Source organism: uncultured Dietzia sp., from assembly GCF_937873725.1.
Taxonomy (GTDB): Bacteria; Actinomycetota; Actinomycetes; order Mycobacteriales; family Mycobacteriaceae; genus Dietzia.
In genome coordinates this window covers 1-56,178 of record NZ_CALMYY010000123.1, presented here as the reverse complement: position 1 = coordinate 56,178, position 56,178 = coordinate 1, and the positions used below count along the sequence as shown (strand labels likewise).

The window sequence follows — 56,178 nt, the reverse complement described above, 5'->3', positions numbered from 1 at the left end:
GACGACGGACTGATGTTGCCCCAGGCCACCGGGTCGGGCGATGTCCCCCACGACGGGCGGATGTCGGCCGCCCCCCAGGCCGACCGTCCGTCCGAACGACGGCCGGTGCTCAACGGCCCCCGTTCCCAGGGCACCCTGAGGTCACGCGGCCTGGCCGGCGGCCTGCGGCTGTTCGTCCGCCCGGCACTGGACAAGATGCCGCCGACGCACGCGTCGCTCGGTCGCCTGCGCGCGTTGACGTCGGGCGCCGGGCGCGCGGCCGCCCTCGAGACCACCAACGACTGGTCCTCCGACGGGCCCGTCCCGGGCCTGTGGGTGGGCCGCAAGCGGTTCTTCGACTCCGACAGGGTGATCTACCACATCCACGGCGGTGGATTCACCTTCGGCTCGCCCTGGTCGCACAAGGCCCTCGCCTCCCGGATGGCCAGCGAGACCGGAGTCCCGGTGTTCCTCCCCGACTACCGGCTGGCGCCCGAGCACCCGCACCCCGCCGCCACCGAGGACGCCCTCGCCGGCTGGAACTGGCTGATCAGCATGGGCTTCGCCCCGGAGAACATCGTCGTGTCCGGAGACTCCGCCGGCGGCAACCTCGCCCTCCAGCTGGTGGCGGCCCTCGAGGCGCAGGGCGCCGCGATGCCGGCGGGCGTCGTGCTGCTCTCCCCCTGGGTCGACCTGGACTTCACCGACATGACCGAGCGCGACAAGGCCAAGAAGGACCCGTTCCTGGCGGTCGGCCTGGCCGAGCTGTGCCGCGCCCAGTACGCGCCGGGGGTCGACCCCAGCGACCCCGCGATCTCGCCGATCCACTACGTCCCGTCGCCCGACTGGCCGCCGTTCCTCATCCAGTGCGGCGGCGGGGAGATCTTCTGCGGCGGGATCGAGCAGCTCGCCGAGCGCTTCGCCGAGCACGGCGTCCGCCACGAGTTCCAGCTCTGGCCGCACCAGTTCCACGTCTTCCAGGTGTTCCACCCCGTGGTCCCCGAGGCCAAGATCGCCATGCGCGACATCGGGTCGTTCGTCCGCGGGTGCCTGCGGGGGAACTAGCCGCGGGGCGCCACGCTCCTGCGCGAGGCCCGCAGCACCAGCGCCGTGGGCAGCTCCCGGGCGGCGCGGGGCAGGCGGCGATACGCGGCCGCGGAGACCCGCATGAGCGCGTCGAAGCGCCGCCGGTCGACGGGGCTCCACGGGAACCCGTAGGCGTCGCGGAGCCGGTCCGGCAGCAGGCCCACGGTGACGAACCGCACGAGGCGCAGCACCGGGCGGACGGGCAGCGGGTGCGACGCCGGGTCGAGCAGCCGGTGACCGTACTCGCGCACCCGCGGGTCGAGGTCGATCCCGTCGAGCGTGCGCGCGAGGTAGGCGTCGTAGGCCGCGCGGTCGGCCGGCCACAGCTCCGCGGGCACCTGTAGCGACGTGCCGTAGGTCTGGAACTGCTCGTACAGGCGCTCGGCCGCGTCGGGGCCCATCGGCCCGAACACGCGTTGCCACAGGTCGCGCCCGCCGTAGTACATGCAGCCGGCCACCCACAGCTGGAGCGCCGGGTCGAAGGCGCTGTAGGCCACCGGCGCGTCGGGGCCCGAGCGGACCGGTCCGTGGGCGCGGTTGACCCTCCGGATCACCGCCTCGCGCTCGGTCGGGGTGCCGAACGCCACCAGGTAGATGTACGCGGTGGTGTTGCGGAACCGCCCGACCGGGTCGCGCAGGGCGCGGCTGTGCTCGGCCACGCCCAGGCCCACCGGGGTGAGCGCGATCTCCATGAGGAAACGCCGCGGCGCGCCGGCGAGGAACGAGGCGTCGCGAACGACGTCGCGCAGGGTCGGCCCGTCCGCGGTGCGGGTGACGGAGGTCATCCCGCCACGGTGAGGACCAGGCCCGAGGTCGGCACACCGGTGCCGGCGGTCACGACCAGCTTCTCGGCTCCGGGCACCTGGTTGACCGAGTCCCCCCGCAGCTGGCGCACGCCCTCGGCGATGCCGTTCATGCCGTGGATGTACGCCTCGCCCAGCTGGCCCCCGTGCGTGTTGAGTGGCAGGCGGCCGCCCACCTCGAGCGCGCCCGGCTCGCGGACGAAGTCCTTGGCCTCGCCGCGGCCGCAGAACCCCAGCTCCTCGAGCTGCATGAGGACGTACGGCGTGAAGTGGTCGTACAGCACCGCCATGTCCATGTCCTCCGGGCGCAGCCCGGACTGGTTCCACAGCTGGTCGCCGACAATCCCCATCTCGGGCAGCCCGGCGAGCTCCGGGCGGTAGTACGAGGTCATGATGTACTGGTCCGGGCCCGAGCCCGAGGCCGCGGCGGCGATCGACACCGGCCGGTGCGGCAGGTCCTTGGCCCGCTCGGGCGTGGTCACGACGATCGCCTGGCCCCCGTCGGACTCCTGGCAGCAGTCCAGCAGGTGCAGCGGCTCCGCGATGAAGCGGGAGGCCTGGTGCTCGGCGAGCGTGATCGGCTTGCCGTGGAAGAACGCGGCCGGGTTGACGGCGGCGTGCTTGCGGTCCACCACCGCGACCCGACCGAGGTCCTCGCTCGTGGCGCCGTACTCGTGCATGTAGCGCCGCGCGACCATCGCCACGAACCCGGCCGGGGTGGACAGCCCGTGCGGGTAGGAGAACGCGTTATCCGTGCCGGAGGAGTTGACCTGCTGCACGAGCGCGCTGTTGACCTGCCCGAAGCGCATGCCCGAGCGCTCGTTGAACGCGCGGTAACAGACCACCACCTCGGCCACGCCGGTCGCCACGGCCATCGCGGCCTGCTGGACCGTGGCGCACGCGGCGCCGCCGCCGTAGTGGATGCGGGAGAAGAAGTTCAGGTGGCCGATGCCCGCGGCGCGGGCCACGGCGATCTCGGTGTTGGTGTCCATGGTGAACGACACGAGGCCGTCCACGTCCGACGGCTGCAGGCCCGCGTCGGCCACCGCGGCACGCACGGCCTCGGCGGCCAGGCGCAGCTCGGACCGGCCGGAGTCCTTGGAGAAGTCGGTGGCGCCGATCCCGACGATCGCCGCCTTGTCTGCGAGGGTGCTCACCGCGGGTCTCCGTTCATGTAGAGGGTGGCCGTGGAGGTGACGTGCGCGCCCAGCGAATCGGTGCCGACGATCGTCACCGTGACCAGCCCGTCGTCGTCGACGCCCGTGACCTCTCCCCTCAGGGTGAGGGTGTCGTACGCGTACCAGGGCACGCCCAGTCGCAGCTTGATGGAGGTGATCCGCGCCTTCTGGCCGGCCCAGTCGGTGACGTACCGCTGCACCAGGCCGGTGTCGGTGAGGATGTTGACGAAGATGTCCTTCGAGCCCTTGGCGTGCGCCAGGTCGCGGTCGTGGTGGACGTCCTGGAAGTCGCGAGTCGCCAGCGCCGAGGCGACGATGAACGTCGGGGTGCCCTCGATCGCCAGCTCGGGCAGGGTGTCCCCCACCGCGACGGCGGGCGGTTCGGCCGGGCAGATCACTCGGTCGCTCACTGGGATTCCCCCTGATCGGTGGTGGCGGGTCGCCAGGCGTAGAGCGTCCACGGGTCGGTGCCGAAGGCCGCGTCCTCGGAGGTGTCCCCCGGCATGTCGAGGAACTCCACCTCCACGTCCATGCCGATCGTCACCTCGGCCGGGTCCACGCCGCGCAGCTCGCCGAGCATGCGCACGCCCTCCTCTAGCTCCACCAGGGCGATCACGAACGGGAACCTGGTGCGGCCCGGCACGCGCGGGGCGTGGTGGGTGACGAAGCTGAACACCGTGCCGCGCCCCGAGGAGACCACGAAGTCGGTCTGCTCGGACTTGTCCTTCCACAGCGCCGGGACCGGCGGGTGCTGGAGCGAGCCGTCCTCGCGCGTCTGGATGCGCAGCTCGTGGGCGCGCACGCCCTCCCAGAAGAACGCGGTGTCCTGGGAGACCGACGGGCGCAGGACCTTGCCGGGGACCAGGTCGTCGGTGGGCGAGCCGGAGCTCGAGACGATGGCGGCGGTGGCCTCGGCCTTCGTGGCGGCGGGGCGGAACTTGAGGATCCGGAAGTCCATCTCGGCCACCACCTCGTCGCCGACCCGCCAGTAGTTGCGGGTGGTGAAGAACCAGCCCTCGCCCAGGCCGGTGGTCTTGGGGCCCACCACGTCGGTGAGCACCGACTGGATGGTGACCTCCTCGCCCGGCCGCGTGTACCGGTGGTAGGTCGAGTCGCAGTTCGTGGCCACGACGGAGGTGAAGCCCTCGGCGTCGAGGAGATCGGTCATGTTGCCGAGCGGGTCGTCCGCCTCGCGGGTCCTGCCGAGCCCGCGCATGGTCCACACCTGCGCCATCGCGGGCGGCGCGACCAGCCCGCCGTGCCCGGCCTCCACGGCCGCCTCCTCGGACTCGTAGATCGGGTTCCGGTCCCCGATCGCCTCGGTCCAGTTGCGGATCATGGGCGTGTTGACGGGATCGCGGCCCGCGCGGCGGGCGCTGCCGCCGGCGGCCCGGATCTCCTCGGCCGCGGCGAGGATGCGGCCGGCCTGCTCGTCACTCATGGGTGCCTTCTCGTGGGTTCGTGGGCGTGGGCGGGGGCGGTCTAGCGGGCGGTGCGGGGCATGCCGAGGCCGCCCATGCAGACCAGCTCGCGCATGACCTCGTTGACGCCGCCGCCGAAGGTGATCACGACGTTGCGCTTGTTCATCATGTCGAACCAGCGCTGCAGCGCGGCCGTGTCGGGATCGGTGGGGTCGCCGAAGCGCCCGAGGAGCTCCTCGACGATCCGGCCCACGTGCTGGATCTTCTCGGTGGAGAACACCTTGGACGCCGCCGAGTCGCCCATCGACGGGTTCTCCCCCGCCGAGGAGACCTGCCAGTTGAGCAGCTCGTTGAGGCGGACCACGGCGGAGATCTCGGCCAGCCCGCGCCGCACCTCGGGGCGGTCCAGGTGCCGGACCCCGTCGGCGCCGGTGCCGCGGGCCCAGTCGGCCAGCTGGTCGTAGTACCCGCCCGGCCGCCCGGCCGGGGCCAGCATGACCCGCTCGTGGTTGAGCTGGGTGGTGAGCATCTTCCAGCCGCCGTCGACCTCGCCCACCACCATGTCCGCGGGCACGCGCACATCCTGGTAGTAGGTGGCGTTGACGTGGTGCGCGCCGTCGCACGTGATGATCGGGGTGAAGGAGAACCCGGGGTCGGTGGTGTCCACGATGAAGATCGTCAGCCCGCGGTGCCGCGAATCCGGCGTGCCCGTGCGCGCGGCCAGCCAGATGTAGTCGGCGTGGTGACCGCCGGTGGTCCACATCTTCTGGCCGTTGATGATCCAGTCGCCGGTCGCCTCGTCCCGCCGGGCGGTGGTGCGCAGCGCGGCGAGGTCGGTGCCCGCGTCCGGCTCGGAGTAGCCGATCGCGAAGTGCAGGGAGCCCTCGAGGATGCCGGGGAGGAACCTCTCCTTCTGCACCTCGGAGCCGTACTTCTGCAGGGTCGGCCCCACGGTCTGCAGCGTCACCGAGGGCAGCGGCACGTCGGCTCGGGTGGCCTCGTTGGTGAAGAGCAGCTGCTCGATGTGGCCGAAGCCCTTGCCGCCGAACTCGGTGGGCCAGCCCACGCCCAGCCAGCCGTCGCGGCCCATCCGCCTGATGATCTCCGCGTAGGTGTCGCCGTGGCGGGTGGTGGCGATGTCCGCCGCCTCCTCGGGCGAGATGAGTGTGGAGAAGTACTCGCGCAGCTCGGCCTGCAGCGCCCGCTGGTCGGGGGTGAGGTCGATGAACGTGCCGTCCCCCTGCGCGCCGGCGTCCCCGGCGGGGCTCCCCACGTGGTCGACCGGATCGGCCGCGACCGCGGCGGCCAGCTCCTCCAGGTGGAGCTGGGGGCCTCCCACGAAGCGGGCGAGGTCCTTGACCGCCGAGGAGTACCGGAACATGGGGTACGTGATGTCCACGCCGACGCCGCCGTGGAGGTGGTGCAGGATCTGCACCGCGCGCGGACCCTCGGCGGCCAGCCAGTAGGCCCCGATCGTGGGGTCGGTGGCGTAGCGGTCGGACGGGCCGGTCAGCCCCTCCGCCACGCGCCAGGACACCGACTGCGCGATCCCGTGCAGCGTGCGCGAGACGATGTAGACGTCGGCCAGCTCCTGCTGGACCGCCTGGAACGCCCCGAGCGGCCTGCCGAACTGGACCCGCCCCCTGAGGTACTCGGCCGTCATGTCCAGCGCGCCGGAGACCAGGCCGTCGCCGTGGGCGATGCAGGCGGACAGGACGAGGCGTCGGAAGACCTCGAGGACGGACTCGTCCCCCGTGCCGCGGAGGACCTCGTCGTCGTCGACCGGCGTGGCCTCGAACCGCATCGCGTACTCGGGCACGCCGAGGGACCCGAGGGTCGGCGTCAGGGTGACGCCCGGGGCATCGGGGGCCACGACGACGAGGACGGCACCCTCGGGCGTGGACGCCGGCACGAGGACCGACCGTGCCTGGGCCGCGTAGCGGACCGCGGTGACGGTCCCGGTGATGGTCCCGCCGTCCAGCCGCACGGAGGGCGCGAGCGGCAGCGGGTTGCCCGGCTCGGCCACGGCGGCGGTGAGGATGCGGCCGTCCTCGATGCCCTCGAGCAGCGCCCGCTGCTGGTCGGCGGTGCCGAGGGCCACGATCGGCAGGACGCCCAGGCCCAGGGTCTCCAGCGCCGGGATCACCACCCCGGCCCGGCCGACCTCCTCCAGGACCACGGCGATGTCGGCCGCGGTGAGGCCGTCCCCGCCGAGCGCCTCGGGCAGGCCCAGGGAGAGCAGGCCCGACCCGGCGAACGCCGACCACAGGCGCTCGTCGTAGCCGGCGTCGTCGACGCTGCGGCTGGGCAGCGCGGTGAGCAGCTCCTCCGCCGGGGCGGCGGTGGAGAGTGCGCCGGCGACCGCCTCGGCGACGGCGGCCTGGGTCTCGGTACGGGTGAAGTCCACGGGGGATCAGTCCTGTTCGGGTCGGTGGGGGCGGGCCGGGTCGGGTCGGGGCGGCTCAGTCGCGGGGCAGGCCGAGGATGCGCTCGCCCACCACGTTGAGCAGCACCTGCTCGGTGCCGCCGGCGATCGACAGGCAGCGGACCATGAGGAACTTGCGGCCCTGCTCGGTGAACTCGACCCCGGCCGTGCCGGTGAGCTCGAGGCCGAACTCGGCGATGTCCTGGCGGTGGCGCACGCCCACGATCTTGCGGACGGACGACTCGGCGCCCGGGCCGGCGCCGGCGAGGGTGCGCAGGGCGGTCCGCAGGTCGAGGAGGCTGCCCACCACGCCGTCGGCGATGTGCTTGCCCAGCTCGTCCAGGACCACGGCGTCGCCCGAGACCCCGGCCGCCTCGATGAGCCCGATGATCTCCTCGGCGGCGTCGCCGAGCGAGGAGCCGCCGCCCATGGCCACGCGCTCGTTGGCCAGCGTGGTGCGGGCGATCTTCCAGCCGTCGTTGACGGTGCCCACCTGGAACTCGTCGGGGACGAACAGGTCCTCGAGGAAGACCTCGTTGAACAGGGCCTCGCCCGTGATCTCGCGCAGCGGCGAGGTGCGGATCCCCTCGGAGCGCATGTCCACCAGGAAGTAGGTGATGCCCTTGTGCTTGGGGGCGCCGGGGTCGGTCCGGGCCAGGCACATGGCCCAGTCGGCCTCGCGGGCCAGCGAGGTCCACACCTTCTGGCCGTTGAGCTTCCAGCCGCCCTCGACCTTCTCCGCCGTGGTGCGCAGCGCCGCGAGGTCGGAGCCCGCGCCGGGCTCGGAGAATAGCTGGCACCATTTGACCGTCCCGGCCATGGTGTCGCGGACGAGCCTGTCCGCGTGCTCGGGTGCGGCCTGGAGGATGGTCGGGACGGCCCAGCCGCCGATGGTGATGTCGTGGCGCGCGACGCCCGCCGCCTCGAGCTCCTCGTCGATCATCAGCTGCTCGGCCGGCGAGGCGCCCAGGCCCCACGGCTCGGGCAGGTGCGGCATGAACAGGCCGGTGTCGGCCAGGGCACGCTTGCGCTCGTCGCCGTCGACGGCCGCGACACGGGCCACCAGCGCGCGGATCTCCTCGCGCCTGGCGTCGATCCCGTCGATCACCGACAGGTCGATGTCCAGGTGGCGGCGCCTGCCGGCCAGCGTGAGCTCGGCCAGGGAGCGGCGCCAGCGGGCGGCACCGCCGATCGCCTGCCTCAGCGCGCCCGCCCGGCGCAGGTAGAAGTGGGCGTCGTGCTCGAAGGTGAAGCCGATGCCGCCGAGGATCTGGATGCAGTCCTGGGAGTTGCGCACGGCGTTGTCGAAGGCCAGCGCCCCGGCGACCGCCGCCGCGACGGGTAGCTCGGAGTCGGCGGCGCCGAGGTCCTCGGCGGCGACGGCGGCGTCCCAGGCCAGGGCCCGGACCTGCTCGGTGCGGCAGAGCATGTCGGCCGCAAGGTGCTTGATGGACTGGAACGAGCCGATGGTGCGGCCGAACTGCTCGCGGATCTTGGCGTACTCGACCGCCGTGGTGAGGGTGTACTCGGCGACGCCGGCGGCCTCGGCGGCCGCGAGGGTCGCGAACAGCTGGTGGACGTGGTCGGTGGTGATCCCCTCGAGGACGCGGCTCTCCGGGATGGCCACGTTCGCCAGGCTCACGCGGGCGACCGAGGCCGAGATGTCGTACGGCGTGGACGGCGTCAGGGTGACCCCCTCCGTGCCGGCCTCGAGCAGGGCCCAGCGGGTGTCGCCGCCGACCTCGACCGGAAGCAGGAGGCCGCCGCCGACCGTTCCGCCGTAGGCGAGGCCCGGGTCGCCGGTCACCGCGCCCGAGCCGTCGAGCGTGGTGGAGCCGAAGCCCAGGCACACGCCCACCGGCAGGCCGCCCTCGGCGAGGGTCTCGCCCAGCGCCGCGGCGACCGCGCCGCCCGCGCGGGAGACCAGGACGCCGGCGAGCGCGGTGGACATGATCGGGCCCGGGGCCATCCGGGCGGCGGCCGCCTCGAGCATGCAGGCCAGGTCGACGACCTCCGCGCCCGCGCCGCCGTGCTCCTCGGCCACGGCGACGCCGAAGAGCCCGAGCTCGGCAAGCTGCGGCCAGAGCGCCTTCCACGCGTCCGGGTCGGATTCCTGGGCGCGTACTGTCGACACCGGATCTGCGGCTTTCGCCCATGCCTTGATCGAGCTCTGGATCTCGGCCTGATCCGGGGTGGTGGCGATGCTCACGGTGACTCCTCGGCGGGACGTGGGGTGTGCCGGCGGGGCCATCGGGCCCGCACTCGCCCCCATAATAGAACGTGTTCTAGGAAACGTGTTCTAGAATGCATGAGTGGGGCACGAACGAACGAATCCGGGCCCCCGACCCGGACTCCCCACCGCCGGCCCAGCCCGAGTCACCAGCCCAGAAGGTTCGCCTCATGACCAACAGCCCGGACGAGACCGGTCGCGACGCCCCGGCGTCGGCCTCCGCGTCCCGCAGCGACGAGCCCACCACGACGTCGCAACGGGAGCGGCGTCGGCGGATCCTCGACGCCACGCTGGCCCTGGCCGCCAAGGGCGGGTACGAGGCCGTGCAGATGCGTGCGGTGGCAGAGAAGGCCGAGGTCGCGGTGGGCACGCTCTACCGCTACTTCCCCTCCAAGGTCCACCTCCTGGTCTCGGCCCTGGCCCGCGAGTTCCGTCGACTGGACCAGCGCACCGAACGCTCGGCCCCGCCCGGCGACACCGCCCAGGAGCGGATGAAGATCGTGGTGGAGATGATCACCAAGGCCATGCAGCGCGATCCCAACCTCACCGAGGCCATGACCCGGGCGTTCATGTTCGCCGACGCCTCCGTGGCCAACGAGGTCGAGGAGGTGGGCTACTACATGGACCGGATCATCGCCCGCGCCATGGCCCAGGGCGAGCCGGACGAGATCCAGCTCTCGATAGCCCGCGTGGTCTCCGACGTGTGGATGTCCAACCTCGTCTCCTGGCTCACCCGGCGCTCGACGGCCGCCGACGTCAGCAACCGCCTCGGCCTGACCATCGACCTGCTGCTCGGCACGGACGACTCGCCCCGGCGGGCCCGCCTGCACACCGCCATCGCGGAGGGCAACGGCGAGACCCCGGGAGACACCGCCGACGCGACGGCCTGACCGGAGCCCCGCGGCTGCGGGACGGGCCGGGGGCGGGTGCCGGGCGAAGATCGTCCGATCGGTGAAATTCTCCCCGCGCGCGTCACACACTGGCGTCATGGCAGCGCACCTGTCCCCCGTCCTCACCCAGGCCACGCCCGTCGTGGTGGACCACGCCCACGGCTCGTGGATCCACGGCACCGACGGCCGCGACTACCTCGACTTCACCACCGGCATCGGCGTGACCAGCACCGGGCACTGCCACCCGGACGTGGTGGCCGCCGCGCGGGAGCAGTGCGGGAGGATCATCCACGCGCAGTACACGACCGTCATGCACCAGCCGCTGCTCGAGCTCACCGCGAAGCTGGGCGAGCACCTGCCCGAGGGGCTGGACTCGGTGTTCTACGCCAACTCCGGCTCGGAGGCGGTCGAGGCCGCGGTGCGCCTGGCGCGCATGGCCACCGGCCGGCAGTACGTCGTCACCCTCCAGCGCGGGTTCCACGGCCGGACCGTCGCCGCGGCGAGCCTGACGACCGCCGGGACCCGGTTCTCCGCCGGGTTCGGCCCCCTCATGTCGGGGGTCGCGCAGACCCCGTACCCCGACGCGCTGCGCCTGGGCATGACCGAGGACGAGGCCGTCGACTTCGCGCTGGCCGAGTTCGATTTCCTCCTGGCCACGCGCATCAACCCGCGCGAGCTGGCGGCGATCCTGGTCGAGCCGGTGCTGGGCGACGGCGGCTACCAGGCCGTCCCGCAGCGCTACCTGCAGGGGCTGCGCGAGCGCGCCACCACCCACGGCGCGCTCCTCGTGCTGGACGAGGTCCAGGCCGGAATCGGCCGGACGGGCCGCTTCTGGGGGCACCAGCACACCGAGGGCCTGGTGCCGGACGTCATCATCACCGCGAAGGGCATCGCCTCCGGCTTCCCGATCTCCGCGATCGCCGCCCCCGAGGCGATCATGGCCAGGGCCTGGCCGGGCTCGCAGGGCGGCACCTACGGCGGCAACGCCGTCGCCGCGGCGGCAGGAGTGGCCACCCTCGGCGTGATCGAGCGCGAGTCTCTGGTGGCCAACGCGGCCGAGCGCGGGACGCAGCTCCTCGACGGGCTGCGGCGCAGCCTCGGCGGCGTGGCCGAGATCTGCGACATCCGCGGCACCGGGCTCATGCTGGGCGTCGAGTTCGGCGACCCCACCGCGCCCGCCGGCGGCCCCGGCGCGCTGGAGGCCGCGCGCCTGGCCGCGGGGGTTCAGCGGGCGTGCGTCGACGAGGACCTGCTCACCCTGACCTGTGGCCCCACCGGCTCGGTCGTGCGCATCATCCCCGCACTGGTGGTGACCGCCGACGAGGTGGACACCGGCGTCGAGCGCTTCGCCCGCGCCGTGCACCGGGTGTGCGACGGGGCGGCGTGACCCCGGCGGAGTCGCTGGTCCGCGCCCTCACCGCCGCGGGCCTGGACCCGGAGGCCGATCCCCGCCGGATAGCCGAGTACTCCTACGACGCCTCCAACTACCGGGTCGTCCCCGCCGCCGTCCTCTTCCCCCGGTCCGAGTCCGAGATCGCCGCCGCGCTCGCCGTGTGTCACCGCCTGGGCGTGCCCGCCACCGCGCGCGGCGGCGGTACGTCCATGGCCGGAAACGCGATCGGCACCGGCCTGGTGCTGGACCTGTCCCGGCACCTGGACCGGGTCCTGGCGGTGGACGAGGCCGCCGGGACCGTCACCGCCGAGGCCGGCACCGTGCTCACCTCGCTGCGTGCGGCGGTGCACGAGTCCACCGACTCGCGACTGACCTTCGCCCCCGACCCCTCCAGCCAGTCCCGGGCCTGCCTGGGCGGGGCGATCGGCAACGACGCCTGCGGAAACCACTCGGTGCGCCACGGGCGGACGGCCGACCACGTCGAGGCCCTCCGCCTGGTCACCGCCGACGGCCTGCGCCTCACCGCCACCCGGACCGGGATCGAGGCCACCGATCCGGCCGACGCCGCCGCCGCCGCGCGCGCCGGGCACCTCACCGCGCAGCTGCGCGACCTCGCCTCCGACCACCTGGCCGCGATCCGGACCGAGCTCGGGCGCCTTCCCCGCCAGGTCACCGGCTACCACCTCCGGCACCTGCTGCCCGAGGAGGGCTTCGACGTCGCCCGCTCGCTCGTCGGCTCGGAGGGCACCTGCGCGATCGTCGCCGCCGCGACCATGCGGATCGTCCCCCGCGCCGAGCGGACCGGGCTCCTGGTGGTGGGGTACGCCGACGTCGTGGACGCCGCCCGGGACGTCCCCGCGATCCTGCGGTACGGCCCCACGGCGGTCGAGGGGATCGACGAGGTGATCGTGGCGACCATGCGGGAGCGCCGCGGCGCGGACGCGGTCGCCGACCTGCCCGCCGGGCGGGCGTGGCTCTTCGTGGAGCTCGACGGCCCCGACGACCGGGTGGCCGAGCTGGGGGACGGGCTGGTCCGCGGCGGCCACGCGCTCGAGGCGCTCGTCGTGGCCGACCCCGCCGCCCGCGCCGACCTGTGGCGGGTGCGCGAGGACGGAGCCGGGCTCAGCTCGCGGCTCACCGACCCCGCCACCGGCGCGACCATCGAGTCATGGCCGGGCTGGGAGGACTCGGCGGTGCCGCCCGGGCGCCTGGCGGACTACCTCGCGGAGTTCCGGGACCTGCTCGGCCTGCACGGACTCACCGGCGTGATGTACGGGCACTTCGGCGCCGGCTGCATGCACATCCGCATCTCGTTCGACCTGCGCAGCGAGGACGGCCGGGCCGTGTTCCGCGCCTTCTGCACCGACGCCGCCCACCTCGCGGTGCGCCACGGGGGCTCGCTGTCCGGCGAGCACGGGGACGGCCGCGCCCGCTCCGAGCTCCTGCCGATCATGTACACGCCGGAGATGCTCGGCGCGTTCGAGCGCTTCGCCAGGGCCTGGGACCCGGCCGGGATCCTCGCTCCCGGCGGGATGACGGCCACCCGGCCCTTGGACGCCGACCTCGCGCTGGCCGGGGTCCCCGACCGCCGCGCCCCGCGCGACCTCGGCCTGCTCACGTCCCCGGACGGCGCCCACCCGGTCCAGGCCTGCATCGGGGTGGGCCGCTGCCGCACCTCCACCGGCGGCGTGATGTGCCCGTCCTTCCGCGCCACCGGCGACGAGAAGGACTCCACCCGCGGCCGCGCCCGCGTCCTCCAGGAGGTGGTCCGCGGCACGCTGCCGATCGACGACCCCGCGGTCGAGGACTCGCTCGCGCTGTGCCTGGCGTGCAGGGCGTGCTCCTCGGACTGCCCGACCGGCGTCGACATGGCCGCCTTCAAGTCCGAGGCCCTGCACCTCCGCTACAGGCGTCGAGTCCGCCCCCGGGCCCACTACTCCCTCGGCCTGCTCCCGCTGTGGCTGCGCGGGACCGCGCGGGCCGCCGGGCCCCTCAACGCCGCGCTCGGCACCCGGGCGGGCCGCGCCGCCGCGCGACTGGGCGGCATCACCGCGGAGCGCGCCCTGCCCCGCTTCACCTCCGCCCGCGCGCTGCGCGACGAGCTGGCCCGCGTGCCCGCCGGCGTGTGGACCGTCCGCGAACCGCCGCCGGGGCGGACCTCCGCCGAGGTCGTGCTGTTCCTCGACTCGTTCACCCGCGGGCTGCGGCCCGCCGTCGCCGGCGCCGCCGCCCGCGTCCTCGGCGGCGCGCACGCCTCGGTGGCCTGCAGCGCCGGCCACTGCTGCGGCCTGACCCACGTCACCACCGGCCGGCTGGACGCGGCCCGCCGCACCATGGGCCGGACCGCCCGGCACCTCGACGCCATCCGCGGGCCGGGCGGGCAGGAGGTCCCCGTCGTCGTCGTCGAACCCTCCTGCGCCGCCACCCTCCGCGAGGACCTCCCCCGGCTCCTGCGCGACAGTCCGGACGCGGCGGCCGCGCGCCGCGTGGCCGCCCGCGTCCGCTCCGCCGCCGACCACGTGGGCCGACTCGCCGCCGAGGGCCGCGCCCCCGCGTGGCCCGGCGGGCACGCCCCGGACCGGGTGACCGTCCAGACCCACTGCCACGAGTACGCGACCTTCGGCAACCGCGTCCAGCGCGCGACCCTCACCGCGCTGGGCGTGGGCTCGGTCCGCGAGGCCACCGGCTGCTGCGGCGTCGCCGGCGACTTCGGGTTCACCGCCGGCCACGAGGCCGTCACCGCCGCGATCGCCGAGCAGTCCCTGGCCCCCGCCCTGCGCGCCGACCCCGACGCGCCCGTCCTCACCGACGGGGTCTCGTGCGCCACCCAGGTCGAGCACCTGGGCCGCACCGGCCACCACCTGTTCGAGCTCCTCGACCCGGACCCCGCCCCGTCACCCGCCAGGAGGCACACATGACCCGAACCGCAGCCGACATCATCGCCGACCTCGGCACCGGCGTGCACATCGACGGCCGGTGGCGCGACGCCGCCTCGGGCGCCACGTTCGAGGTGCACAACCCGGCCACCGGGGAGGTCGTGGCGACCGTTGCCGACGGCGGACCCGACGACGCGGCCGCCGCGATCGAGGCCGCCGGGCGGACCCAGGCCTCGTGGGGAGCCGTCCCCGCGCGCGAGCGGGCCGAGATCCTGCGGCGAGCGTACGAGCTGCTCATCGAGCGCGCCGACGAGCTCGCGCTGATCATGACCACCGAGATGGGCAAGCCGCTGGCCGAGGCGCGCGGCGAGGTGGCCTACGGCGCCGAGTTCCTCCGCTGGTTCTCCGAGGAGGCCTGCCGCATCCGCGGCGACGCCCGCCGCTCCCCCGACGGCAACACCCGGCTGCTGGTGACCTCCGAGCCGGTGGGGCCGTGCATCCTCGTCACCCCGTGGAACTTCCCGCTGGCCATGGCCACCCGCAAGATCGGCCCCGCGGTCGCCGCCGGCTGCACGATGGTGTTCAAGCCCGCCGAGCTCACCCCGCTGACCTCGCTGTACCTGGTGGACCTGCTGCGCGAGGCCGGGCTTCCCGCCGGCGTCCTCAACGTGGTGTGCACGACCTCCCCCGGTGGCGTGGTGGAGCCGTGGATCGACTCGGGGATCGCCCGCAAGCTGTCCTTCACCGGGTCCACGCCGGTCGGCAGGATGCTGCTCGAGCAGTGCGCGCGCGGCGTCCTGCGGACCTCCATGGAGCTGGGCGGCAACGCCCCGTTCGTCGTGTGCTCGGACGCGGACCTCGACACCGCCGTCGGCGCCGCGATGGCCGCCAAGATGCGGAACATGGGCGAGGCCTGCACGTCGGCCAACCGGATCCTGGTCCACCGCTCCGTGATCGGCGAGTTCGGCCGGCGCCTGTCGGAGCGGATGGCCGCGCTCACCGTCGGCGACGGCGCCGTCGACGGGACCGACGTGGGACCGCTGGTCGAGGAGAAGGCCGTGGACAAGGTCGCGGACCTGGTCGACGACGCGGTGGCGCGCGGCGCCGAGGTGCTGTGCGGCGGCTCGCGCGGCGAGGGGCCCGGGTTCTTCTACCCGCCCACCGTGCTGACCGGGGTGTCCGCGGACGCCGAGCTGATGTCCACCGAGATCTTCGGGCCCGTCGCGGCGCTGGTCCCCTTCGACTCGGACGACGAGGCGGTGGCCCTGGCCAACGCCACCGAGTTCGGGCTGGTCTCCTACGTGATGACGGAGAACCTCGACCGCGCGCTGACGATGTCCGAGCGGCTGCAGGCCGGGATGGTCGGGATCAACGTCGGAGTGGTCTCCAACCCGGCGGCGCCGTTCGGCGGGATCAAGCAGTCGGGGCTGGGCCGCGAGGGCGGGCTGACGGGGATCGAGGAGTTCCTGGAGACCAAGCTCGTGGCGATCCCCGTCCGCTGACCGGCCCGCCGCCGGTTCACCCGGTGCGCAACCGGCCCGCCAGCCGGTGCCGTTCGCCCTCCGTGAGCCCGCCCCACACGCCGTACAGCTCGCGGTTGACCATCGCGTGGGTGCGGCACTCCGCGAGCACCGGGCACCGCTCGCACAGCTCCTTGGCGGCCGACTCCTTGCGCCGGCGCAGCCCCTTGGGCTCGTCCTCGGCGTTGTAGAACAGGTCCGGGACGTCCTGACACTCGCCCCGGTCGGCCCACGCCCACTGCTCGTCGATCCTGGTCGGTTCACTCCACTGCATGGTCCTCCCACCGTCCCCTCCAGCCTCGATCACCGGGCGGGCGCGCGGCACACCCCCAGGGGTGGGAGGGCCCGGGGATCGGGGTGACCTGGCACACGTCGCGGGCCACCTCACCCCACCGGGGCGGGCCGCCGCCTTCTACGCTTAGCGACATGACCACCGACCCCGGCCTCGCCCCGGCCCTGCGCCGCGCGGCGCAGGCCCCCATCCTCGTGATCGCGTGCGACTACGACGGCACCCTCGCGCCGTTCGTCGACGACCCCACCCGCGCCATCCCGGCCCCCGGCGCCATCGAGGCGCTGGTGCGCCTCGCCGGGCTGCCCCGCACCACGGTCGCCCTGCTGTCCGGCCGCAACCGCGCCGCGCTGGCCCGGGTGAGCGGCGCCGGGGCGCCGGTGGTCCTGGTGGGGAGCCACGGGTCGGAGTGGGAGGGCGGGTTCGCCACCCCCCTCGACGACGACGAGGTGGCGCTGCTCGCCCGGGTGGGTTCCCGACTCGGGGAGATCGCCTCGCGCACCCCCGGGGCGCACGTCGAATCCAAGCCCACGGCCGCCGTGCTGCACGTCCGCCCGGTCGAGGACCCCGCCCTGCGCGAGCGGGCGATGGCCGAGGCCATGGCCGGGCCCGCCGCGCTCGACGGCGTGTTTGTGACCGAGGGCAAGAACGTCGTGGAGATCGCGGTCCGCGAGGCGAGCAAGGGCGCGGCCATCGAGACGCTGGTCGAGCGGGCCGGGGCGGACCTCGCCGTGTTCATCGGCGACGACGTGACCGACGAGCGCGGCTTCGCCCGCCTGCGGGACGGGGACATCGGCATCAAGGTCGGCGACGGCCCGACCCTCGCGCGGCATCGCGTGGCCGACATCGACGCGGTGGTCGGCCTGCTCGGGGAGCTCGCCGAGCTGCGTTCCTGACACGCGGGGTTCCTGACACGCGGGCCACCCGGATTCGCCCCCGGGGGAGGCCGCCGCTCTACACTTAACGACAACGGTTCCCATTACTACGAGAGCGGTGCCCGATGTCGTCGTCCCCCCTCCCCCGCCCCCCTCGCCTGGCCAGGGTTGGCGCCCTCGCCGTGGCCGGCTTCGTCGGCGCGGCAGTCCTCACCGCCTGCGGGTCCACCGGCGGCGGCGGCTCCGCCTCGGACGGGCCGACCGTCGTGGCCTCCACCACCGTCTACGCCGACATCGCCCGGCGGGTGGCCGGCGGCAACGCGACCGTGGAGGCCGTGATCTCCGACCCGACCGCCGACCCCCACTCGTACGAGGCGAGCCCCGCCGACGCCGCCGCCGTCACCACCGCCGACCTGGTGGTCTACAACGGGGCGGGCTACGACGCCTTTGTCGACCGCGCGCTCGACACCGCCGGTGACGTCCCCGTGGTCCGCGCTGTGGACGAGTTCGCGGCCGCCACCGGCGCCACCGTGGCCGACCACGCCGGCGGGCACGCCGACGCCGACGGCGGGCACGCGGACGAGGCGGGGACCAACGAGCACGTGTGGTTCAGCCTGCCCACCGCCGCCGCGGTGGCCGAGCGGATCGCCGGGGAACTGGCGGGGATCGACCCCGGGCACGCCCAGGAGTACCGGGACAACGCCCGCGACTTCACCGACGCCCTGACCCCGCTCGAGGACCGCCTCGACCAGATCCACGACCGCGGGCGCTTCCGGTACGCCCAGACCGAGCGGGTCGCCGCCCACCTCTTCGACGCCGCCCACCTGGAGGACCTGACGCCCCGCGGGTTCCTGTCCTCGGTCGAGGACGACACGGACCCGTCCGCGGCCGACCTCGCCGCCATGCTCGACCTGGTGTCCGAGGGACGGGTCGCCTTCCTGGCGTTCAACACCCAGACCGTGACGCCCGTCACCTCCCGCGTCCGCGACGCGGCCGAGGAGGCCGACCTCGTCGTCGTCGATCTCACCGAGACCCTCCCCGAGGGCTCCGACTACGTCACCTGGATGACCGGCATCGTCGACTCCCTGTCCTCCGCCCTCGCCGGCGCGACCCCGGCGGCCGACGGTGGGCACTGATCCGGCGGGCACCGACCCGGTGGGCTCCCACGTCCGGGGCACGCCAGGGCCGGGGCCCGTCGTCTCGCTGGAGTCGGTGACGGTCTCGCGCGGGGGCCGCACCCTCGTCCGCGACCTCGACCTCGAGGTGGCGCCCGGCGAGTTCATCGCGATCCTCGGGCCCAACGGCGCGGGCAAGACCACCCTGCTCAAGGTGCTGCTCGGGGAGCTGGAACCCGACTCCGGCACCGTGCTCGTCGACGGCCGCGCCCCCGGGCACCGCGGCACCCACCTGGGGTACGTGCCCCAGCAGAAATCGTTCGACCCGGGCATCACCCTGCGCGGGCGGGACCTGGTGGGGCTCGGGATCGACGGCACGCGCGGGGGCCCGGGGTGGCCTTCCCGGCGCGGGGAGAAGCGGCGGGTCGCCCACGACGCGCTCGCCCGCCTCGGGGCCGGACCGCTGGCGGACAAGCCGCTCGGCCGCATGTCCGGCGGGGAGCAACAGCGCGTCCGGGTGGCCCAGGCCATCGCCTGCGACCCCTGCGTCATGCTCTGCGACGAACCCCTGCTCAGCCTGGACCTGACCGGCCAGCGGACCGTCGCCTCCGTGCTCGACCACCGGCGGCGGGATCACGGCACCGCCGTCCTGTTCGTCACCCACGAGATCAACCCGGTCCTGCCGATGGTCGACCGGATCGTCTATCTGGTCGACGGTCGCCACCGCATCGGCACCCCCGACGAGGTGTTCACCACCGAGGTCATGTCCGACCTCTACTCCTCCCCCGTCGAGGTGCTGCGGGTGCGCGGCCAGATCGTCGTGGTGGGCGACACCCAGCACCTCAGCGCCGAGCCCTGGACCACCGGCCACCACCACGACCACGGAGCGCACTGATGAACCGCCTTCTGGAGATCGTCGGATCGATCGCCGACACCGAGGTGACGGCGACCCTCCTGCGACAGGACTTCGTGCTGTACGGGCTGGCGGCGATCGCCCTGCTCGGGCTAATCGCGGGCGCGATCGGCCCGTTCATCGTGATGCGGCAGATGTCGTTCTCCGTGCACGGGGCCAGCGAGCTCGCCCTCACCGGCGCCGCCGCCGCGCTGCTCTTCGGGATGAACCTGGGCCTGGGCGCGATCCTCGGCTCAGTGGTGGCCGCCCTGATGTTCGGGCTGATGGGCTCCCGCGCCTCCCAACGCGACAGCTCGATCGGCGTGGTGCTGGCGTTCGGGCTCGGCCTGGCCGTGCTGTTCATCCACCTCTACCCCGGCCGGTCCGGCACCAGCTTCTCCCTGCTCACCGGGCAGATCGTGGGGGTGTCCGAACACGGCCTGGTGCAGATGGCGGTGGTCGCGGCGATCATCTGCGTCTCGCTGATCGCGCTCTACCGGCCGCTCGTGTTCTCCTCCGCGGACCCCGAGGTGGCCGAGGCCCGGGGGGTTCCGGTGCGGGCGATCAACATGGTCTTCGCGGTCCTGGTCGGACTGGCGGCCGCGCAGGCCGTGCAGGTGGTGGGCGCGCTGCTCGTGCTCTCGCTGCTCATCACCCCCGCCGCCGCGGCCGCCGCGGTGACCTCCAGCCCCGGCCGGGCGATCGCGCTGACCATCCTCTTCGCCGAGGTCGCGGCGGTCGGCGGGATGCTGCTCTCGCTCGCGCCCGGGGTGCCGGTCTCGGTGTTCGTCACCACCATCTCGTTCGTCATCTACCTGGCGTGCCGGGCGGTCGCGGCGGCGCGGCGCTGACCCGCCACGCCGCGGCCGGATACCCGTGGGCGGACGCGCATGACTACCGTCTGAGGCGTGCCCACCGACCGCGATGACCCCGCCGGACCCGAAGCCGGGGCGATCCGCGCCGCGTTCCCGACACTGACCTGGGAGTCGGCGCATCGCATCGACGAGGGCTGGGACCACGTGGTGCTGATGTGCCACGGGTGCGGCGGCGCCGACGCGCTCGGCCACCCCGACCTGGTGTTCCGCTTCCCCACCGACGAGCAGGCGCTGGCGCAGCTCCCCGCGGAGATCGCGGTCCTGGACCACGTGGCCGACCGGGTGGCGGCGTCGGTCCCGCGGTACACCCACGTGCCCGACGGCGCGGGGTTCGCCGGTTACCCCCTGGTCCGCGGGGACCGACTCACCCCCGAGTTGCTCCGCGGCCTGTCACCGACGGAGACGACGACCGTGGCCGCGCAACTCGGCGCGCTGCTGGCGGCGCTGCACGTCATGGACACCTCCTCGCCGCCACTGGATCGGGTTCCGCACTCCTATCAACCCGAGAACCTGGACTTCGTGCGCGGGATCGTCGAGAACGACCTCCCGGCGCGGTTCTCCGACGACGAGATGCGCGCGGCGCGCGGGATCTGCGACGAGGTCGCGGCGCTCCAGTCCACCCTGCTCCCGCGGGTGTTCCTGCACAACGACGTCCACACCCGCCACCTGCACTGGGACCACTCGCCGGGCGCGGGCCCGGGGAGGTTGGGGCTCATCGACTTCACCGACATGTGCCTCGGCGACCCGGCCGTCGACTTCGCCGAACTGTACGAGTACGGGCCCCGGTTCGTCGACCGGGTCCTCGCGCACTACGTCGGCAGGATCGACCCGACCTTCCTCGACCGGGCGTGGACCTACCAGCGGTTCGCCGGCCTCTACGCGATCACCGGGCACCTGTACTACGGCGAGGAGACGTGGGACCACGCGCGGGCGACGTTCGACCGCTGCCGGTCGGCCCGCCGCCCGCGGGCCTGAGCCCGGGCCTCCCCCGGCCCGCCGGCGTGCGCTGGCCCTTCGGGGCTTGCGCTGGCTCTTCGGCTTGCGCTGGCTCTTCGGCTTGCGCTGGCTCTTGGGACCAGCCCGCCAGCGCCACCCCACGGAATCCGTGCACACCCGCAGCGCGGGTCAAAGGGGCAGCGCAAGTCCGGCAAGGGGGCAGCGCAAGTCCGGTCATAGGGGCAGCGCAAGTCGGGAGGAGGGGGCCGGGCGCGGCCGACGGCTAACCGAGGGCCCGCCGCTGGCGCGAGAACTCCGAGAGCACCACACCGGCCGCGACGGAGGCGTTGAGACTCTCCACGCCGCCGGAGATCGGGATCGACAGGATCGTGTCGCAATTCTCGCGCACCAGCCGGGACAGCCCCTTGCCCTCGGAGCCCACCACCACGACCGTGGGGCCGGTGCCGTCGTAGTGGTCCAGGGTGGTGTCCCCGTCGGCGTCGAGGCCCACGAGCTGCACCCCGGCCTTGGCCCAGTCGAGCAGCGTGCGGTTGAGATTGGTGGCCCGGGCCACCGGCAGCCGCGCGGCGGCACCGGCGGAGGCCCGCCACGCCACCGCCGTGATGGACGCGCTGCGGCGCTCGGGGATGAGGACGCCGTGTCCGCCGAACGCGGCGGTCGACCGGATCACCGCCCCGAGGTTGCGGGTGTCCGTGATGTTGTCCAGGGCCACGAGCAGCGCGGGCCGCGACGACCCCATGGCCATGTCGAGCAGGTCCTTGGGGTCCGTGTACTGGTACGGCGGCACCTGGAGCCCGATCCCCTGGTGCATGCCGTTCGAGACCATGCGGTCGAGATCGGTGCGCGGCACCTCGAGGATCGAGATCCCCTTGTCCGCGGCCAGGTGGACGGCCTCGGTCAGCCGCTCGTCGGCCTCCGACCCGATCGCCACGTACAGCGCGGTCGCCGGCACGCCGGCCCGGAGGCATTCCACCACCGGGTTGCGGCCCACCACGTACTCGGGCCCGTCGGCCTGCTTCTCCGCGTAGCGGCGGCGCTGCTGCGTGGTCTCCGCCTTGCGCGAGGCGGCCTTGGCCTTGCGGTGGGCCGAATGGTAGGTCCGGTCCTCCGCCTTGGGGGTGGCACCGCGCGCCTCGAGTCCCCGCCGTCGCTGGCCGCCGGACCCGACGACCTGGCCCTTCTTGGTGCCGGATTTGCGGATCGCCCCGCGTCGGCTCGAATTGCCCGCCATGTCAGTCCTTCCGGTTGGCGAGCGACCACTTCTGGCCGTCCGCGGTATCGGCCACCTCGATGCCGGCGGCGACCAGGCGGTCCCGGATGGCATCTGAGGTGGCGAAGTCCTTGGTCGAGCGCGCGGTGTCGCGCGCCTCGAGTTCTGCGCGCACGAGCAGGTCGAGCGCGGTCATCGCGGCGTCGTCCCCGCCGCCGGTGGCCCAGTGGGGGTCGAGCGGGTCCACGCCCAGCACCGCGGCCATCGCCCGGACGGCCGACGCGGCGGCGAGCGCCGCCTCGAGGTCCCCGGACGCCAGGGCGGTGTTGCCCGCGCGCACCGAGCCGTGGATCTCCGCCAGGGCGGCGGGGACCCCGAGGTCGTCGTCCATCGCGGCGGCGAAGCCGGGGGTCCACGTCCCCACCGGCACCTCCGCACCCGCCTCGCCCACCCGCCGCACGAACGCCTCGATCCGCCGGTACCCGGCGGCGGCCTCCTGCAGCGCTTCCGGCGAGTACTCCAGCATCGACCGGTAGTGGGCGCTGCCGAGGTAGTAGCGCAGCTCGACCGGCCGGACGGAGGTGAGGATGTTGGGAACGCTGAGCACGTTGCCCAGCGATTTGCTCATCTTCTCGCCGGCCATGGTGACCCAGCCGTTGTGGAGCCAGTATCTGGCGAAGCGGTCGCCGGCGGCGTGGGACTGCGCCGCCTCGTTCTCATGGTGCGGGAACTGCAGGTCCAGTCCGCCCCCGTGGATGTCGAACGTCCCGCCGAGATACCAGGTGGCCATGGCCGAGCACTCGAGGTGCCAGCCGGGCCGGCCGTCGCCCCACGGCGTGGGCCAGCTCGGCTCGCCGGGCTTGGCGGCCTTCCACAGGGCGAAGTCGCGCGGATCGCGCTTGCCGCGCAGGTCCACGCCCTCCCCCTGGTCCACCTCGTCCAGCCGGTGGCCGGACAGGTGACCGTAGTCGCCCTCGGGCGCCGCGGACCACGCCGCCACGTCGAAGTACACGCTGCCCTCGGCGGGGTAGGCGAAGCCGCGCTCGATGAGCCGCTCCATGTAGTCGATCATCTGGGTGACGTGTCCGGTCGCCCGCGGTTCGGTGGACGGCGGCAGCACGCCGAGGGCGTCGTAGGCCCGGGTGAACTCGCGCTCGTGGGTGGCGACCCACTCCCACCACGGCCGCCCGTTCTCGGCGGCCTTGGTGAGGATCTTGTCGTCGATGTCGGTGACGTTGCGCACGAACGCCACGTCGTAGCCGCGTCCGAGCAGCCAGCGGCGCAGGACGTCAAAGGCGACGCCGGAGCGGACGTGCCCGATGTGCGGGACCGACTGCGGGGTGGCCCCGCACAGGTAGACGGACGCGTGCCCCTCCCGGACAGGGCTGAACTCCCGGAGGGAGCGGGTGGCGGTGTCGTACAGATGGAGCGTCACGGATGCCGAGTCTACCGGTACCGGCCGGTCAGGCCCGGTACACCAGGGCCGTCGCCACCGCGGAGACCCCTTCGCCGCGGCCGGTGAAGCCCATGCCGTCGGTCGTGGTGGCCGAGACGGAGACCGGGGCCCCGAGGATCTCGGACAGCGTCCGCTCGGCCTCGGCCCGACGAGGCCCCATCTTGGGGCGGTTGCCCACCATCTGCACGGCGGCATTGCCGACCGCCCACCCGTGGGCGGCGAGTTCGGCCACGGCCTCGCGGAGCAGGCGCTCCCCCGAGACGTCGTCGTACTCGCTGCGGCCCGTGCCGACCAGCGACCCGAGGTCGCCGAGACCCGCCGCGGACAGGAGCGCGTCGACCAGCGAGTGGGCCACCACGTCCCCGTCGGAGTGCCCCTCGCAGCCGTGGTCGTCCGGGAAGTGCAGGCCCGCCATCATGCACCGCTTCCCGGGTTGCACCTGGTGGGCGTCGGTGCCGATGCCCACGCGGGGGACGACTGGTCCGGTCACGGATCCTCCTGGGTCGGTCGACGGGTCGGTCGCCAGCTCGGTCAGCGCGCGGTCGTGGTCCGCGGCCGTGGTGATCTTGAACGCCAGCGGGTGCCCGTCGACCGTCGCGACCCGCCGCCCGAGCCGCTCGACCAGCCCGGCGTCGTCGGTGGCCACGTCCCCGGCCGCGTCGTAGGCGGCCAGGAGCACGGCGGGCGCGAAACCCTGCGGCGTCTGGACGGCCCGCAGCGCCGCGCGATCCGGCGTGCCCACCACGTGCCCGGCGGGGTCGACCTCCTTGACGGTGTCGACCACGGGGAGCACGGGAACCACCGCGGGCTCGCCCGACCGGACGGCCCCGACCACGCGCCGGATCGGAGCGGCCGGGGTGAGGCACCGCGCCGCGTCGTGCACCAGGAGCACGTCGTAGACCGCCGCGTCCGATCCCCCGCGGGTCGCGGCCAGCGCCGCGAGCCCGTTGCGGACCGAGTCGGTGCGTTCCGCCCCGCCCGTGGTGACGACGACGAGGTGGTCCCCCGACCGCAACGGGGCCAGCACCCGCTCCGCCTCCGGGACGCGGTCGTCGGGGACCACCGCCACGACGTCGTCCACGACCCCGGAGTCCAGCAGACCGGCGACGGCCCGCTCGAGCATGGTGCGGCCGTCCACCTCGACGAAGGCCTTGGGGATGCCCGCGCCCAACCGGACCCCCGACCCCGCCGCGGGAACGACGGCGGCCACCCTGCCCGGTGGGGCTGGGTGGCCACTGACGTCGTGCTGCGTCACTCGGCGAATCGCGTCAGGCCGGTGCGGCCGCGGAGGCCAGGACCTGCTCGAGGAGGTCGTCCGCGCGGTGCTCGTCCGCCCGGTCGGCCAGGGCGAGCTCGCCCACCAGGACCTGGCGGGCCTTGGCGAGCATGCGCTTCTCGCCGGCGGACAGGCCGCGGTCGAGATCGCGCCGCCAGAGGTCGCGGACGACCTCCGCGACCTTGTTCACGTCGCCCGACGCCAACTTCTCGCCGTTCGCCTTGTACCGGCGGGACCAGTTGGTGGGCTCCTCCGCGTGCTCGGTGCGCAGGACCTCGAAGACCTTGTCGAGCCCCGCCTCGTCGACCACGTCGCGAACGCCCACGTACTCGGCGTTCTCGGCCGGGACCCGGACCGTGAGATCGCCCTGTGAAACCTTGAGGACGAGGTATTCCTTCTCGGTGCCCTTGACCGTCCGCATTTCGATCGCCTGGATTTGCGCGGCGCCGTGATGCGGGTAGACGACAGTGTCGCCGACCTTGAACTCCATGAGTGGCTTTCCCCTTTCGACTGCGCCATCTTAGCACGCCCTCAGCCCAGCGGTTTTCTGTTTGCGCAGGTCAGCAACCTGCGAGGCCGGGGCGGGAAATCCGGGGGGAGTCAGGAGTCCACTCCGGCGCCGGTCAGGACCGGCGGTGGACTACGATGAGACCGGCCTGAGAACGACCATCCCCACGAGGAGCCTGACGTGACTTCACCCAACACCGGCCTGCGCCGCACCGCGCTCGTAGTCCTGGCCGTGGGCGCCGCCCTCGGCGCGTCGGCGTGCAGTGCCGGCCAGGTCTCCCAGACGGCCGGCCAGGTCGCCGCGGTGGACGGCGGACGCGGCACCGCGGGGGATCTCACGGTCAACGACCTCGTGGTGGTCGTCCCCGAGTCGGGCGAGGCCCGGCTGGGCTTCGCGGCCTCCTTCACCGGCTCCGGCCTCGGCGACTCCGTCTCGCTCGACCGGGTCGAGATCGGCGGGGTCGAGGCCCGGGTCGGCCAGTCCGAGCCGCTCCAGCGCGGGTGCTCCCTGATCGTGTCCGCGGCCGCGGACGCGACCCCGGTGCCCCGCACGGACGACATCTGCGTCGAGCGGACCACCGCCACCCTGCCCGCCGGCGACGATCTCAACGTGGGCAACTCGCTCCCCGCCACCCTGACCTTCTCCAACGGCGACCGGATCGAGGCCCGAGCCGGTGTGATCGCCGAGGTCCCGGCCAGCGACGAGTACACCCGTCCGGTCGAGACCCACGCCGAGGGACACTGAGACGTCCGCCCTCTCCGCCCGCGCGGCTGACGGATCACCCGTCGACGCCGCCCTGCGCGCCGTCCTCAGACGACTCGCCCCGGGCACGCCGCTCCGTGACGCACTGGACCGTATCCGCCGCAGCGGGACGGGCGGCCTCGTCGTGCTCGGGGACGATCCGTCCGTCCAGGCCATCTGCGACGGCGGCGTGGCACTGGACGTCGAGTTCACCCCCGCCCGGCTCCGCGAACTGAGCAAGATGGACGGCGCCGTGGTCCTGTCCACGGACGGTCGACGCATCACCCACGCCAACGTCCACCTGGTGCCCGATCCCACCCTGCCCGCGGTGGAGACCGGGACTCGGCACCGCGCGGCCGAAAGAACGGCCCTGCACACCGGGGTCCCGGCGATCGCGGTCTCCGCCTCCATGACCACCGTCACCGTCTACGCGGGCGGACAGGCCCGCGTCCTCGCCGACCCGGTCGTGTTGCTGGCCCGCGCCGACCAGACCGTCGCGACCATGGAGCGCCACGGTGCCCGCACCGCCCGCGCCCGCGCCCGACTCGACCGCGCGGAGATCGGCGGCTACGCCTCCGTCCGTGACGTGGTGACCATGGCCCAGCGGCTGGTCCGGCTCGGGCGGATGGGAACCGAGCTCACCGAGCTGACCGTGGAGATGGGCGAGTACGGACGGCAGACCACTCTCCAGCTCGAGGAGCTGCTGGCGGACACCCCGGACGAGCTGTGGGGCCTCGTCGCCGACCACCTGGCCCTGGACCCCTCGGACACCGCCGGGGTTCCCACCTCCGACCAGGTGGCCCTCGGGCTCGAGCGCCTGGCCGCGCTGACCGACGCCGACCTGCTGCTCCCCGGCCCGGTCGCGCGCTGCCTGGGCCTGCCCGCGGAGCCCGAGGACCTCGACGAGCACGTCACCTCGCGCGGGTACCGCATGCTCGCGCACATCCCCAGGCTCAGGCCGGTGCAGATCACCGCGCTGGTCGAGCGGTTCGGCTCGGTCCCGGCGCTGCTGGCCGCGGAGCAGACCGACTTCGCGGACGTGGAGGGCGTGGGATCCCTGTGGGCGCGACACGTGCGCCAGTGGCTCACCAGCCTCGGGTCGGGCTAGCCGGACCGGGCCGGGCGGGACCGATCAGGGGCGCTCGATCACGTTGAAGGTCGCGGCCGGGCTGAAGACGTTCCCGACCAGCGCGTACACCTGGTAGGCGCCCACCTCGACCGGCGTGCGATCCGCCTCGGCACACGCGCCCTCGGCGGAGCGGCGGCCGGTCCAGTCGATCTGGCGGGGCTCCGGCACGCCGGGGCGCAACTCGACCTCGTCCTGGTCCCGGGGGGTGGTGCAGTCGATGCTCGACCACACCTTGACGTTGGTGTCGAGGCGGTAGACCTCGAAGGACAGCGGCGCCTCCGCCAGGTCCCTGTCGCAGGTCGTGTCCGAGTTGTTGAGGATGTTGGCGTAGATGCGGACGTCCTCGCCCACGGGCACGTTGGGTTCGGCCGACCAGACCGACAGGCTCAGGTCCCCGTCCGCGCACCGGCCCCGCGAGGCCCCGCCGTCCTCGGGGGCGGAGGTCCGGTCGGTGGTGGTCTCCGAGGTCCCGGCGGCCGCGGACGAGTCGACGTCGCCGCCCCCCGCCGTCTCCTGGGTGTCGGTGCCGGTGTCCCTCGAGGCCAGGAACAGTGCCAGCACCACGGCCACAGCGGCGACGGCCGCGATCGCCACGGCGGCGACGCGGCGACGCACATAGACTTCGCGAGGTAGGGAGCCCTTGGGTTCGTGCACGGGGCCACTCTAGGGCCGGGGCCGCGCCGGGTCGGGGCCCCCTCGCGGCGTGTCCCCCGACCAGGCCCCCTTCCCGTGCGCGGACGCTAGACGGCGACCATCTCCTCGCCCGGGCCGTGCGGGGTGTCGTGGACGTCGCCCACCACGCTGCGCAGGTACGCGTGCCCGTCCGAGAGCTTGTACGTCACCCCGACGATGGCCAGCCGGCCGTCCTCGATCCGCTCGCTGATGATCTTGGACCGCTGCTCCAGCAGCTCGCCGGTCTCCAGCACGTGGCGCGCCTCGTAGTCGTCGATGCTGCTGAGTCCCTCGCGTCGGCCGTTGAGGATCGACGGCGACACCTTCTCCACCACGTCGCGCAGGAACCCCGGCGGGATCTCGCCGGTGTTCAACGCGTCGACGGTGGCCTTGACCGCGCCGCAGCTGTCGTGACCGAGCACCACGATGAGCGGCGTGTCCAGCACGTGGACCGCGTACTCGATCGACCCGAGCACGGCCGTGTCGATGATGTGGCCGGCGGTGCGGATGACGAAGAGGTCGCCGAGCCCCTGGTCGAAGATGATCTCGGCCGCCACTCGCGAGTCCGAACACCCGAAGAGGACGGCCTTGGGGTGCTGCGCGGCGACGAGCTGCGCCCGACGCTCGGTATTCTGGCTCGGATGACGCATCTCGCCACCGACGAATCGATGGTTCCCGTCCCGGAGCGAGGTCCACGCACTGATGGGGTTGGTATGAGGCATGGCTCATATTGTGCACACCCCACCCCGGCGGCCCCAAGGTGACCTCCGTCGACACACCCGCTCTGCTCTCCTGGTTCGACCGGGCGGGCCGGTCCCTGCCGTGGCGCGGGGACGAGGTCGGCCCCTGGGAGATCCTGCTCTGCGAGGTCATGAGCCAACAGACCCCGGTCGCCCGGGTGGAGCCGGTCTGGCGGGCGTGGCTCGAGCGCCGGCCCGGCCCCGCCGATCTCGCCGCGGCCGCCCCGGCCGACGTGATCCGCATGTGGGGCAAGCTCGGCTACCCCCGCCGCGCGCTCCGGCTGCAGGAGTGCGCCCTCGTCGTCGTCGACCGGCACGACGGCCGGGTACCCACCGACGTCGACGCCCTCCTCTCCCTCCCCGGCGTGGGCGACTACACCGCGCGCGCCGTGGCCTGCTTCGCATACGGACAACGCGTCCCCGTGGTGGACACCAACGTGCGGCGGGTGGTCGCGCGCGCGGTGCACGGCGCCGCCGAGGCCGGGCCGCCGTCGACCCGCCGCGACCTCGAGACGGTCGCCGCTCTCCTGCCCGCCGAACGCGGACGGGCCGTGGCCTTCTCCGTGGCGGTGATGGAGCTGGGCGCGCTGGTGTGCACCGCGCGGGTCCCGCGCTGCGACGACTGCCCCCTTGCCTCCACGTGCGCGTGGGTGGCCGCCGGGAAGCCCGAGTGGGACGGCCCGCGGCGCAGGGCCCAGGCGTTCGCCGGCACCGACAGGCAGGTCCGGGGGCTGCTGCTCGACGTCCTGCGCGACGGCGACGGCACGGCCACCCCCGGCCGACTCGACGCGGTGTGGCCCGACGCCGCCCAGCGCGGTCGGGCCCTGGAGTCGCTGCTGACCGACGGACTCGTGGTGCGGGACGGGGGCGACTACTCGCTGCCCCGAGGGTAGGTTGACCGCCATGGCCATCGTGAAGATCAATGCCCTGTCCGTCCCGCCGCAGGCCGGCGCCGAGCTCGAGCGCCGCTTTGCCGAGCGCGCGCACACCGTGGAGAACTCCCCCGGGTTCCTCGGGTTCCAGCTCCTGCGTCCCACCGCGGGCGAGACCCGCTATTTCGTGGTGACCACCTGGGAGGACGAGGAGTCCTTCGCCGCCTGGCGCGACGGCGACGCCCGCTCGGCCCACGCCGGGCAGCACGGCAAGCCCGTCGCCGAGGGCGCCACCATGCTGGAGTTCGACGTGGTGCTGGACGTCACGCGCCCCGCCTGACCCGCCCGCTACCGCGCGGGAACCGGGCCGACCACCGGCGCGAGCACGTCCTGGTAGCGGTCGTCCACCAGCGCCGCGACGTCCACGGGGTCGATCTGCCCGTCCTCGGTGAAGACGTCGGCGAGTTCCTGCTCCGGCCCGATCGTGTCCGCGAGCGCGACGGGCCGGCGGGTGCTGCGGCTCTGGGACAACTCGGCCGCCGCGGGCGCCAGTCCCACGGCCTCGCCGTAGTAGGCCGCCCACTCCGCGGGGTGCTCCGCCGTCCAGGTCCCCGCCTCGGCGAGCCGGACCAGGAAGTCGGCGATCGCCGTCTGCCGCCGGGCGTCCGCGAGCGCGTCGTCCGAGGCGAGCCCGAACCAGAACCCGTTGGACGCCTCGGCCGCCGTCGCGATGGTCCGGACGTCGGTGGTGGTCTCGGCGATGGCGGTGTACGGGTCCCAGATGGCCCAGGCGTCCGCGTCACCGCGGGAGAACGCGGAACCGGCCTCGGCGGGCTGGAGGAATATCAGCTCGACGGACTCCGGGTCGACGCCGGCCCTGCGGAGCTGGAGCAGCAGGTGCCCGTGGGCCGAGGTGCCCTTGGCCACCAGCACCTTCCGGCCGGCCAGGTCGGCCACCGACCGGACCGGGGAATCCCCGGCGACGAGGATCCTGTCGCCCTCCCCGCCGTTGGCGTACGCGGAGACGATCGACACCCGCGCGCCGGCGGCGGCGCCGAAGACCGGCGGGGTGTTCCCCGTCACCGCGACGTCGATCTGCCCGGCGTTGAGCGCCTCCACCTGCGGCGGACCGGAGGTGAAGGTGGAGAACTCCACCCTGTACGGCAGGTCGTCGAGCGTGCCGGCCGCGGTGAGTATCGCCTGGGTCCCGCCCTTCTGGTCCCCCACCTTCAGCACGAGATCGGACAGGCCCGCCGGATCGACCCGCTCCGGTACGGGGGCCTCGACCCTGGACTCGCGGGTGGCGCAGCCGGACCCGACGAGCAGGGCGACGAGCGCCAGGGCGAACAGCCCCGCGACGGTGGTGGATCGCGGGGTGGTGGTCGTCATATCGCGTAGTCCTCATCTGTGTGGTCGACGCCCAGAGCGTCGAGCAGGGAACGGTGGTGGTGGGGGCTCCGGTCCCCGCCGCGGGGCCGGTCGATGGTCTCGGTGTGGGCGACCACGCCGTGGTCCAGGACCAGCACGCGGTCGGCCAGGGCCACCGCCTCGTCCACGTCGTGCGTCACCAGCAGGACCCCGAAGCCGTGGTGCTCCCACAGCCGCAGCAGCAGCCGGTGCATGGCGCGCCGGGTGAGCGCGTCGAGCGCGCCGAACGGCTCGTCGAGGAGCAGCAGCGCGGGCTCGGCGACGAGCGCCCGGGCGAGCGAGGTCCGCTGGGCCTGGCCCCCGGAGAGTTCCCCGGGGTACGCGGACTCGCGGCCGTCCAGGCCCACCTCGGCGAGGATCCCGGTCACGCGGGTGGTCTTCTCGACCCGGCCGACGTCGACCCGGTTCAGCCCGTGCCGCACGTTCTCCGCGACGGTCCGCCAGGGCAGCAGCCGCGAATCCTGGAACACCACCGCCGGAGCGCCGTCGATGAGGACGGTCCCCTCGTCGTGGTCCCGGTCCAGGCCCGCGAGGATCCGCAGGGCCGTGGACTTCCCGCTGCCGCTGCGCCCGAGCAGCGCGGTGATCTCCCCGCGGGGGATCTCCAGGTCGAGTCGGCGCAGGACGGTGGTGTCGCCGAAGCGACGGGTCACTCCCCGCAGCGCGCCCGCGGGGGCGAGGGTGGTGGTCATTCTCGGTACCTCCTGGGATTCGGTGGTCAGCGGTAGTGGCGCAGGGCCCGGGCCTCGGCGAGGCGGACGACGGCGTCCGTGGCGATCCCCAGGAGCGCGTAGACGATCAGGCCGACGAGGATCACGTCGATCCGGAAGTAGTCGCGGGCGTTCATGATGAGGTAGCCGATCCCGTTGGTGGCGTTGAGCTGCTCGGCCACGATCAGCGTGAGCCAGCCGATCGCGAGCGACTGCCGGACGCCCACCAGGACCTGCGGCGCGATCGACGGCAGGATCACCTCGGTCAGCCGCTGGCGGCGGCCGAACCCGAACACCGTCGCCATGTCGCGGAGCTTCGGGTCGACCTGCCGCAGGCCGGAGGCGGTGTTGAGGTAGATCGGGAAGATCACGCCCAGGGCGATGAGCAGGACCTTGGGGGTCTCACCGATGCCGAACCACAGGATGAACAGCGGGATCAGCCCCAGGTGCGGCAGGGCGCGGATCATCTGCAGGGGCGGATCGACGAGCGCGTCGGCGATCCGCGACGAGCCCACGACCACGCCCAGGACGAGCCCCGCGACGGCGCCGAGGACGAACCCCTGGGCCACCCGGATGCTCGAGACGGCCAACGCCCGGCCGAGCTCTCCGGACTCGATGAGCTCCAGCGCGGACCCGGCGATGAGCTGCGGGGCGGGAAGGACCCGTTCGGGCAGGACCCCGGTGGCGCCCGCGATCTGCCACAGCACGAGCAACGCGATCGGACTGAGCCAGCGCAGCCAGGCGGTCCGGCCGCGGCGGCGGCTGCGGCGTCGGCCCACCTCGCCCGGCGCGGGTGCGGTGGCGTCGGTCTCCGTAGTGGACGTGGTGGACGCGGGATCCGTGCCGGTCTGAGCCGGGGATTCCAGAACAATGGTCATGAGGCGTCTCCTGGAGTTCTCACCCGCCCACGAAGGCGGGCTCCCTGGGCTGGGTGTCGGCTGATGCGGTGTCGGCGGGACCCGCGAACGGCACGGACACGATCTCCTCCCGGGCCCCACCCGGAGTCCGGAGTCCGCGGCGGGCGAGGACGGGCAGGACCCCCTCGCCGAAGGTGAACGCCTCCTCCAGGTGCGGGTATCCGGACAGGACGAAGTGGGTGAGCCCCAGGTCCGCGTACTCCGCGATCCGGTCGGCGACCTCCTCGTGCGATCCCACGAGTGCCGTGCCCGCCCCGCCGCGGACCAGCCCGACGCCGGCCCACAGGTTGGGCGCGATCTCCAGCGAGTCCGCCCGGCCGCCGTGCAGGTCGAGCATCCGCCGCTGCCCCTCCGACTCGCTCGCGGCCAGCGACCGCTGGACGCGCTCGACGTCGGCGGGATCGACGCCGGCCAGCAGTCGCTCGGCTTCGGCCCAGGCCTGCTCGGAGGTGTCCCGGGCGATCACGTGGAGCCGGATGCCGTAGTCCAGGGTGCGGCCGTTCCCGGCGGCCGCCGCGCGGACACGATCGAGCTTCTCCGCCACCGCCGCGGGCGGCTCCCCCCAGGTGAGGTAGGTGTCGGCGTGGCGGGCGGCCACCCTGATCCCCGCGGCGGAGGATCCGCCGAAGAAGATCGGCGGGACCGGGTCGGGCCGACGGGCCAGGACCGAGTCCACGACGGCGAGGTGCTCCCCGTGGAAGGACAGGGGCTCCGGCGAGGTCCACAGTCCACGCACCACCTCCAGGAATTCGTCGGCGCGGGCGTAGCGGCCCTCCTTGTCGAGGAAGTCGCCGTAGGCACGCTGCTCACGGGATTCCCCGCCGGTCACCACGTTGAGCGCCAGCCGACCGTGGGACTGCCACTGGAAGGTGGCGGCCATCTGCGCGGCGAGGGTGGGGCTCATGAGCCCCGGACGCAGCGCGACGAGGAACTTGATCCGCTCGCCGGCGTCGGCGAGCAGGGCCGCGGTGATCAGCGCGTCCTCGCACCAGGCGCCGGTCGGGGTGAGCAGCGACTCGAACCCGTTGTGCTCGGCGGCGGCCACGATCTGCCGGAGGTAGGGCAGCGTCGCGGGCCGATCCCCGGACATGAAGGTGCCGTGTCCCCCGGCCACGAGGTTGCGCGAGTCCCCGTAGGTGGGCAGGAACCAGTGGAAGCGCAGGCCGCGGGGAGCGGCGGACTGGGGTGTCTGGTCGGTGGTCACTGAGGACTCCTCGGCGGACTGGACGGCAACGGACCGACCCATCGTGGGGTCGGCGGACACCCGGCGGCCAACGTTGTCACCATCCTGAACGAAACCCTTAACCCAACTAGACAGATCGGTCTATTCTCTGTGCTAGTCTCACCCGCATGACACCCCGGACACCCCGACCCGAACTGCGCCTCTCCCCCGCGAGCTCGGCCAGGGTCATGCGCGCGATCCGGTTCCGTGGGCCCGTCTCCCGCCCCGAGGTCGCGGCGACCACCGGCCTCTCGGTGGCCACCGTCGGGCGCGCGACCTCGGCCCTGCTCTCGACGGGCGTGATCCGGGAGCGGCCCGAACTCATGCACGACGGGTCCGTCGGCCGGCCGAGCATCCCGGTGGAGATCGATCCGGCCGGACCGGTGACCGTCGCCGTCCACATCGGACTGCACCGAAGCGTGGTCGCGATCTGCGACCTCAGCGCCAGAATCCTCGCCGAGCACGCCGTCCCCACCCCCGGGTGCGACCCGGAGCGGATCGTCGACGAGCTGTCCGCGATCGCGTTCCGGCTCCTCGACGACCACCGGGATCGCCGGCTGGTCTGGGGCGGGGTCGCCACCGCCGCCCGGATCACCGGGCCCGGGAGGATCGACCACGATCTGTTGGGCTGGCGGGACGTCCCCGTCGCCGACCTCTTCACGGACCGCCTCGGCGTGCCGTTCGCCGTGGCACCGCACGTCGAGGCGATGGCCGCGGCGGAACTCCTGGTCGGGCACGAGACCCATCGGGGCACGACGCTCGTCGTGTACGCACGGGAGTCCATCGGATCAGCCCTGGTGATCGACGGCTCCGTCCACCTCCCCCGGGCGGGCTCCGCCGAACTCGCCCACCTGCCCGTGGGCGAGACCACCCATCTCGACGACCGGGGTGCCGGACTCCTCGACGTGGTGGGCGACTCCGGCCTGGTCCGTGCGGCGGCGACCCGCGGCATCACCGTGGGCTCGGTGCCCGAGCTCGCCGACCGGGCCCGCCACGACCCGGTGGCCGACGCGATCCTCGTGGAACGCGCGACGACCCTGGGCCGCCTGGTGGGCCTGATCTCCGCCATCACCCGCCCCGACTCCGTCGTGCTGTGCGGCCAGGCGTTCACCGATCACCCGCGCTACCTGACCCCGCTGCTCAGGGCCACGCGGGAGAGCCGTCTCGGGGGCGGGGCACCCGACCTCCGGGTCTCGACGGCCGGTGGCCGGATCCAGCAGTTCGCGGCCATGGCCGTGGCGCTCGACGCGATCTCCGCCGACCCGGTGGCCGCCCTCACGACCCGGCTCTCGTCCGTGTCATGAGGTCATGAGGCATTTCCGATCACCGGGAGCGGAAGGATCGACATCGGTGACGACGACTTACAGACTGCTCACATGACCGAACTACGCGCAGTGTCCACCACCGAAGCCCAGCCCTCCGTCTCCGCCGAGGTCCACCGTCGCGCGATGCGTCTGCACCCGGCCGGCGTCACCGTCATCACGCTCGACGATCCCGACGGCCCGGTCGGTTTCACCGCGTCGTCGCCGTCGAGCCTGTCGTCGGAACCCGCGCTGGTGAGCTTCAACGTGGGGATCTCCTCGTCGAGCCTGGCCGCGGTGCTCGACGCGCGAACCGCGGTGATTCATCTGCTGGGCGAGGGGGACGAGGCGCTCGCCCTGCGCTTCGCCGGACCGTCCCACCTCCGCTTTGCCGACACCTCGCTGTGGACCCGGGCGGAGACCGGGGAACCGCTGCTCCACGGCGGGCGGGCGCGCCTCCGGGTGGCGATCGACCGCCTGGTCCCCGCCGGCGACCACGTCCTGGTGATCGCCCGCCTGCTCGACGCCTGGTTCGACGACCATCCGAGCGACCCGCTCGTGATCGTCGACGGAGGCCTGCGGGCGGTGCCCCCCTCCTCCACGGACTGACCGGCCGCTTTCGGCGCGTCACGCACGAGAAGACGGCCCCCGCCGTGGCGGGGGCCGTCTTCTCGTGCAGGGTCCGGCTCAGGTGGTGGCGGGGGCCGCCCCACCGCTACCCGACGGACCGCCGGTCGAGCCGCCGCCGAACCCGGCGGAGCTCGGCGGGAGCGAGTCCCCCCGGCCGAGCTCGCCGGTCGGCGCGACGCTCGCGGTGATCTCCTCGCCCTCGCGGACCTCGGCGCCGGGGCGCGGGGAACCGGAGAAGGTGAACTTGGCGTCCTCGGTGCGCTCGGCCTCGCCGTCCCAGCCCTCGACGTCCACGGTCACCAGCTCGCCGGCCGCGACCTCGCCGAAGAGGATCTTCTCCGACAGGGTGTCCTCGATCTCGCGCTGGATGGTGCGACGCAGCGGCCGCGCCCCCAGGACGGGGTCGAACCCGCGCATGGCCAGGAGGTTCTTGGCCCGATCCGTGACCTCGATGTCCATGTCCTTGGCCTTGAGCGCCACCCGCACCCTGCCCACCATGAGATCGACCATCTGGACGATCTGCTCGCGGGTGAGCTGGTGGAAGACCACGATCTCGTCGATGCGGTTGAGGAACTCCGGCCGGAAGTGCTTCTTCAGCTCGTCGTTGACCTTCTGCTTCATCCGCTCGTACGCGTCCTCGGTGTTGTCGGAGGACTGGAAGCCCATCCCGACCGCCTTGGAGATGTCCCTGGTCCCGAGGTTGGACGTGAAGATCAGCACGGTGTTCTTGAAGTCCACCATGCGGCCCTGACCGTCGGTGAGGCGGCCGTCCTCGAGCACCTGGAGCAGGGTGTTGTAGATCTCCGAGTGGGCCTTCTCGATCTCGTCGAACAGGACCACCGAGAACGGCTTGCGCCGCACCTTCTCCGTGAGCTGGCCACCCTCCTCGTAGCCGACGTACCCGGGGGGCGCGCCGAAGAGCCGCGAGGCGGTGAAGCGGTCGTGGAACTCGCCCATGTCGATCTGGATGAGCGCGTCGTCCTCGCCGAACAGGAAGTTCGCGAGCGCCTTGGACAGCTCCGTCTTACCGACACCGGACGGGCCGGCGAAGATGAACGAGCCCGAGGGACGCTTGGGGTCCTTGAGACCGGCGCGGGTACGGCGGATGGCACGCGAGACCGCCTTGATGGCGTCCTCCTGGCCGATGATCCGCTTGTGCAGCTCGTCCTCCATGCGGAGAAGACGGGTGGTCTCCTCCTCGGTGAGCTTGAAGACGGGGATGCCGGTCCAGTTGCCCAGGACCTCGGCGATCTGCTCCTCGTCCACCACGGCGGCGACGTCCATGTCGCCCGCACGCCACTGCTTCTCCCGCTCGGAGCGCTCGGCGATGAGCTTCTTCTCCGTGTCGCGCAGACCGGCCGCCTTCTCGAAGTCCTGCGCGTCGATCGCGGACTCCTTCTCGCGCCGGGCCTCGGCGATCTTCTCGTCGAACTCGCGCAGGTCCGGCGGGGCGGTCATCCGCTTGATCCGCATGCGGGCGCCGGCCTCGTCGATGAGGTCGATGGCCTTGTCCGGCAGGAACCGGTCGTTGATGTACCGATCTGCCAGCTGCGCGGCCGCGACCAGCGCGGCGTCCGTGATGGTGACGCGGTGGTGCGCCTCATAGCGGTCGCGGAGACCCTTGAGGATCTCGATCGACAGCTCGACGCTCGGCTCGGGGACCTGCACCGGCTGGAAACGACGCTCGAGCGCCGCGTCCTTCTCGATGTGCTTGCGGTACTCCTCGATCGTGGTGGCGCCGATGGTCTGCAGCTCACCGCGCGCCAACTTGGGCTTGAGAATCGACGCCGCGTCGATCGCGCCCTCGGCGGCACCCGCGCCGACGAGCGTGTGGATCTCGTCGATGAACAGGATGATGTCCCCGCGCTGGTTGATCTCCTTGAGCACCTTCTTCAGGCGCTCCTCGAAGTCACCGCGGTAGCGGGACCCGGCGACGAGCGAACCGAGGTCCAGCGAGTAGACCTGCTTGTCCTTCAGGGTCTCGGGGACCTCGTTGTTGACGATGGCCTGCGCCAGGCCCTCCACGACGGCGGTCTTGCCCACGCCGGGCTCGCCGATGAGGACCGGGTTGTTCTTGGTGCGCCGCGAGAGCACCTGCATGATGCGCTCGACCTCCTTGGCGCGGCCCACGACCGGGTCGAGCTTGCCCTCCATGGCGGCCTGCGTGAGGTTGCGCCCGAACTGGTCCAGGACGGTCGACGACGACGGCGTGCCGGACTCGCGGCCACCGGTGCCGGCGGGCGCGCCCGTGGCCTCGGCCTCCTTGCCCTGATAACCCGACAGCAGCTGGATGACCTGCTGGCGGACGCGGGTGAGGTCCGCTCCGAGCTTGACGAGCACCTGGGCGGCCACGCCCTCGCCCTCACGGATCAGGCCGAGCAGGATGTGCTCGGTGCCGATGTAGTTGTGGCCGAGCTGCAACGCCTCGCGCAGACTCAGCTCCAAGACCTTTTTGGCCCGCGGCGTGAACGGGATGTGCCCGCTCGGCGCCTGCTGACCCTGGCCGATGATCTCCTCGACCTGGCTCCGCACCGCTTCCAGCGAGATCCCGAGGGACTCGAGGGCCTTGGCGGCCACTCCCTCACCCTCGTGGATGAGACCCAGCAGGATGTGCTCGGTGCCGATGTAGTTGTGGTTGAGCATCCGGGCCTCTTCCTGGGCCAGGACGACGACGCGACGTGCGCGGTCGGTAAACCGTTCGAACATCGTGCTACCTCACATTCCTCGGGTTTTCACCACTGTAGTGGCCCGGTCTGACGTCCGGAGCCACAGGAGTGGCAGTCGGCCCGTCACCATGGGTCAACGCGGCAGGTCGGGGATCCATTGCCGATCCGTGTACGCCGTCAGCGAACGCCGCCGCGGGACCACCGGCCACCCGCCGTCTAGGGTCGTTGTCATGACCCAGGCGACCGGCGGGAGCGCGCGGTGAGCCCGTTCGACCTGGCCCGGATCGGCCGCGACCTGCCCTTCGCCGCGGCCCTGCCGGACCTCCGGGAGGCCCTGGCCGCGGCGGGGACCGCGGTGGTCCAGGCCCCGCCCGGCACCGGCAAGACCACCCTGGTCCCGCCCGCTGTCGCCTCGGCGGCCGGGGTCGCGGGCCGGGTCGTGGTCACCCAGCCCCGGCGCGTGGCGGCCCGGTCGGCGGCGCGGCGCCTGGCCGCGCTCACCGGGACCGACCTCGGTACGGTGGTCGGCTACACCGTGCGGGGCGACTCCCGCGTCCGCCGGGACACCCTCGTGGAGTTCGTCACCCCCGGGGTGCTCGTGCGGCGGCTGATCGCCGACCCGGACCTGCCCGGGGTCGGCGCGATCGTGCTCGACGAGGTCCACGAGCGCGACGTCGAGTCCGACCTCGCTTTTGCCTTCCTCTGCGAGCTGCGCGGGCTCCGCGAGGAACTGCCGGTCGTGGCGATGTCCGCGACGGTCGAGTCCGACCGGTTCGCGCGACTGCTCGGCGGGGAGGGCGGGGCCGGTGCGGCGCCCGTCGTCGACGTGCCGGCCGTTCTCCACCCGTTGGAGATCCGCTACCTCCCGCCGCCGGTGGCGCGCCTCGACGCCCGCGGGGTCACCGACGGCTTCCTCGAGCACGTGGCCGCGGTGACGGCGGAGGCGGTCACCTCCGGCGGCCACGACACCCTGGTCTTCCTCCCCGGGGTCCGCGAGGTCGACCGCGTGGTGCGGGAGCTCACCGCACGCCTGGGTGGCGGCGCCGAGGTCCTTCCGCTGCACGGCGGGCTCGACGCGGCCGCCCAGGACCGGGCGGTCTCGGGCGCGGGCCGCCGGCGCGGAGACCGGGCGGCGGGAGGGGGCGGCGCCCGGCCCCGGGTCGTGGTCTCGACCGACCTCGCCGAGTCCTCGCTCACGGTGCCGGGGGTGCGGGTCGTGGTGGACGCGTGCCTGAGCCGCGAGCCCCGACGCGACGCCGCCCGCGACATGACCGGCCTGGTGACGGTGTCCGCCTCGAGGGACTCCTGCGTCCAGCGCGCGGGCCGCGCCGCCCGCCTGGGACCCGGGATCGCGGTCCGCTGCCTGACCGAGCAGGAGTACGCGCGACTGCCCGCGCACCGCACGCCCGCGATCGCCACCTCGGACCTGACGACCTTCGCGTTGGACGTGGCCTGCTGGGGCGCCCCGCGCGGGGAGGGGTTGGCGCTGCCCGACCCGCCACCGGCCGGGGAGATCCTCCGCGCCCAGGCCGTCCTCGAGGGGCTCGGCGCCGTCGATCCGTCGGGCCGGCCCACCGACCGCGGGCGGGGCCTCGCGCGCGTGCCCGCGGATCCGCGCCACGCCCGCGCCCTGCTCGACGGCGCCCCGGTGGTGGGTCCGCGGGTGGCCGCGGAGGTCGTGGCGCTGCTGGCCTCGGGCCGGCGCTCCCCCTCCGGCGACCTCGTGGCCGACCTCCGCGCCCTCCGCGGGGGGCGGGCCCCCGACTCCGCGACGTGGCAGCGCGAGGTCGGTCGGCTCGAGCGGCTCGCCCGGTCCGGGCCGCGCGACGGCCGCCCACCCGGCGCCCCGGTCCCGGTCGACGAGGCCGTGGGGCTGATCGTGGCGCTCGCCCACCCCGACCGGGTGGCGCGCCGGCGGGGCGAGCAGTACACGTTCGCGTCCGGAACCGGGGCGGTCCTCCCGCCCGGGTCGGCTCTGGCGGGCCACGACTGGCTGGCCGTGGCCGAGGTGGGACGCGCGTCCGGCCGGGCGGCGGGCGAGGCGGGGGCGGTGATCAGGTCGGCGGCCGCGCTGGACCGCGAGAGCGCCGAGCGTGCGGCGTCGGGGCTGCTCGACGACGACGAGACGGCCACCTTCACGGGCGGCGCGGTGACGGGCCGCCGCATCCGGCGGCTCGGGGCGATCGAGCTCTCCTCCACCCCGGTGCGTCCGGGTCCGGCAGTCACCGTGGCGGCCGTGGCGGCGGCCGTCCGCGCCGGCGGGCCGTCCGCACTCGGCGCCGACGACGACGCTCTACGCCTGTGGCGGCGACTCGCCCTGGCGCACCGCGAACTCGGCGACCCCTGGCCGGACGTGTCCGGTGACGCGCTGGCGGACAGGCTCGACGAGTGGCTCGGCCCCGAGATCGACGGGCTGGTCCGCGGCGGCAGGCTGGCGGGACGCGGCCTCGGAACCGCGATGAAGCGGCTGCTCCCCTGGCCCGAGGCGAGTCGGTTCGACGAGCTCGTGCCGGACCGGCTGGAGGTGCCCAGCTCGTCGTCGTACCGCGTGGACTACCCGGAACCGGGCTCCCATGACGCCCCGGTCCTCGCGGTCAAACTCCAGGAGTGCTTCGGCTGGACGGCCTCGCCGCGGATCTGCGGCGGCCGGGTCCCGGTGACGGTCCACCTGCTCTCGCCCGCGGGTCGACCGCTCGCCGTGACCCGCGACCTGGAGTTCTTCTGGCGCGAGGCCTACCCCGGCGTGCGCGCGGAGATGCGTGGACGCTACCCGCGCCACCCGTGGCCGGAGGATCCGATGAGCGCCGAGCCGACCCGGCGGACCAATCGGCGTCGCTGACGGTTCCAATACCATAACGGACGGCCAGATCACAGCATTTCCCGGATTTCGGGCCTACGATGTGACCAAGACCATTGGTGAGAGTCCGCTCCGCCGAAAGGGTGATCGTCATGACCGCGTACACACCCCCCGCCCCGCACCGGGTCCCCTTCCCCGCGAGGACGGAGGAGCTGACCAGGGTGATCCCCCACGTCAGGAACCGGATCGGCGCGATCACCGCCCTCGTGGGACTGGGGCTGGCGCTGCTGAGCCTCTACCTCCCGTGGCTCGCCTCCAGCAGTGGGGGGATCACCGCCCTGGGGATCACCGGGATCATCGACGTCCGCAGTGTCGCCCCGTTGCTGTTCCTCGGACTGGTGGTCCTGTCCGTCCTCGTGGCCGTGACCGCGATCAGCCGGCTGGGGGCGTTCGCGGCGGCGGCGGCCGTGGTCGCGATCGGGGTGCTGGCCGCGCACCTCGCCTTTGTGTGGACGCTCGTCGCCTCCACCGGGGCTGCCGACCCGACGCTCTCCGGCCTGCCCTCGGACGCGAGCGTGACGTTCGGGCCCTACGTGGCCGCGCTCGGGTTCGTCCTGGTGGCGGCGGGATCGGCGTGGGCCGCCCGCGCCGCCGAGTACGCGTTCCCCGACCTGGCGTCGGGGCGGCCGCACCCGTCGCCGTGACCCCCGCGCCACCGACTCAGAACACCACCACCGTGTCGCCCACCTGCAGTCGGTCGAAGTAGGTGGCCGCGGCGGGCTGATCCAACCGGATGCAGCCGTGCGAGGCGTAGGCGGGGTCGCCCTCGTGGAACGCGATCCCGCCCACGAAGTACACCGAGTAGGGCATCGGCGCGTTGTTGAACAGTCGGCTGACCTCGTGCCGGACCTTGCGCGTGACCTGGTAGGTCCCGCGCGGGGTCTCCCACCCGGGCATGCCGTGCGACATCCGCACCGGGCCGTAGCTCAGTCGCTCCCCCGACTGCAGCCAGGTGCGGTTCCCGGAGAGGTCGACGCACGCCGCCGCGGTCCGCGGGCACGGGCTCTGCGGGGTCGGGTCCGGCGGCGGCGGGGGCGCGGGTGGCGCGGGCGGCGGCGGCACCAATCCGGGCGGCGGGGTGATCCCCGCCCGCTCCAACGCCCCGCCCGCGGCGGTGCGCAGGTCGAGGTCCGCCTGCGCCGATCCCGCCTGCGCCTGGTCGATCACCTGCTGGACCTCGGTCGGGACGGGGAACGGCAGCTGCGCCGACGCCACGGGGGGCGCGACGCCCCCGAGGAGCAACGCCGCGACCGCGCCGACCAACACCCGTGACGATCTCTTTGTCATTCCTCGATTATGTCCTGGCCGGTCCCTCCGGACATCCGTCCCGGCGCAACGTTCCGGTCTCGGACACCGCGGCCATCGCACCCATGGGACTAGCGTCTGGATGATGAGTGACGGCCCGCTGCCCCTGCCCCCGCTCTCCGCCACCGCGGCCCGCGCCCTGAGCGCCGCAGGCATCACCGACCTGCGCCAACTCGACGGCCTGGCCGAGAAGGACATTCTGGCCCTGCGCGGCGTAGGCCCCGCCCAGCTCGCGGTCCTGCGCGACGCCGTGACCGCGGCGGGCCTGTCCCTCACCGACCCGGTCCCCCGGCCCCGAGCCACCGGCCGCAATGACAACACCGCGTTCGTCGCGGCGCCGGGATCGCCGAGAGAATGGATCGAGGGGCTGCCGACCGCACGCCGGGTCGACGACGGACTGCGGCTGCTGGAGATGTTCAATGACGTCACCGGCGCGGAGCCCGTCATGTGGGGCCCGTCGATCGTCGGATACGGCCACCACCACTACGTCTACGACAGCGGTCGCGAGGGAGACACGCTGCGGGTCGGTTTCAGCCCGAGGGCCTCGGCTCTGACCCTCTACGGTCTCCTCGGGGCGCCGGCGTCCGTCGGCCTGCTTGAGACGCTGGGACCACACAAGACCGGCAAGGGATGCCTTTACGTGTCGACTCTGGCCCGGGTCGACGGTCAGGTTCTGCGCGACCTCGTGGCGGCCGCGTGGGCACACGGGTACGACGACCCCCGCTGACAACGCGATCTCCGCACGTGTGGATAGGGTGACCCCATGGTGCCTGTCACACGTCGGCTCGGCCGACCCCACCTCGGAGTCCTCTCCGCGGCCGCCCTCGCGGGGGCGCTCGCGGCGGCGGCGACGATCGGCGCCTCCCCCGGGTTCGCCGCCCACGCGGACCCCGCCCACGCGGACCCCGCCCACGAGGGCACCCCGGCGGTGGCGGAGGTGCCGCCGCGGCCGGTGACGGTGGACGCGCAGCTGATCCGGTCGGTGGCGCGAAGGGTCCTGCTGGAGCAGGACCAGCCCGCGCACCTCACCGACGTCGACCTGATCGCGCGCGATGTGACGGCGCTGGGGCCGCTCTCTCCCGGCGAGGTCGAGCACGTCACGAGGCAGACGCTCCTGGGCTTCGGTCCGGGCGGCCCGGCCGTTCTCACCGCCACCGCTCCACCCCGGTGCCCGCCCACCGCCCGGGCCTGCATCGACGTCGACGCCAAGCGCGCCTGGGTCGTCTCGGAGGGGCATGTCACCTACGGTCCGGTGCCGATCACGACCGGCATGCCCGGATACGAGACCGCCCGCGGCTCACACCGGGTCCTGCGTCACGTCCGCCACGACCACAGCCGGATCTTCGACTCGCCGATGCCCTACTCGACGTACTTCACCACCAGCGGCATGGCGTTCCACGAGGGACGCCTGGACGAGCCCTCGCACGGCTGCATCCATCTGGGGCACCACGCGGCCGCGCACTTCTTCGAGACCCTGCGGGTCGGGGACGAGGTCGTGGCGTTCTGACGCCTCGCCCCCGTCAGTCGCGCGGCAGGGGCTTGACCATGGGGAACAGGATGGTCTCGCGGATCCCCAGGCCGGTCAGCGCCATGAGCAGACGGTCGATGCCCATGCCCAGCCCCGTGGTGGGCGGCATGCCCTGCTCCATCGCGGCGAGGAAGTCCTCGTCGAGCACCATCGCCTCGTCGTCGCCGGCCGCGGCGAGCCTGGCCTGGTCCTCGAACCGCCGACGCTGGATGACGGGGTCGACGAGCTCGGAGTAGCCGGTCGCCAGCTCGAAGCCACGCACGTAGAGGTCCCACTTCTCGGTGACCCCGCGCTCGGTGCGATGGTCGCGGGTGAGCGGGGAGGTCTCGACGGGGAAGTCACGGACGAAGACCGGGCCCTCGAGCTGGTCACCGCACAGGTGCTCCCACAGTTCCTCGACCAGCTTCCCGTGCAGCCAGCCCTTCCCGGAGGGCACCTCGAGCCCGACCCCGCCCGCCAGCGCGAGGAGCTCCTCGACGGTGGAGTCCACCGTCACCTCCGCGGTGAGGTGCGGGTGCTTGGCGCGCAGCGCCTCGTTGAGCGAGGGGTACATGCGGAGCTCGGGCCACCGCCCGCCGAGGTCGAAGTCGGTGCCGTCGGCGAGGGTCACCGTGGTGGAGCCGTAGACCTCGCGGGCGACCTCCTGGATGACCTCGCGGATCATCGTGGCCGAGGTGTCGTAGTCGCCGTAGGCCTGGTAGGTCTCGAGCATGGCGAACTCGGGGCTGTGCGAGGAGTCCACGCCCTCGTTGCGGAAGTTGCGGTTGATCTCGAAGACCCGCTCGATCCCGCCCACCACGCAGCGCTTGAGGTAGAGCTCGGGCGCGATGCGCAGGTAGAGGTCCAGGTCGAGCGCGTTGGAATGGGTGACGAACGGACGGGCCGCCGCACCACCGTGCAGGGTCTGGAGCATGGGGGTCTCCACCTCGAGGAACCCCCGGGCCTCGAGGGCGGTGCGCAGCGCGCGGACCACCCGGATCCGCGTCACGGCGTTCCGTCGGGCGGTGTCCCGCATGATGAGGTCGGTGTAGCGCTGGCGGACCCTGGTGTCCTCGCTCAGGTCCTTGTGGGCCACCGGCAGCGGGCGGAGCGACTTGGCCGCGAGCACCCACGCGTCGGCCATGACGGACAGCTCGCCGCGCTTGGACCGCACCACGCGGCCGGTCACCGAGACGTGGTCGCCGAGGTCGACGTCCTGCTTCCACGCCTCAAGCCGCTCCTCGCCGACGTTGGCGAGCGAGAGCATGGCCTGCAGCTGCGGGGCGAACGCGTCGGGCCCGCCGTCGGCCGCGGGGGTCGACAGGTCGGCTCCCGGGTGCACGCCGTCCTGGAGCCGGACAAAGCAGAGCTTGCCCGTGTTGCGGACGAACAGCACCCGGCCGGCCACCGAGACCTCGACGTCGGTCTCCTCCCCCGGCTCCAGCGCGGCGAAGCGGGGGTCCGAGGCGATCTCCGCGAGCCCGTGGGTGCGCGGGACCTCGACCGGGTACGCCTGCACCCCGGAGTCGAGGAGGCGCTGCCGCTTGTCGCGGCGGATGCGCAGCTGCTCGGGGGTGTCGTCGGCGGGCTCGTTGGTTGCGGCCCCGGGCGCGGCGGGAGTCGAGTCGGTCACGGATGTCGAGGATAGTCGCCCCTATGTGGCGGGACCGAACCCGTGGTGTGACGCCGTGTCCAGCACGTGGAGGTCCAGCCGGTCCGAGAGCGCCTCGATGGCGGCCGCGGCACGGACGCTGTTGCCGTGGTCGTCCAGTCGCGGGGAGTATGCGGCCACGCCGAACCGGCCGGGCACGACCGCGAACAGGCATCCCGAGACGCCGCTCTTGGCGGGCAGGCCCACCTGGTAGACCCAGTCCCCGGCGGCGTCGTACATGCCGCACGTGAACATCACGCTGGTGGCGTAGCGCACCGCCTTGCGCCCGAGCAGCCGGTCGTCACCTCCCGGCAGCCTCCCACCGGCGGCGAGCGTCGCGGCCATGCGGGCCAGCTCCCGGGTGTCCACGCGGATCGCGCACTGGCGTCCGTATCCGGCCACCACCCGGTGGGGGTCGTCCGCCAGGTTCCCCTCCTCCGCCAGCAGGTGGGCGAGGGCCTGGTTGCGGTGGGCGTTACGGGCCTCGATGTCGATGACCTCCTGGTCCACCTCGACCTCCCGACCCACGAGCCGGGCGAACAGCGCCCGGATCTGCTCGAAGCGGGAGTCCTCGTCGTCACTCTGGTCCCCCACCAGCGCGTGGGCCGCCAGGGCCCCGGCGTTGACGAGCGCGTTGGGCGCGCGCCCGGTCCCGGCCTCGAGGGAGATCTCGTTGAAGGGATCACCGGACGGCTCGACCCCGATCCGCTTGGCCACCTCGTCGACGCCCTTCTGGTCCAGCGCCAGGGCGTAGACGAACGGTTTGGACGCGGACTGGAGGTCGAAGCGGATCTGGTCGTCTCCCGCCGACACCACGTGGCCGTCGAGATCGCAGACCGCCAGCGCGAGGGCGTCGGGGTTGGGGTGGACGTAGTCGGCGAGGTGGGGCACCAGCTCCCCGGACGAGTCCTCGCGGACCTCGTCGAGGATGTCCTGGAGGAGGTCTGCCGAGATGCCGTCGGTCATGGGGCGACCGTACCGCCGCGGGCGTGGCCGCGCCCCCGGTCGGTGGGGCGGGCCCGGACCTCAGTGGGCCGAGATCGCCGACCTCTCGCGGAGCAGGTGCTCGGCGTCCGCGAGCAGGCCGAGGGCCCGGGCGGCCCGCAGCGCGTCGTGCCCACCGTCCACCGCACGGACCCCGAGGACGCCACGGGAGTGCAGTTCGAGGGCGAACAGCTCGGCGTCGAGGCCGTCGTCGCTGACCAGGAGGACCTCGCGGCCCCCGGTGGCCGCGGCGAGCGGTGCGGACGATCGCGGATCGAGCAGCTCGACCAGCGGTCGGGCCTCCACCGCGACCGCGCCGGCCAGGACGCCCTGCCGCTCGCGCTGGGCCCGGGAGCGGATGTCCACGACGAGGGCCCCCGCCTCGACCGCGGCGCGGTAGTCGGCGACCTCGAGGGTGGTGAAGGTGGTGGTGAACGCGGTGGTCATGGTGAGCTCCCGGTGCGGTGTGTGCGGCGTGCGTAGAGGGGTTCGCTGCCGGTCAGGGACACCGGCGCCGCGCGCGCGGGGGGTGCCACCGAACCGGCCGGGGGCATTCGTCGTGCGTTCACGCCCCTGATAATAGACAGACCGGTCTATCTATTTCAAGGGGTCGCCGGCCGACAGGCTTGCGCCGGCGAGGTAGTTGATGCATCATATAGATCACACGAAGGAGTCCTCATGCCCACCACGCACAAGCGCCAGCCCGCCGTCTTCATCGGACACGGCGTCCCCCTCAACGCGCTCGAGGTCAACGAGTGGACCCGGGAATGGGCCGCCCTCGGCGAGTCCCTCCCCGAGCGGCCACGGGCCGTCCTGGCGGTGTCCGCGCACTGGTACATCAACGCCACCGCCGTCACCGCCATGTCCAACCCCCGCACGATCCACGACTTCTACGGCTTCCCCCGGGAACTGAACGAGTTCGAGTACCCCGCCTCCGGCGCCCCCGAACTCGCGGCCGAGGTCGCCGAGGTCGTCAAGCCCACCTGGGTCGGCGTCGACCGCGACTCCTGGGGCCTCGACCACGGCACGTGGTCCGTCCTCACCCACGTCTTCCCCGACGCCGACGTCCCCGTGGCGCAGCTGTCGGTGGACGCCTCCAAACCGGCGAGCTACCACTTCGACCTCGGCACCAAGCTCTCCGCGCTCCGGGATTCCGGGGTGCTGGTGCTGGCCAGCGGCAACGTGGTGCACAACCTCGCCGCGGTGGACCCCTCCCGCGGCAACTCGGGGACCGACTGGGCCCACCGCTTCGACGACCACACCCAGGAGCTGCTCACCGAGCGCCCCGAGGACGCGCTCTCCCTGGTCGAGCACCCCGACGCCCGGCTCGCCGTGCCCAGCGCCGACCACTTCCTCCCCCTGCTCTACACGGCCGGCATGGCGGCGGGGTCCGGCGAGAGGCTGGACGCCTTCAGCAAGGGGTACGCCTGGGGTTCGGTCTCCATGACCAGTTATCGCTCGGCGGCCTGAGCGCCCACCCGGCGGGGCGGGTCAGGAGTTGCGCTCGAACACCAACCGGAGGCCCTCGAGCGCCAGCTCCGGCTCGACGTCGGTGATCGTCCGGGACTCCTCCGCCACCAGGTCCGCCCGCAGGCCGGTGAGGACCACGGACGCGTCGGCGAGCTCCGCCACGTCCGACCGCAACCGGTCCACCAGGGCGTCGATCTGCCCGGCGAATCCGATCACGATCCCGGCCTGCAGCGCGGCGACGGTGTTCTTGCCCAGCGCGCTGCGCGGCCGGACCACCTCGATCCTGCGCAGCGCCGCCGCGCGCTCGGCCAGGGCGTCCACGGAGATGTCGATCCCGGGCGCGATCGCGCCGCCGAGCAACTCGCCGCGCGCGGAGACGGCGTCGACGGTGGTGGCGGTGTCGACGTCGACGACCACGACGGCGCCGTCGAACAGGGAGTGCGCGGCCAGCGCGTTGACCACCCGGTCCGAGCCCACCTCCCGCGGGTTGTCCACCAGGAGCGGCACCCCGGTCTTCACCCCGGGCGCGACGACGACGGCCGGCAGGTCCGGCCAGTAGTCCGCCGCCATCCGGCGGAGCTCCCCCGTCACCGACGGCACGACCGACATCGCGGAGATGCCGGAGAGCCGCTCCGCGCAGCCGCCCAGGAGCCCCCGGATGGTCAGGGCCAGCTCGTCGGAGGTCACCGCGGGCGAGGTCCGCATGCTCCACGTGCGCTCGAGCGGACCCCCGTCGGTGGGGAAGACGCCGAGCCGGATGTGGGTGTTGCCGACGTCGACGGTGAGAAGCATCGCTCTGCCCCGACCCCTAGACCGCGGCGGACTCGGGGACGCGCGGGTTCTTCAGGCCCGACCCCTCGGGGACGTTCGCCGGGTCGGTGCCCTCGGTGAGCATCCGGTTGTCGTCGTCGACAAAGACCACGCGGGGCTTGTAGGCCCGCGCCTCGGCGTCCTCCATCACGGCGTAGGCGATGATGATCACCAGATCGCCCGGGTGCACGAGGTGCGCGGCGGCGCCGTTGATGCTGATCACGCCCGAGCCGCGCTCGCCCGTGATGGCGTAGGTGGTCAGCCGCGAGCCGTTGTTGATGTCGACGATGTCGATCTGCTGCCCCTCGAGCAGGTCGGCGGCGTCCATCAGGTCCGCGTCGATGGTGCAGGAACCCACGTAGTGCAGGTCCGCCTGGGTGACGGTCGCCCGGTGGATCTTGGAGTGGAGCATGGTGCGCTGCATCTAGAGGCCTTCCTGGGAGTCTGCGGCCATCTCGGCCTGCTGGGCGGCGACGGTCGCCTCGGCTGCGGCGAGGAACCCGGTGCCGATGGCCACCCCGACGTTGTCGATGAGGCGGGTGGACCCGATGCGGGCGGCCACGAGCAGCCGCCCGGGCCCCTCCTCCGGCGGCTCGCCCAGATCGCCGGCGCGGAGGTCGAGGTAGTCGATCGAGATCTGCGGACGCTCGGCGAGGACCGAGCGGGCCGCGTCGAGGACCGCCCGCCTTCCGCCCTTGGCCGCGAACGTCCCGGCGACGAGGGCCGCGTTGAGGGTCGTGGCCAACTCCCGGTCCTCCTCGGAGAGGTAGCGGTTCCGCGAGCTCATGGCCAGCCCGTCGGACTCCCGGACGGTCGGCACGCCCACCACCCGCACGTCCATGTCCAGGTCGGCCACCATCTGCCGGATCAGGACGAGCTGCTGATAGTCCTTCTCCCCGAAGAACGCCTGGTGCGGCGAGACGATGTTGAACAGCTTGGCCACCACGGTGAGCATCCCCGCGAAGTGGCCCGGGCGGGCGGCGCCGTCGAGGATGTCGCCCGTCGGGCCGGGCTGGACCGTGGTCCGGGGCCCGTCGGGGTACATGGCGGCGGCCGAGGGGGCAAAGACGAGCTCGACCCCTGCCGAGGCGAGCCTGGCCACGTCCTGGTCGAGGGTGCGCGGGTAGGCGTCGAGGTCCTCGCCGGGCCCGAACTGCAACGGGTTGACGAAGATCGACACGACGACCACCGAGCCCGGGGTCCGCCGCGCGGCCTCCACCAGCGCCAGGTGCCCCTCGTGCAGCGCACCCATGGTGGGGACAAAGACGACCTGCTTGCCGACCTTGCGCAGCGACTCGGTCACGGCGTGCAGCGCGGAGGGCTCGTGGTGGATCGTCAGCTCGCCGCGGGTGTAGCCCGATCCGGGGCGGGTCGGGACCGCGGTGCGGACGGGGAAGACGGAGGTGGTCATCGCAGTTGCTCCGAGAGGTCGGGGGCGAGGAGGTCGGTGACGTCGCGGCCGGCGCCACAGCGATCCGCCGTCCGGAGCGCGAGCGCGCGGTACCCGGCGGCGATGCCGGCGTCCACGTCCTCGAGAGCGTCGAGATGGCGGGAGACCGTCACCGCGTCGCCGCGCATGACGGGACCGGTGAGCGCAGCGTCACCGGAGGCCAGGACGTTGTCGAGGGCCGCGCGCAGGAGCGGGCCCAGGGTGCGCCGGGCGAGCGCCTCGGCGTCGGAGCCGAGCATGCCGTCCGGGTCACCCTCGACCCCGCCACCGGGCAGGACGGCGAACGACGCGGCGAGCGCCTCCGCCGCGTCGTTGACCAGGGTGACGAGGTGGTTGGCGCCGTGCGCCAGGGCCGCGTGGTACAGGGCGCGGTGGGACTCGGCGACGGTCACGGGGAGGCCGCCGGTCTCCATCACCAGCATCTGACCCACGACCAGACCGACCTCGTCCGGTGAGGTCAGCGCCCACGAGCAGCCCTCCATGCGGTCGATGTCGGACTCGCCGCCGGTGAACGTCATGGCCGGGTGGGCCGCCACGACCACAGCCCCGGCGTCCGCCGCGGGCGTCAGCACCTCCGCCCCGACCGCGCCGGCGACGTGGACCACGATGTGTCCGGGGCGGAAGGCGTCGGCCGCGGCGAGCTCGGCCACCACACCGGGCAGGGCGGAGTCGGGCACGGCGAGGATGAGTAGTTCGCTGGCCGCGGCAACGGCGACGGGGTCCGCGATCCGGGCCTCGGGAAGACGGCGCGCGGCGAGATCGCGGGAACGCTCGGAGCGCGCGACGACCGCGGACACCACGTGGCCGCGGAGTTCCAGCGCTGCGCCGATGGCGGTCCCGACCCGTCCCGCGGACACGAGGCCGACGGACAGGCGGGCAGGGGGTGTTCCGGTGACGCCGAACTCGGACATCATGAGGCGCTCCAGTGCTCGATCCGTTCCAGGCCCGCTCGCGTGGCGGGTCCCAGACATCTCGGGAGTGAGCGTAGTACGGTCCAGCGCGAAGGTTCTCACCGAGTGGCGCACTTCACATGATCGTCAGGCGCGGTCAGACGGTCAGGCCGCTCCGACCGCGGGGCCGATCACTCCGCCGCGTGGCGGCGGCGGCGACCACCCGAGGGGGCGTCGTCCCCCAGGCGCGCCATGAGCTCGGCCACCGAGAGGCCACCGCCCTCGCCGTGGCGGCTGGCCGGCGCGGCCTCGGCGGCGGCGGGGGCCGCCGCGGGCCGCTCCGTCGGCTCGGGCTTCTGCTCCGGCTCGGGCTTCTGCTCCGGCTCGGGCTTCTGCTCCGGCTCGGGCTTCTGCTCCGCCTCGGGCGCGGGCTTCTGCTCCGGCTCGGGCGTGCGGGCCTCGGCCTGCGCCCGTGCCGCGGGCCGGACGGCCGGCCGACGCGCCTGGTCTCGACGCCGCTCCGCGGGACCGGCCCCGCCGGCGTCGACCGGGGAGAGCTTCTCTGTGCGCTCGGTGCTCGGGGTGGCGTCCCGGCCGACCCCGGAAGCGGTCGCGTCGGCGGTCGCCGACCCGACGCCGCTGGTCTCGGGCGCGCGGCGGCGGGGCTCGACACGTTCGGACGGCACGGACGGCAACGTGGGGCCGGCGCCGAGCTGTCCCGCCGGGGCGTGACCACCGACCGCGAAGCGGTCCTCGGGGAGCGTCACCCCCAGCTGTCCCAGCTGCTCCCGGAGCGCGGCGATCTCCTGGCGCAGGGCCTGGATGGAGTCCGAGGTATCCGATCGGACGGAGTCCCGGAGTTCCTTCTCCACGACCAGCTCGTGCTCGCGCCGCGCGGAGATCTCCCGCTCGAGCTGGAGCTCGTAGACGGTGTGCAGGTCACGCACCCGGGCCGCCTCGGTGGCCGCCTGTCGCCGGTACCGGGCCACCAGGAACGCCCCGATGAACGCGGCCCACAGCGCGGCGAGGGTGCCGATCCGGGTCCACACGGGATTGTCGGAGAAGACCATCACCACGGTCGCGACCAGCGCCAGCACCAGCAGCACCACCAGAGCGATGCCCGCCAGTCCACGGTCGTCGCCGCGCGCGGGGCGCGCAGACCGGGGCTTGTCCATCGCACCGTCGGAGCTCATGTCCCGCATGATACGCAGAGAACCACGGGTCACACGAGTAACCTGCGCGTGTCCGGCCCGAACGAGCGCGACGCCCCGGCCACGCGATGCGGTCAGGTCGGCTGCGCCAACCCGCCCGCGTCCTCGTCCGAGGGCGGGGTCTCACACGCCGATTCGAGGAACAACCCGGCCCCCACCAGCAACGCGCCGGACACCAGGACCGCCACCGAGGCCGGCAGCTCGTCGCCGGCGACGGCCAACTCCCCGAGCCTGGGCAGGAAGTACAGCGAGAAACCCGCGCCCAACCCGACGGCCGCCGACCCGAGGACCGCCGAGGCCTGACCGAGGGCCGCACTCCGGGCGATGGTGAGCGGATGCATCTGACTCCGGTCCTGGCCCACCCCGCCGTCGTCGATCGCGGATCGGATCCGCAGCGCCAGCAGGAGGTCGACCAGCGCCATGACCAGCAGCGTGACCCATCCCCACCCGATCGGCGTCATGGATCCCAGGAAGCTCCCGGTGAGGACGTAGGCGCCCACGCCGGCGACGAGCGCGACCAGGACGAGGGTGGAGACGGCGATCCGTGTCATGTCAGGCGGTCCACCCGTCGGGCGCGAGCCGCGCATCGGTCCTGCGCACCGCGGCCACGTCGCCGGGAGACAGGGCCGCAAGATGGTCGGCCACCGCCACCCCGCCGAGTCGGGCGTCCGGCTCGACCTCCAGCCACGGGACCAGGACGAACGCGCGCTCGGACGCGCGGGGGTGGGGCAGGGTCAGGACCTCGTCGGCGGAGCCCACCGTGACCCCGTCCACCTCCGCGGAGACCACGTCCACGTCGAGGGTCCGCGGGCCCCAGCGGAGGTCACGGGTCCGGCCGGCCGCGCGTTCCCTGGCGAATCCCCATTCGAGCACGTCGAGCGGGGTACCCGGATGGACGACGACGAGGACCGCGTTGAGGAAGTCGTCCTGCTCCACCCCGCCCCACGGGGGGGTGGCGTACACCGACGAGGCCGCGACGAGGATCCCGTCCTCCACCGCGTCGGCCACCACGCGCCGGAGCAGGCCGAGGGCGTCACCCTGGTTGCCGCCGATCGACAGCACCGCCCGACAGGTCACCGCGGCCCGCCCGCCCGGCCGCGCCCGCCCTGGCGTGAACGCCTGGCCACCACCGCGACGTCGGCGAACTCCGCCGGGATCGGCGCCTGTGGCTTGTGCAGCGTCACCTCCACCGCGTGGGCATCGGGCGCGAGCTCCATGATCCCGTCGGCGATCCGCGACGCCACGGTCTCGATGAGGTCGCAGGCCGGTCCCGCCACCACGTCGCGCGCGAACAGGGCGAGGGCGCCGTAGTCCACCGTGTCCGCGAGGTCGTCGGAGGCCGCGGCGGCGGTGAAGTCGGTCCACAGGACCAGGTCCACGAGGAAGTCCTGGCCGTCGCGCTTCTCGTGTTCGAAGACCCCGTGGTTGCCGCGGACCCGCAGCCCCCTGAGCTCTATCCGGTCCGCCATCAGCCCCGCTCCTCTCGTCCGGCCGCCCAGGCCGCGGCCACACGGACCGCGTCGACGCTGGGCGCCACGTCGTGGACCCGCACCGCCCAGGCCCCGGCGGCGGCGGCCAGCGCCGTGATCGCCGCGGTCGCCGGATCCCGCCCGGACACCGCACGCGGCTCGCCTCGGTCGTCGGACAGGAGCGACCCGAGGAAACGCTTGCGGGAGGCCGCGACGAGGACGGGGAACCCGAGATCGGTGAGGGCGTCGAGCCCGTGGAGGAGCGCCCAGTTGTCGCGGGAGTCCTTGGCGAACCCCAGACCCGGGTCCAGCACGATCGAGCCGGAGCCGACGCCCGCGGCGAGCGCGGCATCGACCCTGCGCGCGAGGTGATCACGCACCGAGGCCACGACGTCCCCGCCGTAGTCGGCCCTGCCCCCCGCTCCCGCCCGGTAGTCGTCCGGTGACACCCAGTGCATGAGGATCACCGGGCATCCGTGCTCGGCCACGACCCGGAGGAGGTCGGCGTCCGCGAGGCCGCCGGAGACGTCGTTGATGATCGCGGCCCCGGCCTCGAGGGCGCCCGCGGCGACGGAGGAGCGCATGGTGTCGACGGAGACGGTCACGCCCTCGCCCGCGAGCTCGCGGACCAACGGGATCACGCGCCCCGCCTCGTCGCCGCGGTCGACCCGGACGGCGCCGGGGCGGGTGGACTCCCCGCCCACGTCGAGGAGGTCCGCGCCCTGGGCGACCAGCCGCCCCGCGTGGGCGAGGGCGGCCTCGGGCGCGAGGTGTCGCCCGCCGTCGGAGAAGGAGTCCTCCGTGACGTTGACGATGCCCATGACCGCGCAGCGGCCCGGGCGCGGCAGGCCGACCGGACCGTTCACGTACCGCGCAGGAGGCCGAGCGCCTCCGCCCTGGTCGCCGCGTTGGTCCGCATGCTCCCGCGGACGGCGGAGGTCGTGGTGACCGAACCCGGCTTGCGGATGCCCCGCATGGCCATGCACAGGTGCTCGGCCTCGATCACCACGAGCACGCCGGCCGGATCGAGTTTGTCCACCAGGGCGTCCGCGACCTGACTGGTGAGTCGCTCCTGGACCTGCGGCCGTTTGGCGAAGAGGTCCACGAGGCGGGCCAGTTTGCTCAGCCCGGTGACCGCCCCCGACCGACCCGGGATGTACCCGATGTGGGCGACCCCGTGGAACGGCACCAGGTGGTGCTCGCAGGTCGAGTAGATGGGGATGTCGCGCACCAGCACCAGCTCGCGGTGATCCTCGTTGAAGGTCTTCGACAGCACCGCCGCGGGATCGGTGTACAGGCCCGCGAAGACCTCGCGGTAGGCCCGGGTGACGCGCGCCGGGGTGTCCCGCAACCCCTCACGGTCCGGGTCCTCGCCCACGGCCATCAGCAACTCGCGCACCGCGGCCTCGGCGCGGTCGGCGTCGAAGACGCGGCCCGTGGTGACCGACACGGCGTCGGCGGCGGGTATGTGATCAGGAGTCGTCATCAGTCCTCTTCTCGCACGGAACCGACCGAGGGGTCAGTCTTCGCGTTCCCACGGGGCACGCCAGCCGGGGTCCTTGTCCTCCCGGCGACGGGAGCCACTCCGGCGGCCGTTCCCGTCCACCGCCGACCACGCCCGCGTGGACCCGGCGGACCCGACCGGCGGATCGGACCGGGGGTCGTCCTCGCCGGACCCCTCGCCGGGCGCCCCGCCGGGGGATTCCCGGGGCCCGGGGGCGGCCGGGAGCCTGGTGGTCTCGGCGCCAGTCGGCCCGTTCCCGCCGTCCGGGGCCGGGCCGCCGTCCGGGACCCCGCCCCCGACGGGCGCCGTGCCGCGCGGGGGCCAGCCCGGCGCCGACCAGCCCGGGGGCGGCGGGGTGCCGTAGGCCGGGATCCCGGTCGGCAGCGACCCCGCAGGGACTTGTCCGCGCTGCGCCCCCCTGCCGGTCCCGGTCATCCCGCCCGGGGCGGGATCGGTTCCGTTCACATCCCCCGCGTCGACGCCGCCGGGCTCGCGGCCCGACGGCAGGACCGGCATGGCGAACGGGTCGGTCACCGGCGGCGGCCAGGGCTCCCCGCGCTCCTTGGCCAGCTCACCGGGGGTCTTGATGGGCGGTTCCGTGGACGGGACACGCCCGCCGAAGTCGTCGAACTCGGTGAGCCTCGGCCGCTTGACGACGTCCGCGAAGAGCCGCGCGAGGTCGTCCTGCCGGAGGGTCTCTTTCTCCAGCAGCTCACCGGCGACCGCGTCGAGGATCTCGCGGTTGGCCTCGAGGACCCGCCACGCCTCGGTGTGCGCGGCGTCGATGA

53 protein-coding genes and 2 pseudogenes are annotated in these 56,178 nt (G+C 73.5%); 21 read left to right on the top strand and 34 right to left on the bottom strand.

Translation table 11 applies throughout. The features are described 5' to 3' along the window. The first annotated feature begins 12 nt into the window (after positions 1 to 12). Positions 13 to 1,044 (top strand): alpha/beta hydrolase, encoded by a 1,032-nt coding sequence (locus Q0444_RS13585; RefSeq protein ID WP_291085991.1) that lies wholly within the window; start codon positions 13 to 15, stop codon positions 1,042 to 1,044. Here the strand turns inward: Q0444_RS13585 and Q0444_RS13580 are convergent. From Q0444_RS13580 to Q0444_RS13555, 6 genes are read right to left on the bottom strand one after another with little or no spacing between them, the layout of a single operon-like run. Then, positions 1,041 to 1,850, bottom strand: a complete 810-nt coding sequence (locus Q0444_RS13580; RefSeq protein WP_291085993.1) for an oxygenase MpaB family protein — start codon at positions 1,848 to 1,850, stop codon at positions 1,041 to 1,043. The genes Q0444_RS13585 and Q0444_RS13580 overlap by 4 nt on opposite strands. Continuing rightward, the gene (locus tag Q0444_RS13575) at positions 1,847 to 3,025 is read right to left on the bottom strand and encodes a lipid-transfer protein (protein WP_299023449.1); all 1,179 of its coding nucleotides are present in this window, start codon (positions 3,023 to 3,025) and stop codon (positions 1,847 to 1,849) included. The genes Q0444_RS13580 and Q0444_RS13575 overlap by 4 nt, the downstream gene beginning before the upstream one ends. Further along, positions 3,022 to 3,456 carry a MaoC family dehydratase gene (locus Q0444_RS13570; protein ID WP_291082536.1) on the bottom strand — a complete coding sequence of 145 codons (435 nt, stop codon included), beginning with the start codon at positions 3,454 to 3,456 and terminating at the stop codon, positions 3,022 to 3,024. Before Q0444_RS13570 ends, Q0444_RS13575 begins: the two co-directional genes overlap by 4 nt. Beyond that, complete coding sequence (locus tag Q0444_RS13565) at positions 3,453 to 4,487, bottom strand: bifunctional MaoC family dehydratase N-terminal/OB-fold nucleic acid binding domain-containing protein (protein WP_299023448.1); 1,035 nt, start codon at positions 4,485 to 4,487, stop codon at positions 3,453 to 3,455. Before Q0444_RS13565 ends, Q0444_RS13570 begins: the two co-directional genes overlap by 4 nt. 41 nt (positions 4,488 to 4,528) lie before the next feature. Then, complete coding sequence (locus tag Q0444_RS13560; RefSeq protein WP_291082530.1) at positions 4,529 to 6,874, bottom strand: acyl-CoA dehydrogenase; 2,346 nt, start codon at positions 6,872 to 6,874, stop codon at positions 4,529 to 4,531. Between the two features lie 55 nt (positions 6,875 to 6,929). Beyond that, entirely contained in the window at positions 6,930 to 9,101 is a 2,172-nt protein-coding gene (locus tag Q0444_RS13555) for an acyl-CoA dehydrogenase (protein WP_291082527.1), read from the bottom strand. A gap of 191 nt (positions 9,102 to 9,292) precedes the next feature. On the opposite strand from Q0444_RS13555, the gene kstR reads away from it, so the two are divergent. From kstR to Q0444_RS13535, 4 genes are all read left to right on the top strand, one after another. Continuing rightward, positions 9,293 to 10,012: a cholesterol catabolism transcriptional regulator KstR gene (gene kstR, locus Q0444_RS13550; protein ID WP_291082524.1), complete on the top strand. Its 720-nt coding sequence runs from the start codon at positions 9,293 to 9,295 to the stop codon at positions 10,010 to 10,012. Between the two features lie 97 nt (positions 10,013 to 10,109). Then, positions 10,110 to 11,399: an aspartate aminotransferase family protein gene (locus Q0444_RS13545; protein ID WP_291082521.1), complete on the top strand. Its 1,290-nt coding sequence runs from the start codon at positions 10,110 to 10,112 to the stop codon at positions 11,397 to 11,399. Beyond that, positions 11,396 to 14,323, top strand: a complete 2,928-nt coding sequence (locus tag Q0444_RS13540) for an FAD-binding and (Fe-S)-binding domain-containing protein (protein WP_299023447.1) — start codon at positions 11,396 to 11,398, stop codon at positions 14,321 to 14,323. The genes Q0444_RS13545 and Q0444_RS13540 overlap by 4 nt, the downstream gene beginning before the upstream one ends. Beyond that, positions 14,320 to 15,783, top strand: a complete 1,464-nt coding sequence (locus Q0444_RS13535) for an NAD-dependent succinate-semialdehyde dehydrogenase (protein WP_299023446.1) — start codon at positions 14,320 to 14,322, stop codon at positions 15,781 to 15,783. Before Q0444_RS13540 ends, Q0444_RS13535 begins: the two co-directional genes overlap by 4 nt. A 16-nt stretch (positions 15,784 to 15,799) precedes the next feature. Here Q0444_RS13535 and Q0444_RS13530 read toward each other — a convergent pair whose 3' ends face one another. Beyond that, positions 15,800 to 16,075: a WhiB family transcriptional regulator gene (locus Q0444_RS13530; RefSeq protein WP_291086001.1), complete on the bottom strand. Its 276-nt coding sequence runs from the start codon at positions 16,073 to 16,075 to the stop codon at positions 15,800 to 15,802. Positions 16,076 to 16,227: 152 nt separating this feature from the next. On the opposite strand from Q0444_RS13530, the gene otsB reads away from it, so the two are divergent. The 5 genes from otsB (at position 16,228) to Q0444_RS13505 (ending at position 20,822) form a co-directional block, all read left to right on the top strand. Further along, positions 16,228 to 16,986 carry a trehalose-phosphatase gene (gene otsB, locus Q0444_RS13525; protein WP_291086005.1) on the top strand — a complete coding sequence of 253 codons (759 nt, stop codon included), beginning with the start codon at positions 16,228 to 16,230 and terminating at the stop codon, positions 16,984 to 16,986. Between the two features lie 104 nt (positions 16,987 to 17,090). Continuing rightward, on the top strand, positions 17,091 to 18,101 hold the full coding sequence (locus Q0444_RS13520) for a metal ABC transporter solute-binding protein, Zn/Mn family (RefSeq protein ID WP_299023445.1): 1,011 nt from the start codon (positions 17,091 to 17,093) through the stop codon (positions 18,099 to 18,101). A gap of 67 nt (positions 18,102 to 18,168) precedes the next feature. Next, positions 18,169 to 18,975 carry a metal ABC transporter ATP-binding protein gene (locus tag Q0444_RS13515; RefSeq protein WP_299023451.1) on the top strand — a complete coding sequence of 269 codons (807 nt, stop codon included), beginning with the start codon at positions 18,169 to 18,171 and terminating at the stop codon, positions 18,973 to 18,975. Then, entirely contained in the window at positions 18,975 to 19,823 is an 849-nt protein-coding gene (locus tag Q0444_RS13510; RefSeq protein WP_291086010.1) for a metal ABC transporter permease, read from the top strand. Before Q0444_RS13515 ends, Q0444_RS13510 begins: the two co-directional genes overlap by 1 nt. A gap of 57 nt (positions 19,824 to 19,880) precedes the next feature. Next, positions 19,881 to 20,822: an aminoglycoside phosphotransferase family protein gene (locus tag Q0444_RS13505; RefSeq protein ID WP_291086013.1), complete on the top strand. Its 942-nt coding sequence runs from the start codon at positions 19,881 to 19,883 to the stop codon at positions 20,820 to 20,822. Positions 20,823 to 21,066: 244 nt separating this feature from the next. Here the strand turns inward: Q0444_RS13505 and rlmB are convergent, their stop codons facing one another. The 5 genes and pseudogenes from rlmB to Q0444_RS13480 all read right to left on the bottom strand — a co-directional run bounded on the left by rlmB (position 21,067) and on the right by Q0444_RS13480 (position 25,236). Further along, on the bottom strand, positions 21,067 to 22,035 hold the full coding sequence (gene rlmB / locus Q0444_RS13500; protein WP_291086016.1) for a 23S rRNA (guanosine(2251)-2'-O)-methyltransferase RlmB: 969 nt from the start codon (positions 22,033 to 22,035) through the stop codon (positions 21,067 to 21,069). 1 nt (position 22,036) lies between these two features. Further along, the gene (gene cysS, locus Q0444_RS13495) at positions 22,037 to 23,449 is read right to left on the bottom strand and encodes a cysteine--tRNA ligase (protein ID WP_291086019.1); all 1,413 of its coding nucleotides are present in this window, start codon (positions 23,447 to 23,449) and stop codon (positions 22,037 to 22,039) included. 28 nt (positions 23,450 to 23,477) lie between these two features. Beyond that, positions 23,478 to 23,960: a 2-C-methyl-D-erythritol 2,4-cyclodiphosphate synthase gene (gene ispF, locus Q0444_RS13490; protein ID WP_291086185.1), complete on the bottom strand. Its 483-nt coding sequence runs from the start codon at positions 23,958 to 23,960 to the stop codon at positions 23,478 to 23,480. A 57-nt stretch (positions 23,961 to 24,017) separates the two neighbouring features. Continuing rightward, a pseudogene (gene ispD / locus Q0444_RS13485) lies at positions 24,018 to 24,725 on the bottom strand (2-C-methyl-D-erythritol 4-phosphate cytidylyltransferase); the annotation flags it as partial. A 13-nt stretch (positions 24,726 to 24,738) separates the two neighbouring features. Continuing rightward, positions 24,739 to 25,236, bottom strand: coding sequence for a CarD family transcriptional regulator (locus Q0444_RS13480; RefSeq protein WP_291086022.1), 498 nt, complete (start codon positions 25,234 to 25,236; stop codon positions 24,739 to 24,741). Between the two features lie 198 nt (positions 25,237 to 25,434). On the opposite strand from Q0444_RS13480, the gene Q0444_RS13475 reads away from it, so the two are divergent. Beyond that, positions 25,435 to 25,998 (top strand): hypothetical protein, encoded by a 564-nt coding sequence (locus Q0444_RS13475; RefSeq protein WP_291086025.1) that lies wholly within the window; start codon positions 25,435 to 25,437, stop codon positions 25,996 to 25,998. Positions 25,999 to 26,050: 52 nt separating this feature from the next. Further along, entirely contained in the window at positions 26,051 to 27,103 is a 1,053-nt protein-coding gene (gene disA / locus Q0444_RS13470) for a DNA integrity scanning diadenylate cyclase DisA (RefSeq protein WP_291086188.1), read from the top strand. A gap of 24 nt (positions 27,104 to 27,127) precedes the next feature. Here the strand turns inward: disA and Q0444_RS13465 are convergent, their stop codons facing one another. Together Q0444_RS13465 and Q0444_RS13460 are read right to left on the bottom strand one after the other, a co-directional pair. After that, complete coding sequence (locus Q0444_RS13465) at positions 27,128 to 27,778, bottom strand: hypothetical protein (protein WP_291086028.1); 651 nt, start codon at positions 27,776 to 27,778, stop codon at positions 27,128 to 27,130. An 86-nt stretch (positions 27,779 to 27,864) separates the two neighbouring features. Continuing rightward, entirely contained in the window at positions 27,865 to 28,518 is a 654-nt protein-coding gene (locus Q0444_RS13460) for a carbonic anhydrase (RefSeq protein ID WP_291086030.1), read from the bottom strand. Between the two features lie 38 nt (positions 28,519 to 28,556). Between Q0444_RS13460 and Q0444_RS13455 the strand changes: the two genes are divergently transcribed. Further along, complete coding sequence (locus Q0444_RS13455) at positions 28,557 to 29,429, top strand: A/G-specific adenine glycosylase (protein WP_299023444.1); 873 nt, start codon at positions 28,557 to 28,559, stop codon at positions 29,427 to 29,429. Between the two features lie 10 nt (positions 29,430 to 29,439). Beyond that, the gene (locus Q0444_RS13450) at positions 29,440 to 29,748 is read left to right on the top strand and encodes an antibiotic biosynthesis monooxygenase (RefSeq protein ID WP_291086036.1); all 309 of its coding nucleotides are present in this window, start codon (positions 29,440 to 29,442) and stop codon (positions 29,746 to 29,748) included. A gap of 8 nt (positions 29,749 to 29,756) precedes the next feature. On the opposite strand, the gene Q0444_RS13445 is transcribed toward Q0444_RS13450, so the two are convergent. The 4 genes from Q0444_RS13445 to Q0444_RS13430 are packed head-to-tail and all read right to left on the bottom strand — an operon-like array spanning position 29,757 to position 33,667. Continuing rightward, a complete protein-coding gene (locus tag Q0444_RS13445) occupies positions 29,757 to 30,797 on the bottom strand; it encodes an ABC transporter substrate-binding protein (RefSeq protein WP_291086039.1) in 1,041 nt (346 codons plus the stop codon). Beyond that, positions 30,794 to 31,528, bottom strand: coding sequence for an ABC transporter ATP-binding protein (locus Q0444_RS13440; RefSeq protein WP_291086042.1), 735 nt, complete (start codon positions 31,526 to 31,528; stop codon positions 30,794 to 30,796). The genes Q0444_RS13445 and Q0444_RS13440 overlap by 4 nt, the downstream gene beginning before the upstream one ends. 26 nt (positions 31,529 to 31,554) lie before the next feature. Next, positions 31,555 to 32,424 (bottom strand): ABC transporter permease, encoded by an 870-nt coding sequence (locus Q0444_RS13435; protein WP_291086045.1) that lies wholly within the window; start codon positions 32,422 to 32,424, stop codon positions 31,555 to 31,557. Positions 32,425 to 32,443: 19 nt separating this feature from the next. Next, entirely contained in the window at positions 32,444 to 33,667 is a 1,224-nt protein-coding gene (locus Q0444_RS13430; RefSeq protein ID WP_299023443.1) for an LLM class flavin-dependent oxidoreductase, read from the bottom strand. 146 nt (positions 33,668 to 33,813) lie between these two features. Here Q0444_RS13430 and Q0444_RS13425 point away from each other — a divergent pair, with 146 nt between their 5' ends. Both Q0444_RS13425 and Q0444_RS13420 read left to right on the top strand, forming a co-directional pair. Beyond that, positions 33,814 to 34,989 (top strand): ROK family protein, encoded by a 1,176-nt coding sequence (locus Q0444_RS13425; RefSeq protein ID WP_291086191.1) that lies wholly within the window; start codon positions 33,814 to 33,816, stop codon positions 34,987 to 34,989. Between the two features lie 72 nt (positions 34,990 to 35,061). Next, positions 35,062 to 35,595 (top strand): flavin reductase family protein, encoded by a 534-nt coding sequence (locus Q0444_RS13420; protein WP_291086051.1) that lies wholly within the window; start codon positions 35,062 to 35,064, stop codon positions 35,593 to 35,595. A 78-nt stretch (positions 35,596 to 35,673) separates the two neighbouring features. Here Q0444_RS13420 and Q0444_RS13415 read toward each other — a convergent pair whose 3' ends face one another. Continuing rightward, a complete protein-coding gene (locus Q0444_RS13415; protein ID WP_299023442.1) occupies positions 35,674 to 38,322 on the bottom strand; it encodes an ATP-dependent Clp protease ATP-binding subunit in 2,649 nt (882 codons plus the stop codon). Positions 38,323 to 38,541: 219 nt separating this feature from the next. Between Q0444_RS13415 and hrpB the strand changes: the two genes are divergently transcribed. Both hrpB and Q0444_RS13405 read left to right on the top strand, forming a co-directional pair. Further along, a complete protein-coding gene (hrpB, locus tag Q0444_RS13410; RefSeq protein ID WP_299023441.1) occupies positions 38,542 to 41,121 on the top strand; it encodes an ATP-dependent helicase HrpB in 2,580 nt (859 codons plus the stop codon). Between the two features lie 110 nt (positions 41,122 to 41,231). After that, on the top strand, positions 41,232 to 41,783 hold the full coding sequence (locus tag Q0444_RS13405) for a hypothetical protein (RefSeq protein WP_291086060.1): 552 nt from the start codon (positions 41,232 to 41,234) through the stop codon (positions 41,781 to 41,783). Between the two features lie 16 nt (positions 41,784 to 41,799). On the opposite strand, the gene Q0444_RS13400 is transcribed toward Q0444_RS13405, so the two are convergent. Continuing rightward, complete coding sequence (locus Q0444_RS13400) at positions 41,800 to 42,426, bottom strand: L,D-transpeptidase (RefSeq protein WP_291086063.1); 627 nt, start codon at positions 42,424 to 42,426, stop codon at positions 41,800 to 41,802. Positions 42,427 to 42,529: 103 nt separating this feature from the next. Here Q0444_RS13400 and Q0444_RS13395 point away from each other — a divergent pair, with 103 nt between their 5' ends. Continuing rightward, positions 42,530 to 43,171 carry a DUF1801 domain-containing protein gene (locus tag Q0444_RS13395; RefSeq protein ID WP_291086066.1) on the top strand — a complete coding sequence of 214 codons (642 nt, stop codon included), beginning with the start codon at positions 42,530 to 42,532 and terminating at the stop codon, positions 43,169 to 43,171. A 36-nt stretch (positions 43,172 to 43,207) separates the two neighbouring features. Next, entirely contained in the window at positions 43,208 to 43,951 is a 744-nt protein-coding gene (locus Q0444_RS13390; RefSeq protein WP_291086069.1) for a L,D-transpeptidase, read from the top strand. 13 nt (positions 43,952 to 43,964) lie between these two features. On the opposite strand, the gene lysS is transcribed toward Q0444_RS13390, so the two are convergent. From lysS to Q0444_RS13375, 3 genes are read right to left on the bottom strand one after another with little or no spacing between them, the layout of a single operon-like run. Further along, positions 43,965 to 45,584, bottom strand: a complete 1,620-nt coding sequence (gene lysS, locus Q0444_RS13385; RefSeq protein ID WP_299023440.1) for a lysine--tRNA ligase — start codon at positions 45,582 to 45,584, stop codon at positions 43,965 to 43,967. Positions 45,585 to 45,605: 21 nt separating this feature from the next. Further along, complete coding sequence (gene glsA / locus Q0444_RS13380; RefSeq protein WP_291086078.1) at positions 45,606 to 46,568, bottom strand: glutaminase A; 963 nt, start codon at positions 46,566 to 46,568, stop codon at positions 45,606 to 45,608. A gap of 60 nt (positions 46,569 to 46,628) precedes the next feature. Next, complete coding sequence (locus Q0444_RS13375) at positions 46,629 to 47,033, bottom strand: rhodanese-like domain-containing protein (RefSeq protein ID WP_291086082.1); 405 nt, start codon at positions 47,031 to 47,033, stop codon at positions 46,629 to 46,631. A 231-nt stretch (positions 47,034 to 47,264) separates the two neighbouring features. On the opposite strand from Q0444_RS13375, the gene ygiD reads away from it, so the two are divergent. Next, positions 47,265 to 48,056, top strand: a complete 792-nt coding sequence (gene ygiD, locus Q0444_RS13370) for a 4,5-DOPA dioxygenase extradiol (RefSeq protein WP_291086085.1) — start codon at positions 47,265 to 47,267, stop codon at positions 48,054 to 48,056. Between the two features lie 21 nt (positions 48,057 to 48,077). Here ygiD and Q0444_RS13365 read toward each other — a convergent pair whose 3' ends face one another. The 11 genes and pseudogenes from Q0444_RS13365 to Q0444_RS13315 all read right to left on the bottom strand — a co-directional run. Further along, positions 48,078 to 48,848, bottom strand: coding sequence for a type III pantothenate kinase (locus Q0444_RS13365; RefSeq protein WP_291086089.1), 771 nt, complete (start codon positions 48,846 to 48,848; stop codon positions 48,078 to 48,080). 16 nt (positions 48,849 to 48,864) lie between these two features. Further along, positions 48,865 to 49,290 carry an aspartate 1-decarboxylase gene (panD, locus tag Q0444_RS13360; RefSeq protein ID WP_291086092.1) on the bottom strand — a complete coding sequence of 142 codons (426 nt, stop codon included), beginning with the start codon at positions 49,288 to 49,290 and terminating at the stop codon, positions 48,865 to 48,867. Then, positions 49,291 to 50,277 carry a pantoate--beta-alanine ligase gene (gene panC, locus Q0444_RS13355; protein WP_291086095.1) on the bottom strand — a complete coding sequence of 329 codons (987 nt, stop codon included), beginning with the start codon at positions 50,275 to 50,277 and terminating at the stop codon, positions 49,291 to 49,293. It lies immediately after the preceding gene. Next, positions 50,274 to 51,227: a Rossmann-like and DUF2520 domain-containing protein gene (locus Q0444_RS13350; RefSeq protein ID WP_291086194.1), complete on the bottom strand. Its 954-nt coding sequence runs from the start codon at positions 51,225 to 51,227 to the stop codon at positions 50,274 to 50,276. The genes panC and Q0444_RS13350 overlap by 4 nt, the downstream gene beginning before the upstream one ends. Before the next feature lie 170 nt (positions 51,228 to 51,397). After that, positions 51,398 to 52,399 carry a DUF6779 domain-containing protein gene (locus Q0444_RS13345; RefSeq protein WP_299023439.1) on the bottom strand — a complete coding sequence of 334 codons (1,002 nt, stop codon included), beginning with the start codon at positions 52,397 to 52,399 and terminating at the stop codon, positions 51,398 to 51,400. 92 nt (positions 52,400 to 52,491) lie between these two features. Continuing rightward, the gene (locus tag Q0444_RS13340; protein WP_299023438.1) at positions 52,492 to 52,968 is read right to left on the bottom strand and encodes a DUF3180 domain-containing protein; all 477 of its coding nucleotides are present in this window, start codon (positions 52,966 to 52,968) and stop codon (positions 52,492 to 52,494) included. A gap of 1 nt (position 52,969) precedes the next feature. Beyond that, on the bottom strand, positions 52,970 to 53,494 hold the full coding sequence (gene folK, locus Q0444_RS13335; protein ID WP_291086104.1) for a 2-amino-4-hydroxy-6-hydroxymethyldihydropteridine diphosphokinase: 525 nt from the start codon (positions 53,492 to 53,494) through the stop codon (positions 52,970 to 52,972). After that, a complete protein-coding gene (folB, locus tag Q0444_RS13330; protein ID WP_291086107.1) occupies positions 53,491 to 53,886 on the bottom strand; it encodes a dihydroneopterin aldolase in 396 nt (131 codons plus the stop codon). Before folB ends, folK begins: the two co-directional genes overlap by 4 nt. Next, positions 53,886 to 54,707 carry a dihydropteroate synthase gene (folP, locus tag Q0444_RS13325; RefSeq protein WP_291086197.1) on the bottom strand — a complete coding sequence of 274 codons (822 nt, stop codon included), beginning with the start codon at positions 54,705 to 54,707 and terminating at the stop codon, positions 53,886 to 53,888. The genes folB and folP overlap by 1 nt, the downstream gene beginning before the upstream one ends. 41 nt (positions 54,708 to 54,748) lie before the next feature. After that, on the bottom strand, positions 54,749 to 55,372 hold the full coding sequence (gene folE, locus Q0444_RS13320; protein WP_299023437.1) for a GTP cyclohydrolase I FolE: 624 nt from the start codon (positions 55,370 to 55,372) through the stop codon (positions 54,749 to 54,751). A 33-nt stretch (positions 55,373 to 55,405) separates the two neighbouring features. Next, positions 55,406 to 56,178, bottom strand: a pseudogene (locus tag Q0444_RS13315) (cell division protein FtsH); the annotation flags it as partial.

Coding starts and splice junctions, on each gene's coding strand:
- Q0444_RS13520 (WP_299023445.1), top strand. CDS start 17,091: ATGTCGTCGTCCCCCCTCCCCCGCCCCCCTCGCCTGGCCAGGGTTGGC.
- rlmB (WP_291086016.1), bottom strand. CDS start 22,035: ATGGCGGGCAATTCGAGCCGACGCGGGGCGATCCGCAAATCCGGCACC.
- panC (WP_291086095.1), bottom strand. CDS start 50,277: ATGACCACCTCCGTCTTCCCCGTCCGCACCGCGGTCCCGACCCGCCCC.
- Q0444_RS13510 (WP_291086010.1), top strand. CDS start 18,975: ATGAACCGCCTTCTGGAGATCGTCGGATCGATCGCCGACACCGAGGTG.
- Q0444_RS13580 (WP_291085993.1), bottom strand. CDS start 1,850: ATGACCTCCGTCACCCGCACCGCGGACGGGCCGACCCTGCGCGACGTC.
- folP (WP_291086197.1), bottom strand. CDS start 54,707: ATGGGCATCGTCAACGTCACGGAGGACTCCTTCTCCGACGGCGGGCGA.
- Q0444_RS13375 (WP_291086082.1), bottom strand. CDS start 47,033: ATGACCACCGCGTTCACCACCACCTTCACCACCCTCGAGGTCGCCGAC.
- Q0444_RS13535 (WP_299023446.1), top strand. CDS start 14,320: ATGACCCGAACCGCAGCCGACATCATCGCCGACCTCGGCACCGGCGTG.
- Q0444_RS13340 (WP_299023438.1), bottom strand. CDS start 52,968: ATGACACGGATCGCCGTCTCCACCCTCGTCCTGGTCGCGCTCGTCGCC.
- Q0444_RS13445 (WP_291086039.1), bottom strand. CDS start 30,797: ATGACGACCACCACCCCGCGATCCACCACCGTCGCGGGGCTGTTCGCC.
- folB (WP_291086107.1), bottom strand. CDS start 53,886: ATGGCGGACCGGATAGAGCTCAGGGGGCTGCGGGTCCGCGGCAACCAC.
- panD (WP_291086092.1), bottom strand. CDS start 49,290: ATGCAGCGCACCATGCTCCACTCCAAGATCCACCGGGCGACCGTCACC.
- Q0444_RS13400 (WP_291086063.1), bottom strand. CDS start 42,426: ATGACAAAGAGATCGTCACGGGTGTTGGTCGGCGCGGTCGCGGCGTTG.
- Q0444_RS13405 (WP_291086060.1), top strand. CDS start 41,232: ATGACCGCGTACACACCCCCCGCCCCGCACCGGGTCCCCTTCCCCGCG.
- Q0444_RS13545 (WP_291082521.1), top strand. CDS start 10,110: ATGGCAGCGCACCTGTCCCCCGTCCTCACCCAGGCCACGCCCGTCGTG.
- Q0444_RS13435 (WP_291086045.1), bottom strand. CDS start 32,424: ATGACCATTGTTCTGGAATCCCCGGCTCAGACCGGCACGGATCCCGCG.
- Q0444_RS13395 (WP_291086066.1), top strand. CDS start 42,530: ATGAGTGACGGCCCGCTGCCCCTGCCCCCGCTCTCCGCCACCGCGGCC.
- Q0444_RS13585 (WP_291085991.1), top strand. CDS start 13: ATGTTGCCCCAGGCCACCGGGTCGGGCGATGTCCCCCACGACGGGCGG.
- glsA (WP_291086078.1), bottom strand. CDS start 46,568: ATGACCGACGGCATCTCGGCAGACCTCCTCCAGGACATCCTCGACGAG.
- Q0444_RS13530 (WP_291086001.1), bottom strand. CDS start 16,075: ATGCAGTGGAGTGAACCGACCAGGATCGACGAGCAGTGGGCGTGGGCC.
- Q0444_RS13350 (WP_291086194.1), bottom strand. CDS start 51,227: ATGTCCGAGTTCGGCGTCACCGGAACACCCCCTGCCCGCCTGTCCGTC.
- Q0444_RS13450 (WP_291086036.1), top strand. CDS start 29,440: ATGGCCATCGTGAAGATCAATGCCCTGTCCGTCCCGCCGCAGGCCGGC.
- kstR (WP_291082524.1), top strand. CDS start 9,293: ATGACCAACAGCCCGGACGAGACCGGTCGCGACGCCCCGGCGTCGGCC.
- Q0444_RS13345 (WP_299023439.1), bottom strand. CDS start 52,399: ATGAGCTCCGACGGTGCGATGGACAAGCCCCGGTCTGCGCGCCCCGCG.
- Q0444_RS13480 (WP_291086022.1), bottom strand. CDS start 25,236: ATGGAGTTCAAGGTCGGCGACACTGTCGTCTACCCGCATCACGGCGCC.
- Q0444_RS13460 (WP_291086030.1), bottom strand. CDS start 28,518: ATGCCTCATACCAACCCCATCAGTGCGTGGACCTCGCTCCGGGACGGG.
- Q0444_RS13420 (WP_291086051.1), top strand. CDS start 35,062: ATGACCGAACTACGCGCAGTGTCCACCACCGAAGCCCAGCCCTCCGTC.
- Q0444_RS13425 (WP_291086191.1), top strand. CDS start 33,814: ATGACACCCCGGACACCCCGACCCGAACTGCGCCTCTCCCCCGCGAGC.
- folE (WP_299023437.1), bottom strand. CDS start 55,372: ATGACGACTCCTGATCACATACCCGCCGCCGACGCCGTGTCGGTCACC.
- Q0444_RS13365 (WP_291086089.1), bottom strand. CDS start 48,848: ATGCTTCTCACCGTCGACGTCGGCAACACCCACATCCGGCTCGGCGTC.
- ygiD (WP_291086085.1), top strand. CDS start 47,265: ATGCCCACCACGCACAAGCGCCAGCCCGCCGTCTTCATCGGACACGGC.
- Q0444_RS13565 (WP_299023448.1), bottom strand. CDS start 4,487: ATGAGTGACGAGCAGGCCGGCCGCATCCTCGCCGCGGCCGAGGAGATC.
- otsB (WP_291086005.1), top strand. CDS start 16,228: ATGACCACCGACCCCGGCCTCGCCCCGGCCCTGCGCCGCGCGGCGCAG.
- Q0444_RS13415 (WP_299023442.1), bottom strand. CDS start 38,322: ATGTTCGAACGGTTTACCGACCGCGCACGTCGCGTCGTCGTCCTGGCC.
- Q0444_RS13390 (WP_291086069.1), top strand. CDS start 43,208: ATGGTGCCTGTCACACGTCGGCTCGGCCGACCCCACCTCGGAGTCCTC.
- Q0444_RS13440 (WP_291086042.1), bottom strand. CDS start 31,528: ATGACCACCACCCTCGCCCCCGCGGGCGCGCTGCGGGGAGTGACCCGT.